This is a genomic window from Rugamonas violacea (assembly GCF_016461825.1).
Taxonomy (GTDB): Bacteria; Pseudomonadota; Gammaproteobacteria; order Burkholderiales; family Burkholderiaceae_D; genus Rugamonas.
The window spans coordinates 113,379-160,287 of the sequence record NZ_JAEMNU010000113.1 but is presented as its reverse complement, the minus strand read 5'-3'; the positions used below and the strand labels follow the sequence as shown (position 1 = coordinate 160,287).

The 46,909-nt window shown below is 66.2% G+C and carries 34 protein-coding genes and 2 pseudogenes (1 of these 36 running past the window's edge); 21 read left to right on the top strand and 15 right to left on the bottom strand.

Going from position 1 to position 46,909, the window contains the following annotated elements:
* Positions 1-9: 9 nt before the first annotated feature.
* The 5 genes from H7U20_RS20385 to H7U20_RS20365 are packed head-to-tail and all read right to left on the bottom strand — an operon-like array spanning position 10 to position 7,054.
* Positions 10-930, bottom strand: a complete 921-nt coding sequence (locus H7U20_RS20385) for a GNAT family N-acetyltransferase (protein ID WP_199760965.1) — start codon at positions 928-930, stop codon at positions 10-12.
* The gene (locus H7U20_RS20380) at positions 927-2,204 is read right to left on the bottom strand and encodes a phenylacetate--CoA ligase family protein (RefSeq protein WP_199760964.1); all 1,278 of its coding nucleotides are present in this window, start codon (positions 2,202-2,204) and stop codon (positions 927-929) included. The genes H7U20_RS20385 and H7U20_RS20380 overlap by 4 nt, the downstream gene beginning before the upstream one ends.
* Positions 2,201-4,660, bottom strand: a complete 2,460-nt coding sequence (locus H7U20_RS20375; RefSeq protein ID WP_199760963.1) for an acyl-CoA reductase — start codon at positions 4,658-4,660, stop codon at positions 2,201-2,203. Before H7U20_RS20375 ends, H7U20_RS20380 begins: the two co-directional genes overlap by 4 nt.
* A 1-nt stretch (position 4,661) precedes the next feature.
* A complete protein-coding gene (locus H7U20_RS20370) occupies positions 4,662-5,792 on the bottom strand; it encodes a LuxE/PaaK family acyltransferase (RefSeq protein ID WP_199760962.1) in 1,131 nt (376 codons plus the stop codon).
* Between the two features lie 47 nt (positions 5,793-5,839).
* Entirely contained in the window at positions 5,840-7,054 is a 1,215-nt protein-coding gene (locus tag H7U20_RS20365) for an MFS transporter (protein ID WP_199760961.1), read from the bottom strand.
* A 384-nt stretch (positions 7,055-7,438) separates the two neighbouring features.
* On the opposite strand from H7U20_RS20365, the gene H7U20_RS20360 reads away from it, so the two are divergent.
* The 4 genes from H7U20_RS20360 to H7U20_RS20345 are packed head-to-tail and all read left to right on the top strand — an operon-like array spanning position 7,439 to position 11,769.
* The gene (locus H7U20_RS20360; RefSeq protein WP_199760960.1) at positions 7,439-9,616 is read left to right on the top strand and encodes a TonB-dependent receptor; all 2,178 of its coding nucleotides are present in this window, start codon (positions 7,439-7,441) and stop codon (positions 9,614-9,616) included.
* 11 nt (positions 9,617-9,627) lie between these two features.
* Positions 9,628-9,921 (top strand): hypothetical protein, encoded by a 294-nt coding sequence (locus tag H7U20_RS20355; protein WP_233410935.1) that lies wholly within the window; start codon positions 9,628-9,630, stop codon positions 9,919-9,921.
* On the top strand, positions 9,911-10,180 hold the full coding sequence (locus H7U20_RS20350; protein ID WP_199760959.1) for a hypothetical protein: 270 nt from the start codon (positions 9,911-9,913) through the stop codon (positions 10,178-10,180). Before H7U20_RS20355 ends, H7U20_RS20350 begins: the two co-directional genes overlap by 11 nt.
* Positions 10,177-11,769: a PepSY-associated TM helix domain-containing protein gene (locus tag H7U20_RS20345; RefSeq protein ID WP_199760958.1), complete on the top strand. Its 1,593-nt coding sequence runs from the start codon at positions 10,177-10,179 to the stop codon at positions 11,767-11,769. Before H7U20_RS20350 ends, H7U20_RS20345 begins: the two co-directional genes overlap by 4 nt.
* A 42-nt stretch (positions 11,770-11,811) precedes the next feature.
* Here the strand turns inward: H7U20_RS20345 and H7U20_RS30425 are convergent.
* Both H7U20_RS30425 and H7U20_RS30420 read right to left on the bottom strand, forming a co-directional pair.
* Positions 11,812-12,129: pseudogene (locus tag H7U20_RS30425) on the bottom strand (gamma-glutamylcyclotransferase family protein); the annotation flags it as partial.
* 24 nt (positions 12,130-12,153) lie between these two features.
* A pseudogene (locus H7U20_RS30420) lies at positions 12,154-12,393 on the bottom strand (DUF1272 domain-containing protein); the annotation flags it as partial.
* 326 nt (positions 12,394-12,719) lie between these two features.
* Here H7U20_RS30420 and H7U20_RS20335 point away from each other — a divergent pair.
* Positions 12,720-13,190, top strand: a complete 471-nt coding sequence (locus H7U20_RS20335) for an Lrp/AsnC family transcriptional regulator (protein ID WP_199760956.1) — start codon at positions 12,720-12,722, stop codon at positions 13,188-13,190.
* A 130-nt stretch (positions 13,191-13,320) separates the two neighbouring features.
* Here the strand turns inward: H7U20_RS20335 and H7U20_RS20330 are convergent, their stop codons facing one another.
* The 4 genes from H7U20_RS20330 to H7U20_RS20315 are packed head-to-tail and all read right to left on the bottom strand — an operon-like array spanning position 13,321 to position 19,262.
* Positions 13,321-14,823, bottom strand: coding sequence for a DUF3526 domain-containing protein (locus H7U20_RS20330; RefSeq protein ID WP_199760955.1), 1,503 nt, complete (start codon positions 14,821-14,823; stop codon positions 13,321-13,323).
* A complete protein-coding gene (locus H7U20_RS20325; protein WP_199760954.1) occupies positions 14,820-16,316 on the bottom strand; it encodes a DUF3526 domain-containing protein in 1,497 nt (498 codons plus the stop codon). Before H7U20_RS20325 ends, H7U20_RS20330 begins: the two co-directional genes overlap by 4 nt.
* Positions 16,264-16,968: an ABC transporter ATP-binding protein gene (locus H7U20_RS20320; RefSeq protein ID WP_199760953.1), complete on the bottom strand. Its 705-nt coding sequence runs from the start codon at positions 16,966-16,968 to the stop codon at positions 16,264-16,266. Before H7U20_RS20320 ends, H7U20_RS20325 begins: the two co-directional genes overlap by 53 nt.
* A gap of 8 nt (positions 16,969-16,976) precedes the next feature.
* Positions 16,977-19,262 (bottom strand): TonB-dependent receptor, encoded by a 2,286-nt coding sequence (locus tag H7U20_RS20315; RefSeq protein ID WP_199760952.1) that lies wholly within the window; start codon positions 19,260-19,262, stop codon positions 16,977-16,979.
* Positions 19,263-19,652: 390 nt separating this feature from the next.
* Here H7U20_RS20315 and H7U20_RS20310 point away from each other — a divergent pair, with 390 nt between their 5' ends.
* Positions 19,653-21,416 (top strand): diguanylate cyclase, encoded by a 1,764-nt coding sequence (locus tag H7U20_RS20310; RefSeq protein WP_199760951.1) that lies wholly within the window; start codon positions 19,653-19,655, stop codon positions 21,414-21,416.
* Positions 21,417-21,454: 38 nt separating this feature from the next.
* Here the strand turns inward: H7U20_RS20310 and H7U20_RS20305 are convergent, their stop codons facing one another.
* Entirely contained in the window at positions 21,455-21,835 is a 381-nt protein-coding gene (locus H7U20_RS20305; RefSeq protein WP_458351874.1) for a YajD family HNH nuclease, read from the bottom strand.
* A gap of 202 nt (positions 21,836-22,037) precedes the next feature.
* Between H7U20_RS20305 and H7U20_RS20300 the strand changes: the two genes are divergently transcribed.
* The 3 genes from H7U20_RS20300 (at position 22,038) to H7U20_RS20290 (ending at position 25,731) form a co-directional block, all read left to right on the top strand.
* Complete coding sequence (locus H7U20_RS20300) at positions 22,038-23,501, top strand: alkaline phosphatase (protein ID WP_458351873.1); 1,464 nt, start codon at positions 22,038-22,040, stop codon at positions 23,499-23,501.
* A 20-nt stretch (positions 23,502-23,521) separates the two neighbouring features.
* Positions 23,522-24,919: an alkaline phosphatase gene (locus H7U20_RS20295; protein ID WP_199760949.1), complete on the top strand. Its 1,398-nt coding sequence runs from the start codon at positions 23,522-23,524 to the stop codon at positions 24,917-24,919.
* A gap of 122 nt (positions 24,920-25,041) precedes the next feature.
* Positions 25,042-25,731: a hypothetical protein gene (locus H7U20_RS20290; protein ID WP_233410934.1), complete on the top strand. Its 690-nt coding sequence runs from the start codon at positions 25,042-25,044 to the stop codon at positions 25,729-25,731.
* 106 nt (positions 25,732-25,837) lie between these two features.
* Here the strand turns inward: H7U20_RS20290 and galE are convergent, their stop codons facing one another.
* Complete coding sequence (gene galE, locus H7U20_RS20285; RefSeq protein WP_199760948.1) at positions 25,838-26,851, bottom strand: UDP-glucose 4-epimerase GalE; 1,014 nt, start codon at positions 26,849-26,851, stop codon at positions 25,838-25,840.
* A gap of 392 nt (positions 26,852-27,243) precedes the next feature.
* Between galE and H7U20_RS20280 the strand changes: the two genes are divergently transcribed.
* The gene (locus tag H7U20_RS20280; protein ID WP_233410933.1) at positions 27,244-29,646 is read left to right on the top strand and encodes a S53 family peptidase; all 2,403 of its coding nucleotides are present in this window, start codon (positions 27,244-27,246) and stop codon (positions 29,644-29,646) included.
* Here H7U20_RS20280 and H7U20_RS20275 read toward each other — a convergent pair.
* Positions 29,568-30,014: a hypothetical protein gene (locus H7U20_RS20275; RefSeq protein WP_199760947.1), complete on the bottom strand. Its 447-nt coding sequence runs from the start codon at positions 30,012-30,014 to the stop codon at positions 29,568-29,570. The two genes, H7U20_RS20280 and H7U20_RS20275, sit on opposite strands and share 79 nt — an antisense overlap.
* A 166-nt stretch (positions 30,015-30,180) precedes the next feature.
* Here H7U20_RS20275 and H7U20_RS20270 point away from each other — a divergent pair, with 166 nt between their 5' ends.
* Positions 30,181-31,578, top strand: coding sequence for an amino acid permease (locus tag H7U20_RS20270; protein WP_304621727.1), 1,398 nt, complete (start codon positions 30,181-30,183; stop codon positions 31,576-31,578).
* Between the two features lie 95 nt (positions 31,579-31,673).
* Here H7U20_RS20270 and H7U20_RS20265 read toward each other — a convergent pair whose 3' ends face one another.
* Complete coding sequence (locus H7U20_RS20265) at positions 31,674-33,308, bottom strand: methyl-accepting chemotaxis protein (protein WP_370593204.1); 1,635 nt, start codon at positions 33,306-33,308, stop codon at positions 31,674-31,676.
* A gap of 530 nt (positions 33,309-33,838) precedes the next feature.
* On the opposite strand from H7U20_RS20265, the gene H7U20_RS20260 reads away from it, so the two are divergent.
* From H7U20_RS20260 to H7U20_RS20215, 10 genes are all read left to right on the top strand, one after another.
* On the top strand, positions 33,839-36,247 hold the full coding sequence (locus H7U20_RS20260) for a TonB-dependent receptor (RefSeq protein ID WP_199760945.1): 2,409 nt from the start codon (positions 33,839-33,841) through the stop codon (positions 36,245-36,247).
* 173 nt (positions 36,248-36,420) lie between these two features.
* Positions 36,421-37,392, top strand: coding sequence for a glycine betaine ABC transporter substrate-binding protein (locus H7U20_RS20255; RefSeq protein ID WP_199760944.1), 972 nt, complete (start codon positions 36,421-36,423; stop codon positions 37,390-37,392).
* A gap of 14 nt (positions 37,393-37,406) precedes the next feature.
* On the top strand, positions 37,407-38,840 hold the full coding sequence (locus tag H7U20_RS20250; RefSeq protein ID WP_199760943.1) for an ABC transporter permease: 1,434 nt from the start codon (positions 37,407-37,409) through the stop codon (positions 38,838-38,840).
* Entirely contained in the window at positions 38,837-39,802 is a 966-nt protein-coding gene (locus H7U20_RS20245; protein WP_199760942.1) for an ABC transporter ATP-binding protein, read from the top strand. Before H7U20_RS20250 ends, H7U20_RS20245 begins: the two co-directional genes overlap by 4 nt.
* The gene (locus H7U20_RS20240) at positions 39,799-40,551 is read left to right on the top strand and encodes an ABC transporter permease (protein WP_199760941.1); all 753 of its coding nucleotides are present in this window, start codon (positions 39,799-39,801) and stop codon (positions 40,549-40,551) included. Before H7U20_RS20245 ends, H7U20_RS20240 begins: the two co-directional genes overlap by 4 nt.
* Before the next feature lie 260 nt (positions 40,552-40,811).
* Complete coding sequence (locus H7U20_RS20235) at positions 40,812-42,326, top strand: HAL/PAL/TAL family ammonia-lyase (protein ID WP_199760940.1); 1,515 nt, start codon at positions 40,812-40,814, stop codon at positions 42,324-42,326.
* A 42-nt stretch (positions 42,327-42,368) separates the two neighbouring features.
* A complete protein-coding gene (locus tag H7U20_RS20230; RefSeq protein ID WP_199760939.1) occupies positions 42,369-43,343 on the top strand; it encodes a fatty acid desaturase in 975 nt (324 codons plus the stop codon).
* Between the two features lie 4 nt (positions 43,344-43,347).
* Positions 43,348-44,151, top strand: coding sequence for a phosphate/phosphite/phosphonate ABC transporter substrate-binding protein (locus H7U20_RS20225; RefSeq protein WP_199760938.1), 804 nt, complete (start codon positions 43,348-43,350; stop codon positions 44,149-44,151).
* A gap of 605 nt (positions 44,152-44,756) precedes the next feature.
* A complete protein-coding gene (locus H7U20_RS20220) occupies positions 44,757-45,485 on the top strand; it encodes a hypothetical protein (protein WP_199760937.1) in 729 nt (242 codons plus the stop codon).
* A 166-nt stretch (positions 45,486-45,651) separates the two neighbouring features.
* A protein-coding gene (locus H7U20_RS20215) for a TonB-dependent siderophore receptor (RefSeq protein ID WP_199760936.1) crosses the window boundary here: on the top strand, positions 45,652-46,909 show its 5' portion. The gene runs 878 nt beyond the window's last position; only the first 1,258 of its 2,136 coding nucleotides appear in the window; it begins with the start codon at positions 45,652-45,654; its stop codon lies beyond the right edge, outside the window.

Sequence of the window (46,909 nt, the reverse complement as noted above, 5' to 3'; positions counted from 1 at the left end):
TTGGGGTGCCTAAGCCAGCTCGGCCTTCATGCTGCCCTGCTGCAGCGCGCGGGAAACCGGGCAATACAAATCCAGCTCCTGTTCTGCATAACCGCGTTGCATCAGGCCGTACCAGCCCCGTCCGGCGCGCGGCATGATGCCGGCGTAGGCAAAGCCGGCCCGGTGCAGTTCCTGCATGGCGGCCGGGGCGCGCCGGTCCAGCGCCAACTTGACATAGATCAGGCGCCCCGTCGGCATGCGGGCCACTTCGGACAGGTGATCCGGGCTCGGCTGATTCAAGGTCACTTCTATCCTTTGCCCGTGGCTGCCGACCACGATGACCAGCCCTTGCGCGGCGGGAATGGCGGCTTGGGTGCCGAAGTGGCGCTCCATCGGCGCGACCCAGTCACGGCAGGCCGGCGGCCATGGCAAGGCTGGCATGGGGCTCGGCTGCAGGGGCAGGCAGCCCAGCACCACGCTCTCGCGCCCGCTATCGCCGAAGGGCGAGGCGACGTAATCGAGCAGCAGGCCGATGGTGTGGAAACCCAGCGTCTGCGCCAGGCGCTGGCTTTGCCGGTGCGACGACACCTGCTTGATGGTCACCCGCCGCAAGCCCTGCTTGCGGGCCAGCTCGCACAGGTGGCGGCCCAGAATGGTGGCGATGCCCATGCCGCGCGCGCTCGGGTGGACCACGTTGAGCGCCAGCTCGGCGCAGTCGGGGGTGTCCGGATGGCGCCACAGCACGGCATGGCCGACGATCGCGCCGTCGACGCAGGCGACCGAGGATTGCCAGAGTTGCTGCTCGTTGTTGTGGTGGATCATCGACGGCAGGTAGACGTCCGGATACACATAGCGGTCGCCGTACACGGCGCGGAACAGGGCGCTGACACTTTCGGCGTCGTCCGGCGCGAAGTCGCGGATGGAGACGATGGCTTGCTTGGCCGGGCTCATGTCACGCTCTCCGCGGCGGCGGCATAGTCGCGCTGGTCGACGATGCGCATCAGCTTGCCCGAGCGTGGATGGAAGCGCGCGCGGCTGAGCGGGCAGTGCTCGACCCGCAAGCGCAACTGGCCCTGCTCGATGCCGGCCTGGATCGGCGGCGAGCTGGTCAACAGGGCGGCGCGCAGCCGCTCCGCCACCGCCGTCTCGATGTACTGGTCCGCCACCAGCCGCAAGGCGAGCTGGTCCAGGCCGTCGGCGCGGCTGATGACCAACTGCCACAGGATGTTGCCGACCTGTTCCTGCACCACGGCGTCGATATCCTCCGGGAACAGCGACAGCGTGCCGACCCGCACCCGGCGGCCCTGGCTGGCGCGGCCGCGCAGGGCGAATTTGCGCTGCGCGGCGCCGGCCGGCTCGCACCAGGCGGCCAGGTCGCCGGTCGGATAGCGGATCAAGGGCATCAGGCGGCGCTTCAGGTTGGTCACCACCAGCAGGCCGTTCTGGCCGGTGCCGTGTATCGCCAGTCCGCTGGCCTCGTCGACGATTTCGACGATCGTCTCGCCGTCGAAGACGCGGTGTTCGCCCAAGGCGCAATCGGGCGTGCTGGCGCCGACCAGGCCGGAGTCGACACCGGCGCAGCCGATCGAGGCGAAGACCGCGTTGGGGAAGGTGTGTTTCAGCAGGGTTATCTGATCGGCGAACAGGCTTTCTCCGCCGTACAGCACGGTGCTGACGCCGGACAAGACCTGCTGGCTGGCCGCCAGATGGCTGGCGAAGCGCATCAGCTGGGCCGGCACGCAGGCCAGCACGTTGATCTGGTGCACCTTGACGGCCTCTGCCAGGGCGGCCAGTTCCATCGCCCCGGTGAACGGATATTCGCAGACCGGCACCGGCGATTCGGCCAGCGCGCTGTGAATGAACAGGAAGCTGGTGTACAGGTCGCCGGCGAAAAACAGGTTGGCGACGCGGTCGCCGCTGCGCAGGCGGGTGCCCAGGGCGGCGCCGAAGGCGCGCACGAAGTCGTTCCATTCGGCCCGGGTGTAGACGGAGAGTTTGCCGTCGCCGCTGGAGCCGCCGGTCTTGAACACGTTGCCGTCGGTGATGGGGCCGGTCAGCACCGGCCAGGACGCCAGCGGCATGGAATGCCGCCAATAGTCGGCCGGGTCGATCAAGGGCAAATCTTGCAACTGCCAGCCGCTGGCCGGCAGCGAGCGGTACAGCTCGGCATAAAAAGGCGCGTGCCGGCGTGCGTGGCACACCAGCGTTTGTATCTCAGAGTTCATGCTGTCTCTCCTTCAGGTGCGCTTGCGGCGTCGGCGGCGCGGCGCCGGTCCAGCACCAGCGGCGTTTTGCCGCTGCGTGGATGGCGCATGAACTGGCTGGCCTGGCTGGCAACGACGTTCAGCTCCAACAAGCCGCACTCGATGACCTGCTCCAGCATGGGGTGCAGCAACATGCGGCTGCGGGCATGCTCCACATCGCCCTCCACCTGCGCCTGGATACGGTCGCAGCCGTTGGCCGCGTAATCGATCAGGAACTGCACCGGGGCGCCGATCTGCTCGGCCATCCGGGTTGGATTCAGGTAGACCGTGCCGACCCGCATGAGCTGGCCGTGCCGTCCGCACAGTTGGAAACGCGGCGCGGCCTGGCCGCAGGGGCAGTCGCCGGGCAGCCAACGGCCCAGGTCGCCCAGCTCGTAGCGCGCCACCGTTTGCCCCTCGCGGGCGCGCGAGGTGAACAGCAGGCGGCCGACGCCGTCCGGCGCGACGGGGCGGTCATGTTCGGGGTCGACGATTTCCAGCCACTGGGTGTCGGCCATCAGGTGGAAGACGCCATCCGCGCCGGCCGCGCAGGCATGGCCCAGCGGACCGGCGTCGACCGAGCCGTAGATGGCCGAGCGTATCAGCGGTATGCCGAAGCTGGCCAAAAAGTCCCGCTGGGCATCGTTCAAATGCTCGCCGCCCAACAATATTTTTTTGACCCCGCCGTATTCGCGCAGCATGGCTTCGTGCTGCACGAACAGCCGGTGGATGGTGCCGGGCATGCCGACCAGGGTGTTGATTTTCTGCTGGACGATGAGGCGCGCGATGTCGCCGCAATCCTCGGTGGCCGGGCCGCCCATGGGGAAATGGGCGGCCGACAGTTTGTCGAGTATGGTGAAGAAGCTCAGCAGGCCGCCGTACAGCTCGCCGCCGTACAAGAGGTTGATGACCCGGTCGTGCTGCGGATCGAGTCCGGCGGCGAACAAGCCGTCGGCCGCCGCCCGCATCTGCCGGTGGTAGTCGCGGTAGCTGAAGCCCGCCAGCTTGGGCTCGCCGCTGCTGCCGCCGCTGCGGAAGAACAGCTGGGCCTGGGCGTTGACGCCGTTGCGCTGGAAGTCGATCTTGCCCATGATGGGCTGATTGGCCAACTCGGCCGGCGCCGGCGGCGGCAGATCCAGCGTCGCCAGGCCGGCCAGGGTGTGGGCCGGCAAGGTGACGGAGGCCCGCTTGGCCAGGCGCGCCAGCGCGTACACGCCGTCGTGCGGCTCGCCGTGGTAGCCGTCGTGCATGGCGGCGGGCGGGACCACCCGGCTGACGCCGGCGGCCAGCAGCAGTTGGCTCAATTCGCCGAGCTCGTGTGCGGCCGCGACCAGGCCGCAGGTTTGCAGTTGCGTGCGCCATGGTTGCAGTACGGCGACCAGTTGCGCGCGCGGCACTGGCCGCAATTGCACCGTGCGGAACAGCGGCGAGGCGGCCAGCGCCGGGCTGTGCGCCCAGACGACGCGCCAGCCCTGGTCTTGCCAGACCTGGCCGGCGACGTCGCCGAAACTCTGGTCGAGGCGGGCGAACGCCACCTGGGTGGTGATCTCGGCGGCTTCCTGTTCGTTGGGCACCAGCGCCGGCCAGTGCGGCGCGCGGCGCGCCAGCGCCTGGGCCAGTTGCTCGCCGATGTGGCGCAACACTTCGGGCTGGTCGCTGTCGACCAGCACGCATTGCGGGCTGGAGCAGGCTTGCTGGTCGAGGCGGCAGACTTCGTCGGCCAGGGCCTCCAGTTGCGCTGCGTCGGCGGCCCCGGCCACCAGGTAGGCAAAACTGATGCGGTGGCCCCAGTCGATCCAGCGGCAACCGGCCGGCGCCTGCAGGCGGATGGCCGCCAGCGCGGTGGCGCCGCCCCAGGCCGAAATGGCGTCGGCGGGCTGGAACAGGGCGCTCAGGTCGCGGCTCGGCAGGGGCAGCACGGCAAGATAGTCGGCCAGCGTGCCGCTCGGGTCGTGGCGCAGGAAAGCCGCCAGCAGCGGCGCGGTGCGGCCGTCGTCGCTGCCGCTGGGGCGCAACCAGTTGACGTTGCCCACCAGCAGGCTTTCCAGCAGCGCGAAGAAGGGCAGCAGGGCGGCGTTGGCGGGGGTGATGTGCACCACCAGGCCCAGCGGCCGCCAGCTTTCGAACTGCGGCCGGTCGTAGGCGATGCGGCGCAGCGAGAACGGCGTTTCGCCGAGTTCGCGCGTGAGCTTGGCGCTGAGCGCGTCGCGGCGGCAAAAGGCGCCCAGCGCGGCGCGGCTGGCGGCGTCGATGGCGAGCCAGTCGGCCTCGTCCGAAGCGTCGTTTAGCCAGGCGGCAAACCGCTCGGCGCAGGCGAGGACCGTCTCGACGTCGAAGCGGGCGGCCAGCGTGGCCGGCAGCCGCGCTTGCAGCGCCGCCAGTAGTTGGGTGGACTCGGCCTGGGCCGAGGGAATCAGTGTGCCATGGGCGAGATACATATCAGGACTCCTTGATCAATTCGGATGCCGCCAGCGCACAGCTGCGGCTTTTGGTGTTGCCTGCGCGTCCGTGCAGCTCGAACCAGTCGGTTTCGATGCCGCAGCCGCAGCTGTGGCCGGGGTGCAGGGTGGCCATGTCGCTCACCACGATGCTGTGGGCCGGCGCGGAGGTGATGAAGGGCGAGACGAAATGCAAAAAGCCGCGTTCGCCATAGGCTTGCGTGGCCAGCGTCGCCGGGTGGCGCACGAAGGCGCGGGCGTAGGACGGAATGTGGAAGCGGTGGCGCGGGCATTCGATGTAGGGCACCGGATGCTCGACGGCGCCGTAGCCGTCGCGGCAGCGTTGGTCCGGAATGCCCAGTTGCTCGCCCAGGCGTTGGTACAAGGTCGCCTTGGGAATCGATTGGTCGGCGTGGGTTTTCCAGCCGCCGCCGAGAAACACCAGCGAGTCGGGGTGCAGTTGCAACGGCGGCAGGCCCATCTCGCGCATCCGTTCCAGGGTGAACCAGAGGAAGGCCGGGAAGCCGAAGATGCGCACCGGCAGTCCTTCCTCGGCGAATTCCTGCAAGGTGCGGATCACGCCGAAGGGGTCGAACTCGTTGCCGTGGCCGTTGTGCCGCAGGGCATACGAGACCCGATTGACCGGCGCGTATTTGCACAGGAACTGGTCGGTGTAGGTGGTGCCGACGGTGATGGCGCCGGCCGGCTCGTAGCTGAGCAGCAGGTAGTTGCAGGGCGTGTCGGGGGTATTCCAGCCGTAGTGATTGAAAATGCGATCGACCATGGCCTGGGCGGCGCCGATGCTGCGGGCATCGTAGCGCATGCGGCTTTTCTGTCCGGTGGTGCCGGAGGAGGTCAATTCCAGGGCGTCTTCGCCTGAGCTGCTGAGCAACAGGCGGCGCTTGAAATAATTGGCGAACAGCGGCGGCAGCGCCGACCAGTCGCGCAATTGCGCCAAGTCATGTTGAGCCACGCCGTTGGCGGCCAGCCACTCGGCGTAGCCGGGCGTGTGGGCGCAATGGTAGGTGCTCAGCTCGCGCATGGCGGCGTCGAACAGTTGGTCGCACTCGGGATCGGCGCGGTAGGGCGAGGCGATGGCGCAGAACGCATCGACGTGGGGAAGTGCAGTCACGGTAATCTCCTAGGGAGGATGGGACGGAATCAGGTGATAAGGAAATCTCAGGCGACGACGGCTTGTTGCCTGAGCAGCCGCCACAAGGGCCACAGCGCGGCGCCGACCGGGATGCTGGCGGCGACGGCAAAGGTCGCCAGGTTGCCGCCGGCGCCCAGCGCGGCCAAGGTGGCGCTGCCCAGGCCGATGGTGGCGATGGAAATCATGCCCAGCATCGCCGCGACGGTGCCTTTGCCGCTCGGGCTGGCGAACAAGGTCAGGCGATACAACGAGGCGTTGCAGATGCCCATGCCGAAGGCATACAGCACCATGCCCGGTATCAAGGCCAGCAGGGTGCCGGTGCTCAAGGTGCCTGCCGACGCCAGCAGCAGACCGCCGACAATCGGCAGCAGGGCGAGGCGGATCAAGGTGGCCAGATCGAAGCGGCTGGCGGCGTAGTTGAGGGCCAGATTGCCGGCGATGAGGCCGCCGAAAATCGGCAGTTGCCACAAGCCGTAGCTCATCGCATCCATCTGCAGATTGTGCATCAGGAGCAGGGGCGATAAACCGATCCAGCTGATCAGGGGAATGCTGAGCAGGCCCAGCGCCAGGCTGCCCTGCATGAACTTGGCATTGCGCAGCAGCTCGCCATAGCTGGCCATAATGCTGGCCAGATGCAAAGGTGTCGGCGCCAGCCGCTCGCCGTCGACGCGCGCGACGCCGATGGTTTCAGGCGCGAAACGCCATAGGCCGAAGCAGGTCAGGATGGCCAGGCCACCGACGCAGACGAACAGGGTGCGCCACGACATCACTTCGAGCAACATGCTGCCCAGCAAGGGGCCCAGCAGCGGCGACAAGAGCGCGATATTCGCCAGGATCGCCATCAGGCGCAGCGCGTCCGTCTCACGGAAACTTTCCTGCAGGAGTGGATAGCTGACCACCACCACGAAGCCCAGGCCGATGCCCTGGATGAAACGCAGGCCCTGGAAAAAATGAATGTCGCCGATCCACGGCGCCAGCAGGCAGGCCGCCGCGAAGCCGGCCGCGCCGATCAGCAGCATGGGGCGGCGGCCGTAGCGGTCGGACAGCGGGCCAATCAACCATTGGAAGGCGACGCCGCCGAGCAGATAGGCGTTCAAGGCCAGTGGCACATGGCTGGACGGGGCGTGCAGATCGCGCACCACATGCAGCATGGCGGGCATCACCACATCGCTGGCGACATAGGTGAGTAGTTCAAAGGCGGCGAGCAGCAGGCAAAACAGCAAAGCCTGACGCGGCGCCATGGGGACGAGCGAGCGGGAGAAGAGGGACGTGCTGAGAGACATTTCTTACCTTGTATGTAGAAATAGAATTCAATTTTGAACAATTGGGCCAACTGCGATTCTTGTGGAATACGCCGGCTGGCGCCTGGCATCCGACCCTGATGGATGGCCGATTACCGGGTATTGGGAGGTATTTCCCGCGCATCTCCTTGTATTTATTAAACTATCAACATTGCATGAATAGTAAACAGTGTAACCGCGACAGGGTAGGCATTGTCAAATCCAAATATCACTTACGGCATCTTTTAATGCCTATTGGATAAAATTTCTTGTTTCGGACAATGATTCTCATTTACAATTTGTATAATTGAGATTGATTCTCATTCAAATGGAAAAACAGAAAAAATGCGTATCAAAGTGATGGTGTTGGCCTTGGTTGGGGTAATGGCAAGTTGGCAGGCGAGTGCGGATGAGGCGGCAAAGGACGCGGCCGCGGCGGCCGATCCGGCCGGCGCGGTCGAGCGGGTGGTGATCGGCGGCGACAAGCTGAAGCGCACGGAAAATGACAGCAGCGCCAGCGTCGGTTCGCGCAACCGCCGCCAGATTGCCGAATCGGGCATCACCACCTTGGACGACGTGGCCGCGCAGATGGCCAACGTCGGCACGGCGGAGGGCTTGTCGATACGCGGCATTCACTCCACCGGCCCGACCGGCGGCGGCGGCCGCACCATCACCATGGTGGTCGATGGCGTGGCGCAGGACGGTTTTGGCCAGTCGATCAACAACCTGAGCGTGTGGGACGCCGACCGGGTGGAAGTGCTGCGCGGTCCGCAATCGACCAATCAGGGCCGCAACTCGCTGGCCGGCGCGGTGGTGCTGAAGACCCGCGATCCTTCGGATCTGCCGGACTTCAGCTATCGCCTGAGTGCCGGCAACCAGAATGCGCGCCGCCTGGCGGTGGCGGGCGGTGGCGCCATCGTCGACCAGGTGCTGGCCGGCCGCGTCACCTTCGAGCAGCGCCGCCGCGACGGCGACGTCTACAATCCGAGCCGCGACGACAAGCGCTTCAACCACGACGATGGCCACACCTTGCGCGCCAAACTGCGCGTGACGCCGTTTGGCGAGCGTTACCAGGCGCTGCTCACCCTGGTCGACGACAGGCAGCGTCTGGGCAGCGACTCGGTGGAGGCGGTGGCCCGGCCGATCTCGGCGCGGCAGAATCTCTCCAACGAAGCGCGCACTTCGGACAACCACACCCGCTCCGTCGCGCTGGAACAGACCTTTAACGCCGGCGGCGCCGACCTCACTTTGCTGACCACGTATTCGCACAACCTGTATTCCCGCGTGCAGGATTACGATGCCACGGAACTGAAGCAGGGCTACCGCACCGGCGAAAATATCGATCGCCAGTTTTCGCAGGAGGCGCGGGCCAACTTCGAGTCCACGCTGCTGGGCCATCAACTGAAGGGTGTGGCGGGCGTCTACTACCTGAACGCGAATTACAGCGCGGACGATATGTTCACCGTGCCGCTGTCGTATGTGCTGGGCCTGACCGGCCAGTGCCCGGTGCAGGCCTTGTGCGATGCGGCCTACGGCGCCGAATTCATCAAGCGCGGCAATCTGGAAGGGCGTAAAACCCAGACCCGCGCGGCCTTCGCCGAACTCGATTATGCGATCGACAAGCTGACCCTGACCGCCGGCTTGCGCTATGACGCCGAGCGCCAGACGCGGGTGCTGACCGGCGCCACCAACGGCACCTCGCCGCTGGCCACGATGATGGTCGGCCAGTTGATCGCCGGCGGAATTTTCAGTGCCGACGGCAGGCAGAATCTTGAGACGGACACGTCCGTCTGGCTGCCCAAGCTGGGCCTGCGTTACGCGCTGGTGCCGGGCTGGGTCGCCGGCCTGACCGCGCAGCGCGGCTACCGCACCGGCGGCGTCGATTACAGCTATCAGCGCGGCTCGAACGCCTTCGGCCCGGAGTTCACCAAGAACTACGAGGCCTCGCTGAAGGGCGTGCTGGATAACGGCATGATGCTGGCGCTGAACGCCTATCGGGTGAACTGGACCGACCAGCAGGTCAACGTCGGCCGTGGCTCGCTGGACACCTATTTCGTCAACGCCGGCAGCTCGCGCCTGCAGGGACTGGAAGCCGAGGTGCGCGGCAAGGTGATGCCGCAACTGGAGCTGTTCGGCGCGCTGGGCTTGTCGAAATCGCGCTTCATCGACTTCGTTACGCCGGACGGCGACTTCGGCGGCAAGCAGTTCGCCCGCTCGCCACGCCAAACGGTGTCGGCTGGCTTCAGCTGGACGCCGGGTCGGTGGCTGCTGAACGGCAACGTGGTGCATACGAGCAGCACCTTCACCGACCCCGTGAACCAAGACCGCAACGACGGCCACACCGTCCTGGGCGGCAAGGCTTCCTACACCCTGGCCAATGGCGTGTCGCTGTTCGCCTTCGGCAGCAACTTGAGCAACCGTCGCTACATCACCGCCAACCATCTGACCTCTGTTACCGATCGCTACGCCGTCACGCTGGGTAACGCGCGCCAGTTCGGCTTCGGCGTGCAGGGCAAGATCTGAAGGGGAGGGAAATGATGAGTTGGATCTGCATCTGTTTGGCCGGCTTGGCGGCGCTCAGCCTGTACCTGGCGTCGCCGCATCAAACCTTGTGGCGCGCCGCGCCGGCGCGGGCAGGGCTGTTGCGTTGGCTGACGCCGCCCTTATTGGCCGGCGCCGTGGCCTCGGCCGCGCAGGCCTACGGCGCCTGGTGCGGCGTCTGTATCGCCTTGTCCGGCTTCATGCTGTTGTTGGTCGCGCTGCCGTATCTGGATGCGGCCTGGCGCGGCCGGCGGCCGCCAAAAAAGGGGGCACGCCATGTTGGGTAAATCGACGGCGGCGGCCTTTCTCGGACTTCCCCTATCGACCTTGGTGGTGGGCTTTATCGCCTTGTTGAGCAGCGATCAGCACAGCACCACGCTGCCTTTGTTGTTGCTGTTTTTTTTGGTGTGGGTTGGCGCCATGATCATGGCCTTCCTGTTCAAGACGGGCTTGCGGGCCTGGTTGTGGATGGGCGGCCTGACACTGGCCGGCTTCGCCGCGCTGCATTTTCTCAAGGCCAGCGGCCTGATTAAGGTGGCCGGATGAAATCGTCGACCCTACGTACTTTTATTTCGGTCCACACCTGGGTGGGATTGGTGGCCGGCTTCTGTCTGTTCATCGCCTTTTATGCCGGCGCGGTGACGATCTTCCATGAGGAGTTGCTGACGTGGGAAACCGCATCGTCAAGAGCCAAGCCGGTCGAGTCGACGGCACGTGTGCAAGAACTGATCGATGCGGTACTCAAGGCCCATCCGCAGGCGAAGCAGTCGGTCTTCCTGCACCTGCCGTCGCGACACGCGCCGAATCTGTCGCTGGATTGGGACGAGGAGCTCAAGGACGGCGGTGAGATCGAGCACCATTTCCGTCTGAACGAGGCGGGGCAGCTGGAGGACGTCAAGCCGTATTCACAGATGGTGGACTTTATCTACCGCCTGCATTATTCGGCCGGCTTTCCGCTCAGCTGGGGCATCTATGTGCTGGGCGTGATCTGCCTGCTGTATGGGCTGGCGCTGGCCAGCGGTGTGATTATTTATGCGCCCTTGTTTCTCAAGGACTTGTTCGCGCTGCGGATAGGCAAGAACATCAAGCGCATGTGGCAGGACGCGCATAACGCCGTCGGCATCCTGTCGTTGCCTTTCCATCTGATGTATGCGTGGAGCAGCGCGATTTTGACGCTCGGTGTGATTTTGATGGCGCCGTTCCAGTACCTGGTCTTCGACGGCAAGCTGCTCAATTTCGTGGGACCGGATATTTCGGCGGCGGCGCCACCCACCGCCTCGGGGGTGGCGGCGACGACCTTGCCGGCGTCCGCATTGCTGGCGGCGATACAGCGCGCCGCGCCCGGTATGCAAGTGGAGACGATGGCCTATCACCAGTTGGGCGACGCCAACGCGCAGGTGCAGGCCTACGGCAAAATCCATCAGCACACGGTGAGCAGTACGGCGGCGGTGGTGCTGAGCGCTAGCAGCGGCGGGGTGGTGCGCGTGGTGACGCCGGCGCAGTACAGCCCGGGCACGCGCTTCCTGCGCAGCCTGCAAGCTCTACACTTTGGCAACTTCGGCCATGCTGCGGTGAAGTGGACCTACTTCATCCTCGGCATGTCGGGCGCCTTCCTGTTCTACAGCGGTAATCTGTTGTGGGTGGAAGCGCGTCGCAAGCGTCAGCAACTGGTGCAGCCGCGCAGCGGACGGCTGATGGCGCAAGCCACCTTGGGTGTTTGCCTGGGTTGTGTGGCGGGCGTCTCCGCCGTGTTCGTGCTGAGCAAGTTGGCGCCGGGCGAGCTGCCCTTGTGGGAGCAGCGCGGCTACTACGCGGTCTTCTTCGCCTGCGTGGCGTGGGCCTTTGCGCGGCCGCCGGCCCGCGCGGCGCATGAACTGCTGATGCTCTGTGCCGCGTTGACGGCGGCGATCCCGCTGGCGCAATGGTATCGCAGCGGCAGCAATCCCCTGCAGTCGCTGATGCGGGGCGACGGCGTGATTGTCGGCGTGGCGCTGGTGGCGATCGTCTTCGCCGCCCTGTACTGGAAGATGGCCCGCGCCGTGCTCCATCGCGGCCGCCACGGCGATCCGCATAGCGTCTGGTCGCTGCGCGCGATCAGCGCCGTCGAAGCAGGGCAGCGACGAGAGGCGGCCTGATTTGGGCGGCCACGGCTGCCTGAATGCGATGCGCGGACCGCACTATGCGCGCGCGGCGACATAAACCCAAGCGGTTCGTCCGGAGGACAGTGGAGCGGAGACGCGCTTGTAGTCGGATACTTCATATTTGTCTGCGTGCGCGAGTTCATCATTCGTCACCTCGAAGACGGTACCGGCAACGTGTTTTTTCGCTATTCCCGTTTGCCTAACGATGGGATGGTGGCTCTTCCCGCTGGTCTTGACAACCTCCGGGTTTTCAATTTTCACCATAGATAGTTGAAAACCTGGCAATTGGTCGGCGCTACCTTGAAGCTCCCGCCCAAAGGTGGCCAGCTGCACATCACGCTGCTGGAGCGTTCCATACGAAAAGAGCAGTTGCGTCTTAGCGCGGGAACAGCCAGCCGGATTGTGCACGCGGTGCATGGAAGCAGGATTGTTGACGAGCTTGGCAAGTGATCGACTCGGCCGCGCGACAAGCTCACCGCCGCAGTTCGGGCAGATGGCCGCGAAAGTCGTTGCGCAAGCTTCGCAGAATGTGCATTCGAACGAACAGATGCGAGCACCGGATTGTTCTGCGAGAAGGTCTTTGTCACAGCATTCGCAGCTAGGTTTCATTTGCAGCATGGCGCTCTCCTGTATTGGCCCCCATGATAGGGCGCTATCGGCTTGGGAACAACGCAAGATCGACGGAATTGAGCGGTGGTTTGCGACAGAATTGAAGGTTTTTTGGGGAGTTTTCTTTGATTTTTAAACTGGGTATTTGCGATCGCCAAATTGCCACTCTTTTGAAAATCAATACACTGCCTGAGTGCCTCGACAATCGCGGAATGTTACCGCTTGACCCGTGGTCGACAATAGAGTGACTATGTTAAGGTTTGACCGCTTTGGGGCTATGCAGGATAGACGGCTGGTCGTGTGCGACCGCATCCCCATTTTTTGAAAGCCTTACCTTGAATTTTGAACTCGATACTTACGATCGCAAGATTGTCGCGCTCCTGCAAACCAATGCGCGCCTCAGTTTTTCGGAAATTGGCCGTAGAATTCACCTTACCTCGCCCGCCGTTGCCGAGCGCGTGCGACGCATGGAAGAGGCGCAGGTGATCACAGGGTTCACGGCGTGTATCAATTTACGCGCCCTCGGATACATTTTCGAGGCGTTGATCAACATTACTGTTGAATCACATGAGGCTCTCGATACGTGGGCGAATGCACACCCGGAGGTACTGGCGCTGCATGCGACCACCGGCAGCCACTGTGCTTTACTGCGTGTTGCGGTGACGGCGCCCGAACATTTGCAATCGCTCATCAGTTCATTGGCGCCGATCGGAAAAACCACGACATCGATCGTGCTTTCCACGCAGTTCGAGGACAGACCGCGCGTGCCAGGCGATCAACTTCCGACGGCCTTGCGCTTGCCATAGAAGCACGAGGCCCCGCTCGACCCGGCGTTCGCCGACCATCATCGCTAGCGATTCCACATCAAGCGCGCCGCCCTCGGTGGGCGGCGACACTTGGTTGTGTGGTTGTGTGGTTGTGTGGTTGCTTGGTTGCCTAGCTGTTGGCGCTGCGGCGCTGCGCGCGTGCCAGCAGCAAGGCGGCCAGCCCCAGCAGGGCGCCGGTCCACAGCGGCAGCGAGAGCAACTGCCTGCCCCAACTGCCAACTTGCGACAATGCCGACGTGGGCGCGAAGACCGGCACCTGATCGAAATCGCGGAAGCCGTAGCCGCCCAGGCAAGTGTTCGGGCATGGCGCACGCTCATCGCCGAGCGCGGACAGCTGTATCACGCGCTGGAAGTAATCGCGCAGACGCCGCTGGTGCCGCTGCACCTCATCGAGAAAACGCTGGTGGCGCGCGCCGTCGTTGCCGGCGAGGCCGGCCAGGACCTGATACGTCAAGGTCACTGGACTCAGCACGAGCACGTCCTCGAACATGCGCTGCTGGTCCTGTTTGGCCCGCTCGAATTGCTGTTCGACGCCGCCCATCACACGTTCGAGCTCCTGCGCCCGCAATAACCGCGAGACGCTCGACGATACCTTGTCGAGCGAGGCGGCCGGTTTCCAGTCCGGATGGCTGTCGTAGAAGCGCGCCAGGCTATCGAGCTTGTTGGCCGCGACCTGATCCCCGGCGTCGCGCATGGCCTGCACATACAGTTCGCGCTGCGGCACGGGCGCGCCCAGTTGGATCATCACGGTCAGCGCGCCGGGAAGCAGCACCGCCAGCACCAGCCAGGCGGCAAAGCCGGCGAAGGCTGCCGTCATGCGGTTGCCGCACACGGCGCAGATGGCGATGGCCACCGCCGCCCAAAACATCGAGTAGAGCAGCACCACGCCACTCCAGCTGGCCAGCGCCGCCATGCCGGCCAGGTCGAACGCGACGGCGCCAAACAGCAGCGCCGCGCCGACACAGGTCGCCGTCAACAGCGCCGTGGCGATCAGCGCGCGCGCGGCGATCTGCGCCACCAGCATGCGGCCCAGCCGTATGCCCTGCAACTGCAGCGAACGCAGGCGCATGCTCTCGCGGTCCTGGGTCAGCACGGAGGTGCTCAGGGCCAGCAGTATCAAGGGCCACAGGTAGACGACGAAGAACATCAGGTCGAAGCGGCCCACCGCCAACAGCGCCGGATGTTCGATCTCGGCTGCCGTGCGCACCGAGGCCATCGACTCGGCGCGTACCCGCACGTAGGGCGGCAGCAGGTCGGCCTGGCCGATGGCCAGCGCGGCGCCCGGTACGGCGGGCTTGCCGGCAAAGCCGACGTGCTCGCGGAAGGTGTAGCCGCGCACGTCGATCGCCGTGCGATACCACTGCAGATCGGCGAATTCCGCCGCCGCCGGATCGGCAAAGTAGCGCCGCGCCAGGGTGTTGGCATCGCTCTTGGCACGCGCCTCCTGGGCCGTTGCGGCCCTCACCGCCTGGCGGCTGTGGCGGTCGAAACGGGCGCCCTCAAACAGTCCGAAGGCGGCGAGCAGCAGGCTGACCAACAGCAGGGCGATGGTGCCGCGCTCGCGCAACTGGCTGCGCAGGTCGTAGGCGATCAGGGTGAAAATCTGTTTCATCGTAAATTCCCATTACGTAGATGGCGCAAGCCGGCGGCGCACAGCAGCAGGCTGGCAATGAAGAGCGTCAGCAAAGGCAGGATCTGGCGTGCCAGCAGGCTGCCCATGTCCAGTGCGTTGAACAGGAAGCGGAACGGCGGCACCCGGTCCCACAGCGACTGGTCGCCGTCATGGCGCACGCCGTCCTTCTCGCGGTGCGCGGTAATGGCCGTGTTCATCACTTGTTGTATCGTTCGACGCTGCTGTTCGGCGCCGTTGATGAACTGGACATGGTGTTCCGTGTCGCTGCCGGCCAGCGCGCTGGACAGGCCGGCCACCGCCACCGCCGGCGACAGCCAGCCGGCCAGGGCCGCCGTGGCGCTCTGCCGGCGCATGGCATCGAACAGCGCGCCGTAGTGCTCGTCGAAGACATGGTCGCCATGGCTTTCGCTGCGTTGCAGGCTGACGCCGGCCCAATTCACCGGCAAGTCCTTGGCGTCCTTCACGCCGTACTGACGCAGCAGTTGTTCCTTGTCGCGGTTCTCCTGCGCGGGATCATCCGCCATGCCCAGCGCGTCATCCAGACCGGCGCGGAATTGCTGCATGGTCGGCAGCGGCGCCGCCAGTTGCGCCAGTTCGACTGCGGCGCGCGGCAACACCAGGGTGGTGAACGCCCACAGCCCGATCAGCAGCGCCAGGCTTGAACGCAAATTCGGCACCCAGGCGGAGACGGCGGCGATCAAGGCGGCCCAGGTGGCCAGATACACCAGATAGCCCATGGTGAACAGGGCGGCGCGCAGCGTGCCGTCGCTGAACGGACTGCGGCTGTCCAAGGTCCACTCAAGCACGCCCACCGCGACACATGCCGGCAGGACCAGCGTCATGGCCAGGCAGAGCAGCACCGCGCCGCGTGCCAGCGCCAGGGCGCTGAGCGGCGCGGCGTTGATGCGCAAGGCCGCCAGGGTGCCGCGCTCGCGTTCGGCGGCGAACATGCCAAAGCCGAGGAAGATCATGGCCATGGGCGCCAGCACCTGCAGCACAAAGGCCGGATTGAGGCGGAACTGGCGATTCACTCCGGGCTCGTCGTTGGCCGGCCGGTACACCAATTCGTTCTGCTTGTGCGCCTCCAGCCAGACGCTGGCGCCGACGTAATGCTCGATGCCGGGGTCCAGCGCGGCCAGCGCCGACAGGGGCTTGAACACATACACGCCGTAGTGGGCGGCGGCATGCGGATACTTTTTGCCCTGCTGCGACCAGCGTTGTTGTTCCGCCTGTTGGGCGCTGCCGCGGGCATCCAAGGTGGCGCTCAGCTGCAGGGCGGAGAGTAGCGCGGCGCAGCAGGCCAGGGCCAGGCCGACGCCGACCACCAGCCAGACGCGCCAGTCGCGCCGGCGCTCGCGCCAGTCGGCCTGCCAGGTGCCGGCGAAGGCCAGCAGCCAGCGCGCCGTGCCGCCGCGTCGCTCAGACGCGGCGGGCGAGGATGTCAAGGTAGTTGCGTTCAAGTTCGCCTGCATTCAATTCTCCTAGTTTCCATTCACCCGCCAGTCGACCGCCGACCAGCATGCCGCAACGATCCGCCAATTCCTGCGCGCGGAACAAATCGTGTGTCGCCATCAGTACGGCGGCGCCGTCGTCGGCCAGGGCGCGTACCAGCTCGCCGAAGGCGACGCTGGCTTCCGGATCGAGACCGGAGGTCGGCTCGTCCAGCACCAGCACCTTGGCGCCCTTGGCCAGGGCCATCACGATGCCGACTTTCTGCCGCATGCCTTTCGAGTAGCCGTGGGCCATGCGGTGCCAGGCATGCTCGGGCAGTCCGGCGCGTGCCAGCAGGCTTTCGATTTCGCTGCGGCGCGGCCGGATGCCGAGCAGGCGCATGAAGAACTCGACGTTCTCGACTCCGGTCAGGCGTTCATACAGGGCGACGTTTTCGGCGATATAGGCGGCGTGTTCGACCGCCGCCTGCGCCGGTGGCAGCGAGGAGCCGGCCAGCCGGATGCTGCCTTCGTCGGCCGCGACAAAGCCCAGGAGGCAGCCGATGGTGGTGGATTTTCCGGCCCCGTTGGGCCCGAGCAGGGCGTAGATTTCGCCGCCGCGCACGTGCAGATCGAGGCTGTCGACCACGCTTCTGCCGTCATAGCGTTTGCTGAGTTTTTCAATGTGTATCATGCAGGCTCCTAAAAAGCGTAGCGCACTTCGGCAAACAGGGTGCGGCCCGGATATGGGTGCATCTGGAAGGCGCGGTTGTTGTTCAAATTGTCGACGCCGAGCGCCACCTCGGTATTCCTGGCGGGTTTGAGCAGCAAACGCACATCGAGCTGGCTGACGCGCGAGACGGCGCCGTAGACTTCGGTGTTGTGGTCGCTGTTGGTGATCTCGTTGAACTGCGCACCCGAGTAGCGGTAGGTGGCGGAGGCGCTCCAGCTGTCGGCCGGCGCATAGGTCAAGGTGCTGGATGAGCGCACCCGTGGCACGCGCGTCCAGTCTTTGCCCACCGAGGGCAGGTAGTTCTGGTTCTCCAGAATGGTCGACTTGCTAAACGCGATGTTGGCCTCCGCGCTCAGGCCATGGACGCCCAGGCGGTCGAGCCGGCCGACCAGTTCCAGGCCGCGCGTGCGCACGCGGCCGACGTTCTGTACATTGCTCACGTTGGGAAAGACGTTCAGATTCAACTGACTCCAGATGGTGTTGCGCACGTCGTCCTGGAACAGCGAGGCGCGCAGGCTGCCCAGTTCATAGCGCCGCTCGGCCATCAGCTCCAGGGCGGTCGAGCGTTCCGGCTTGAGATCGGGGTCGTTGATGACGATGCTGCTGCCGGCCGCCGTGCCTTGGAACAGTTCCGAGACGGTGGCGAAGCGCGTGCCGCGTCCGGCCGACAGGCGCAGCGTGGTGTCGCCATCGACTTCCCAGTTGAGCGACAACTTGGGCGACCAGGCCCGTTCGCTGCGGCGCGGATAGTTGCGTGGACTGGCGGGTAGGGCGCGCTGGACGCCGTCGCTGGCTTGCCAGGACTCCGCCCGCAGGCCGAAGGTGGCGTGCCACTGCGGCGCAAAACGCCAGGCGTCTTGCGCGTACAGCGCAAAGGTTCGCGTTTCGCCGCCGACGAACTGGCTCTCCGCGCCATTCGCGTTGCGCCAGTCCGCCGTGCCGCGGGTGGTCTGTTTCAGCTTGTTGTTGTCGGCGTGGACACCCAGGACCAGGGCATGCGCGCCGCCGGTCCAATCGCCGGCGCCGGGCGTGTAGGTGGCTTGCGCGTCGATGGAATTGAAGCCGCTGCCGTCGCGTAACACGGCGCTGCCGGGGCCACCGTTGGCGGCCAGCGGATCGGCGCTGCCGGCGTTGCGTTGCACATCGCCGAGGATGCGGTAGGCGCTGGCCGAGACGCTGCCGTTCCAGCCGCTGCGGTGGCGGCTCTTGACCGTCAAGCCGGCTTGCGCGTGCTGTTCCTCGCGGGTGTAGGGGGCGAACGCCGCCGCCGGCAGCACGAAGACATTGGCGCCGTCGCTGACGCGGCCGGACCAGACGGCCTTGCCGGCGGCGTCGCGCAGGAAGGTCTGGTTGCGCGTGACGGTATCGTTCCGCCACCAGGCGACAAAGCCTTCCGCGCCCAAGGTCGGACTGAAATCGTAGCCGAAGCTCGCCTTTGCCGTGTGTTGCCGCGTGTGGTCGATGGAACCGCCATTCGCGCCCAGGATGGCGCGGCGGATGCCGAACGGCCCGGTATCGTAGACCACGCCGCTGACCGGCGTGGCGACGCCGCCGCCCGGCGCCGCGAACCCGCCGGCGGCGTCGGCCGTGGCGATGGCGTAGTTCATCGGTTGGCTGGTGGCGTCCTGATGGTTGAGCATCAATTTGTACCAGAGGCCGGAAGCGAGCTTGTCGCCGATCAGCGCCGAACCCTGATAGTTGCGGTAGTGGCCCTTCAAGCCGTACTGGTCGTAGGACTGGTCTTGCGTCGCCACGCGCAGCGCGCCGGAGAAAGCGGTGGGGCGACTGGTGGTGATGGCGATGGTGGTGCCGATGGAATTGCCGGCATACAGGGCCGAGAACGGTCCGTACAGCACGTCGACCCGGGCGATCTCCTCCGGGGCGATCATGTTCCAGCGCGGCGCATCGAAGCGGCCGAGGAAGTTCGACAGCAGGTAGCCGTCCATGCTGACCAGCGCCCGCGGCGCCTGCGTGGTGGAGAAGCTGCGGCCGCCAACCAGGGCGTTGCGGTCGCCGCTGTAGCGCTTGCGGATGGTCATGCTGGGCATGTTGCGCAAGGCATCTTCCGGATTGAAGATGTTCTGTTGCTGGCGCAGTTCTTCCTGGGTTTTGCTGGCGCTGGTGGTCGGCAGGTTGGGATCGAGCGGGCTGCGGCTGGTGTTGATGGTGACGGTTTGCAGGGTGGCGTCGGCGGCGGGCTCGTCCGCGTAGGCGTGGCCGCCCGTGGCGAGGGCGAGGGAAATTGCTGCGGCCATAGGCCGGATGCTTGTTTTCATGTGCTGAACTGTGGTGGTGGGGGAGTTCGCGGGCATATGCCCGGGAACGGCGGTGCATGCGCCGGCGCACACGGTTTTTAATGCAATCGAGTTGCATCATAATTTCATCTCGCCTTTAATGCAATACGCTTGCATTAAAAAATATTCCGCCCGTTCGCAATGCCTGATGCCTGATGCCCGGTGCCGAGCACCCGGGGCGCCAATTGTGGGAAATATGTCTGTCGTGACAAAGTGAGTATTTATTGGGCGCAAGCACGTCTATAGTGTTGTTTGTGCAAGTCTAGTTTCGGGGGGGCGCCGCACCCGACGGTGCCGCTCGCCGTCACGGGGATGCCCGTTTGGCAATCGACTGTCAAGTTAGGCTATCCCATGAAAATTGAGACCGCGCTCAAGGTGTCGGCCGGGCTGGTGGTGGTGGTGATGTCGCTGGTGGCGACCATTCCCTACCTGCTGGAGGTCAGGGTGCAAAGCGCGATGGCGGACTTGACCGTAGTGGGGCAACGCGAGCGCGACTTCCTGGCGCTGCGCAACTTGCTGCGCGATGCGGAAACCGGCCAGCTCGGCTACGTCGTCGCCGGCAAGGAGGAGTACTTGCGGCCTTACTATGCGGCGCTGGATTTGCTGCCCGTCGCCATCGGCGAGTTGCGCGGCAAAACGCTCAACGATGCCGAGCGCGCCTCGTTCAAACAACTCGAACGGGCCATCGAGGTGAGGCTGGCCTCGCTGGAGCAAACGGTGCGGACGCGGCGGGAACGCGGCTTCGACGCCGCCCAGGCGCTGGTGTCGACCTATGCCGGCGGCAGCGACAAGGCGCAGATTGAAACGTTGCGCACCTTGACGGCGCAGCAGGTGGCCAGCAACGCCGAGCGGCGCAAAGAGTTGCGGCAGTTGGCCATCAATAGCGCCCGGTTTGCCGCCCATCTTGGCTTGGCGGCCACCCTGGCGAATATTGCGGCGCTGGCCGCGACCTTGCTGGCGGCCAACTCGGCCTTGCGCCGGCGCCACCAGGCCGAGCGCTCCGCGCGCAATGCCGCCGAGGCGCTGGAGTTGAGCGTGCAACTGACCTCCGTGCGCAACGAACAACTGGCCGGCGGGACCGAATTGATGCATGCGCTCGACCTGGCCGAATCGGTGGATGAATCCTCGATCATCATTTCGCGTTATTTCGGCCGCCTGCTGCCCAAGCTGAGCGGTTCCCTTTATCTATACCGGAATTCGCGCGACATCCTCGAGCGCAAAGCCCAGTGGGGCGCGGAAAAGGACGATTGCGGCACCTTGGAACTGCTCGATTGCTGGGGTTTGCGCAAGGGCGGCCAGCATTTCGCGGAGGGCGAGCATGCCCTGCAATGCCGCCATTGCGACCAATCGCACGTGGCGTCGCCGCGCCTCTGCCTGCCGCTGGTGGCGCAGGGCGATGTGATTGGCTGCATCACCGTGGTCGGCCAGGAATTGAGCGGCGAGGTGGGCGCGCAGCGCAAGCAATGGATAGTCCAACTGGCGGAGCAGGTGGCCCTGGCCTTGAGCAACGTCCAGCTGCGCCTGAAGCTGCGGCAGCAGTCGGTCATCGATCCCTTGACCGAGTTGTACAACCGCCGCTACATGGACGAGGTGCTCAAACGCGAGCAACTGCGGGCGAATCGGCGCCAGAGCCCGCTGTCCGTCATTTTGCTCGACCTCGATCACTTCAAGCGCGTCAACGACACGTATGGCCATGACACCGGCGATTTGCTGTTGCGCAAGGTCGGCGAGGTGCTGCGCAATAGCATACGCGCGGTCGATGTCGCCTGCCGATTCGGCGGCGAGGAGCTGGTGGTGATTTTGCCGGACTGCGATCTGGCCGCCGCCGTGCAGCGGGCCGAGGCGATCCGCGCGGCGGTGGCCGGCATCGATATCAGGGCCAAGGGCCAGCTCGTCACCGTCACGGCGTCGATCGGCGTGGCCACGTCCAGCGGCCAGAGCGACGAAGCCGATGCGCTGATGCGCTGCGCCGACGCGGCCTTGTACACCGCCAAGCAGAGCGGACGCAACCGCGTCGTATCGGCCTTGTCGACGGAGGCGCCAAACGGCGTCACTGCTGCGGCGGAGCGGCTGGAGTCGCCGCAGCCAAGGCAGGCGGAACAGGCCGAATCCTGACGCGGCGGCGGCGGCGGCGGGCGGCAGGCCCGGCAGGCTCAGTCTTTTTTCTTGATCAGACCGGCCAGGGCGGCGAAGGGATTGTGGGTGGCCGGCTGCATGCTCTCGGCCAGCAGACCGTGGCCACGGTCGGCCTCCAGATAGCGCGAGTGCTCGTTGTCGTGGCAGTACAGGCACAACAGCTCCCAGTTGCTGCCGTCGGGCGGGTTGTTGTCGTGGTTGTGGTCGCGGTGGTGCACGGTCAGCTGTTGCACGTTGGCGCGGGTGAACTCGCGGGTGCAGCGGCCGCAAACCCAGGGATACATCTTCAGCGAGCGCTCGCGATAGCCCAGCTCGCGCGTGTCGGCGGCGCGGCGGGCGTCGGCGACGATCTTGTCGAGCCGTGCGGCATCCGGTTTTTTTCCTTGAATCATGGCCATTCACTTTCCTTAAACATTGAAACAGGCGCGGCCTCGCGCGCCGGCGGTATGGCCGCCATTATAGTCCCCGGCGGATGCGCCGAGTCGGACCCGGCCGGATCAAAACAAGCCCGCGCCCGGCGGGCTGGCCCCCTGGCGCCCGCTTGCGGTCATGAACCCGTCACACAGGCTTGCTACATTCGCGTCTTCTCAATCACGCTGGATGAATGACATGACACGCAAAGCCCCCCTCATAGCCGGCCTGGGCGCCGCTATCGCGCTGCTGCTGGCCGGCTGCAACGGCACATCGACAAGCGACACGCCGGCGCCGGCCCCGGCCCCGGCGCCGAAGAATGTGATCTTCTTCCTCGGCGACGGCATGGGCTTGACCACGTTGACGGCGGCGCGCATCTACGCCGTCGGCGAGGACGGCGAGCTGACCATCGACACGCTGCCCGAAACCGCCTTCGTCAAAACCTTCTCCAACGACGCGCAGGTCACCGACAGCGCGCCGTCGATGTCGGCCTACATGACCGGCGTGAAGATGAACAACGAGGTGATCGCCATGTCGGCCGACACGCTGGCGGTCGACCCGCTGCCCGACGCCAACGGCAACCTGTTGGCCAACAATTGCGGCAGCAAGAACGGCACGCCGGCCACCTCGCTGGTCGAACTGGCCAAGGCGCAGGGCCTGGCGACCGGCGTCGTCACCACCACCCGCGTGACGCACGCCACGCCGGCGGCCAGCTACGCGCACATCTGCCACCGCGACCTGGAGAACGACATCGCGGCGGCGGCGGTGCCGGGCGGCGCCGGCTACAACAGCGCGCTGGGCGGCGGCCTGGACGTGCTGCTGGGCGGCGGCAAGCAGTTCTTCCTGCCGTTGAAGGACGGCGGCAAGCGCGCCGACGGGCGCGACCTGGTGGCCGAAATGAAGGCGAAGAGCTACGCCTACGCCAGCAACAGCACGGAATTCAACGCCATCGACGGCGCCAAGACCAGCAAGCTGCTCGGCCTGTTCACCTCCAGCCACATGAGCTACGACCTGGACCGCGATCCGGCCAAGGAGCCTAGCCTGGCCGAGATGACCACCAAGGCCATGGACGTGCTGGGGCAGAACGCCAAGGGTTATTTCCTGATGGTGGAGGGCGGCCGCATCGACCACGCGCTGCACGAGACCACCGCCAAGAAGGCGCTGCAGGACACGCTGGCCTTCGACAACGCCATCAAGGCGGCGATCGCCAAGGCGAAGCTGACCGACCCGACCTTGAAAAACACCCTGATCGTGGTCACCGCCGATCATGACCACACGCTGGTGCTGAACGGCTACGCCAAACGCACCGGCAAGACCGCCGCCGGCAATCCGGGCGTGCTCGGCGTGGTCAAGGACTACGTCAGCGGCGCCGTGACCAAGGATCTGGACGGCGCGCCGTACTCGATCATCGGCTTCGGCAACGGCGAAAACCGCGTGCAGGGCAGCCGCGCCGCCATGGCCAGCCTGGACGACAGCGTCAGTGGCGCCAACACCTACCACCAGGAGGGCGCGGTGCGGATGAACGCCGGCAGCGAAACCCACGGCGGCACCGACGTGTTCCTGGGCGCCATCGGCAAGGGTTCGGACACTTTCCTCGGCACCATCGACAACACCAAGGTGTTCGGTCTGGTCAAGAACGCCGCCGGTCTTTGATTTATTTACAGGAATTCATCATGCAACGTACACTGATAGCCGCCTTGCTGGCGCTGAGCTTCGCCCCCGCCGCCCACGCCGCCGGCGAGGCCAAGAACATCATCTTCTTCCTCGGCGACGGCATGGGTCCGTCCACCGTGACCGCCTCGCGCATCTACAAGTATGGCGAGGACGGCAGCCTGACCATGGACACGCTGGAGCGCACCGCGCGCATCAAGACCTACTCGAACGACGCCCAGACCACCGACAGCGCTCCGTCGATGGCGGCCTACATGACCGGCGTGAAGATGAACAACGAGGTCATCTCGATGTCGGCCGAGACGGTGGCCACCAACCCGGGCAAGGACGCCAACGGCAACCTGGGCGTGAACAATTGCGCCAGCGGCAACGGCAGCACGGTCGCCACCATCCTGGAGCTGGCCAAGGCCAAGGGCAAGGCGGTCGGTTCCATCACCACCACCGAGCTGACCCACGCCACGCCGGCGGCGACCTTCTCGCACATCTGCAACCGCAATGCGCAGTACGCCATCGCCGCCCAGCTGGCGCCCGGCGGCGCCGGCTACAACGCCGCGCTGGGCGACGGCGTCGACGTGCTGATGGGCGGCGGACGCAACCATTTCACCCCGTTCGACGCGGCCAGCAACAAGGCCGGCCGCGCCGACGGCCGCAACCTGCTGACCGAGCTCGCCGCCAAGGGCTACAGCGTGGCCGCCAACAAGAGCGAGATGGCGGCCGCGCCGCTGAACAAGAAATTCATCGGCCTGTACAGCAGCAAGAGCCATCTGGAATACGAACTCGACCGCAGCGCCACGCCGCCGGTCGGCGAGGGCGCCAACCAGCCGAGCCTGGCCGAGATGACCACCAAGGCGATGGACCTGCTGTCGCAAGGCGACAAGGGTTATTTCCTGATGGTGGAGGGCGGCCGCATCGACCACGCGCTGCACGGCACCAACGCCAAGCGCGCCCTGGTCGACACCATCGCCTTCGACGACGCCATCAAGGCCGCGCTGGCCAAGGCCAAGCTGAACGATCCGACGCTGGCCAACACCCTGATCGTGGTCACCGCCGACCACGACCATACGCTGGCCTTCAACGGCTACGGCAAGCGCGGCAATCCTATCCTCGACATCAACCGCGACTACAAAACCGGCAAAGCCAGCAAGGACGCCGACGGCAACAGCTACACGACGCTGGTGTTCGGCAACGGTCCGAACCGTCCCGACCGGCGCGCCAGTCTCGACAGCGCCACCGTGCTGGCCGATAACTATCTGCAGGAAACCGGCGTGCGCCTGGCCAGCGAAACCCATGGCGGCGGCGACGTCAAGCTGCTCGCCACCGGCGCCGGCGCCAAGGTGTTCAAGGGCACGCTGGACAACACCAAGGTATTTGGCTTGCTGAAGACGGCCTTCGGTTTCTGATTTTTTTCAGGGACCAGGCAAAGGGGGTCAGGCGGGCGAGATGCGTCCGCCTGGCCCCCTGAACACATTGTGGACAGCAACCTTCACCAGCAATTTTAACGAGCAACCTTAAAGAGCAATTTATGAAAAACGTCGCGCTTATTCGTGCCGCGCTCGCCGCACTTGCCGCACTCCTCGTGCTCAACAACGCGCAGGCGCTGGCCAGCTCGCCCGACCCGGACCTGGATTTGCAGATTCATTACTACAGCAAGGCGCTGACGCCGGACGGCGTGACGCGCGAATCGCGCTACGAGGAAACCATGCTGCGTCGCGCCGGCCACGTCTGGGTGGCGCGGGTATTGCCGCCGAATGCACAGCCGGCCAAGGGGCACGGCCACAAGGAGTTCAACCACGCCATGCTGCCGCGCCATGTGGCGCTGGAAAACAGCAAGCTGCGCCTGACATATGTCGACGCGCATGAAAAACAGGTCATCGCGATTCCGCCGTCGGAGTACGACAACGTGAGTTTCGACGGTTCGTGGGAGAACGCCTACCACTTGATCGATCCACGGTTGGTGCTGGCCATGCCGCTGTCGCGCCAAGCCTCGGCCGTGCCGGGCGCGCGCTGGCGCGAGCGGGTCAAGAACGGCCAGTTTCATCGGGTGCTGTGGGATGAACAAAAACAGATCGCGCTGGTGATTGAAAGCGGCGACCAGGCGGCGACGTTTTACCGCCGCGTCGAAGTCAAAGCGCAGGGTGGCCTGACCCGCGCGCTGCCGTGGCGTAATCTGGCGTCCTACGGGCAGAAGGAGTACGCCGACTTTTTGGACTAGCGCAAACCCGCGGCCAGTTGGTCGACCTTCTCGGCCAACGGCAACGGGATATGGGCGGTGAGTACCAGGTCGCGACACCTCTGCGCAAGCGGCTGCCCGGCCCGGCTTAGACGTAGCCTTCCGGATTGGCGCTCTGCCAACGCCAGGAGTCGGCGCACATGTCGGCCAGGGTGCGGCTGGCGCGCCAGCCCAGCAGCTCGCGGGCCAGCGACGGGTCGGCGTAGCATTGGGCGATGTCGCCCGGCCGGCGCGGGCAGATCTGGTAGGGCACCGGGCGGCCGCTGGCGGCGGCGAAGGCCGCCACCACCTCCAGCACGCTGTGGCCACGGCCGGTGCCGAGGTTGACGGTGAAGCTGCGCTGGTCGCGCAACAGGGTGTCGAGCGCGGCGACGTGGCCCTCGGCCAGGTCGGCGACGTGGATGTAGTCGCGCAGGCCGGTGCCGTCGGGGGTAGGGTAGTCGTCGCCCCAGATGTTCAGGTGCTGCCGGCGGCCGATGGCCACCTGCGCCACATAGGGCATCAGGTTGTTCGGCACGCCCTGCGGGTTCTCGCCGATCAGGCCGCTGGCATGGGCGCCCACCGGGTTGAAGTAGCGCAGCACGCCGGCGCGCCAGGCCGGGTTGGCGCCCAGCATCGAGGCGATCATTTCCTCGCAGACCACCTTGGTGCAGCCGTAGGGGCTGGAATGGCGCAGCGGGAAGGCCTCGGTGATCGGCACCGAGTCCGGGTCGCCGTAGACGGTGGCGCTGCTGGAGAACACCAGCCGGCGGCAGCCGGCCTGCTCCATCGCCTGCATCAGGCGCAGCATGCCGGTGATGTTGTTGTCGAAGTATTTCAAGGGTTGCTCGACGCTCTCGCCGACCGCCTTGAAGGCGGCGAAATGCACCACCGCAGCCACCTGGTACTGTTCGAGCAGGCCGCGCACCAGTGCGACGTCGGCGACGTCGCCACGGGCGTGCAGCACCGGCTGCCCGCTAATCTGTTGCAGCCGCGCCAGCACGGCCGGGTGGCTGTTCGAATAGTCGTCCAGGATGACGGGGCGATAGCCCGCCTGAACCAGTGCAAGATAGGTGTGGCTGCCGATATAACCGGCGCCGCCGGTCAGTAGTATATGGGTCATCGAGGTCATCTTGATCGTCGCTGCTTGGGGTGGAGGAAAGAACCTCGCCGGTCGGGCGGGTCCGCTGGGGGTGTTGCAGTCAACCGCGCCGGCGTCAGCTTGCGCGGGGACGCGGCTAGCAGCTTGAAGCCTACCATGAACTTGTGCATTGTTGCAGATTATGCATTGTTGTCGAACCCGACAGGGGAGGATCGACATGCGCGGCGGCGGCGGTTCTTGTATATTCTGCCTAAAAAATGTGCGATAATTTCCGTGTGGACACAAATGTTGTGTGCTTGCTGCTGTTTGCGCAACATTGATATTTGTGTCCGGGTATCGGCGTGCGGCCGCCAGCTTGGGGTCGGCGTCGATTGCAAAAAATCGCCAGCTGGCACGGACAATCGGGGACGACGATGAAGCACAGCACATTCGCCAGGACGACAATATTTTCCAGGCTTGGCCGCTCGGCTTGCGGCGGCCCGTTCGGCGCGGCCTTGACACTGTGCGCCGCCGCCGTGTTGAGCGCCTGTGGCGGCGTCGACAACGCGCCGGCGAACCAGCCGCAGGCCGCGCTGCTGGCCAGCGGCACCACCATCGTAGAACTCGACACCGGCACACTGCCGGCGCAGGAGGCGCAACAGTTGGCGCTGCCCCTGTTCCACGCCGCCGCCGTGTTGTTGGACGCGCCGCAGGACGCCGCCGACGCCGCCCCGGGCGACGCCGTGCACGCCCAGACCATGCCGGCCGAGTTCCGCCGCCTGTCGTCGCGCGGCCTGACCGTGCAGGCCTTGCGCGGACGCCATGCCGAGGCCATGCGCAACCCGCTGTCGGAGGCCGTGCGCGGCCCGGTGTCGGAGGCGGCCGCCGCGCCGATGGCGACCAGCAGCGTCGTCTCGACCTACAACCCGGCGCAGATCCGCGCCGCCTATGGCCTGCCGGCCCTGCCGGCCGTCGGCAGCGCGCTGACGCCGGCCCAGGCGGCCCAGCTCGGCGCCGGCCAGACCATCTACATCGTCGACGCCAAGCACGACCCCAACGTCGCCGCCGAACTGGCCGCGTTCAACCAGAAATTCGGCCTGCCGACCTGCGCCAACAAGGCCATCGCCGCCAACGCCGGCCTGCCGCTGGCGGCCGCCTCGGCCAACGCCTGCGAACTGTCGGTGGTCTACAGCAGCGCCGCCGGCGGCATGACCGGCACGGCGCCGGCCTACGACTCCGGCTGGGCCACCGAGATCACGCTCGACGTGCAATGGGCCCACGCCACGGCGCCGCTGGCGCGCATCGTGCTGATCGAGGCGGCCGACGCCAGCTACACGAATTTGCTCGGCGCGGTCAAACTGGCCAACGCGATGGGGCCGGGCATCGTCTCGATGAGTTTCGGCGGCCCGGAAAGCAGCGGCGCGATGGCGGCCGACAGCACCTTTTCGGCCGCCAACATGACGTATCTGGCGGCGACCGGCGACTCCGGCGCCGGCGTGTCCTGGCCGGCGGTGTCGCCGCGCGTGCTGGCGGTCGGCGGCACCACGCTCAGTTATAGCGGTTCGGGCGCGCGCGCCGAGGTGGCCTGGTCCGGCACCGGCGGCGGCGTCAGCCAGTTCACGGCGACGCCGAGCTATCAAACCAACCTGGTGCCCGGCCTGGGCACGCCCTTGCGCCGCACCGTGGCCGACGTCGCCTTCAACGCCGACCCGGCCTCCGGCCAGTACGTCGCCGTGCTGACGCCCGGCAGCGCGGCCGTCAATTGGATCAGCGCCGGCGGCACCAGCCTGTCGACGCCGCAATGGGCCGGCCTGATCGCCGTCGCCAACGCCGGCCGCGCCTTGAACGGCAAGGCGGCGCTGGGCGCGCCGCACGCCGTGCTGTACGGCCAGATCGCCAGCGTGCCGGGCAACTATGCCGGCGCCTTCGCCGACATCGTCAAAGGCAGCGACGGCAGTTGCGCCGCCTGCACCGCCAAGGCCGGCTACGACCAGTTGACCGGCCTGGGCACGCCCAACGCGGGCAGTTTGTTGTCCACCCTGTCCGGGCTGAGCGTGGCCACGGCGCCGCTGGTGGCCTCGGCCAGCATCGGCGGCAAGGTCGGCACGCCGCTGTCGTTCACCGTCTCCAGCACTGCGGCCAACCCGCTCAGCTACGCGTTGAGCGGCGCGCCTGCGGGCATGGGCATCAGCAGCGCCGGCGCCGTCGCCTGGGCACTGCCGGTGGCCGGCAGTTACGCCGTCACGGTGAGCGCGACCGACAGCAAGACCGGTTTGAAAGGGCAGGGCGTGTACACCGTGGTCATCGCGCCGTTGACGGCGCCGGTGCTGAGCGCGTCGACGATCAGCGGCAAGGTCGGTGTCGCGCTGTCGTTTTCCGTCGCGGTCAGCAAGGCCAACCCGGTGAGCTATGCCTTGAGCGGCGCGCCGGCCGGCATGGTGATCAGCGCGGCGGGCGAGGTCAGCTGGAGCAAGCCCTTGGCCGGCACCTACGCCGTCACCGTGGTGGCGAAGGACAGCAAGACCGGTTTGAGCGGCCAGGCCGTGTACACGGTGAAGATCACGGCCGGCGGCCCGGTCATCACGGCGGCGCCGATGAGCGGGGTGGCGGGGCGCGGCATGAGCGGTTTGATCGCCATTTCGGACCCGGGGGTCAGCTCGATTTCCGTGTCGATCTCCAACGCGCCGATGGGCATGATGTTCCAGTCGAACGGCCTGAACATCACGGCTTATTGGAATTCTCCCGTGGCCGGCAGTTATCAGTTGAAAGTGCTGGTGACCGATTCGGCCGGTGGCAGCGCGCAGTTGCTGGTGCCGGTCACGGTGTCGGCGCGCTGAGGGGATTTGGCGCAAGCCCGAGTTTCTTGTTCCGTATCGGCGGAGCGCAGGGCGGGCGGGAACGCATGCGCGGCATGGATTCCCGCCTGCGCGGGAATGACGGTGGGCGTGCCGCGCCAAACACCAGGCCCTTGCCCGCCAGGCAGACACCAGGCCCTTGGCGGCCAGGCAGATACTTGGCCCTCGCCCGCCCGGGCGGAGCTCGGCACTTCAATCACGCCGCTGTCGTCGTACAGCGCGCTGCGGCGCATATCGCCCGCTACCATCCTGACACCGCAACGCCCCTGCAACAGGGCGCGCAGCCGTTCGGAGGCGGCCGGATAGCGCTCCCGGCCCTCGTCGCCGAAACGGCGGAAGGTGCCGCTCAATACCACAATGCTGTTGCGCGCGGTGAATTGTTGTTCTAAAGGACACTAGTACTGTCGGACCGAGGGGGAAACGGTGTAGACTGCGGGTCCGTATCCTGCGCGCCGGTGGCGCGGCGGCGGTAGCGAATACACCACAACAATCTAAAACATAGCAGGAGACAGTAACTTGAGCCTTTTCCGAACGAAGAATCTGGACGCCATGTTGGCGCAGGGCCGCGCCAGCGGCGGCTTGAAAAAAGTGTTGGGACCGTTGGACCTGGTCCTGATGGGGGTCGGCGCCATCGTCGGCACCGGCATTTTCGTGCTGACCGGCACCGGCGCGCTGACCGCCGGACCGGCGTTGACCTTGTCCTTCGTCATCGCCGCGCTGGCCTGCGCCTTCGCCGCCTTGTGCTACGCCGAGTTCGCCTCGACCGTGCCGGTGGCCGGCTCCATCTACACCTACACCTACGCCACCATGGGTGAGCTGGTGGCTTGGATGATAGGCTGGGACTTGCTGCTCGAATACGGCCTGGCGACCTCGGCCGTGTCGGTCGGCTGGTCCGGCTACTTCCAGTCGCTGATCGCCGGCTTCGGCATCCACCTGCCGGTGGCCTTGACCGCCGCGCCCGGTTCCGTGCCCGGCGTCGACACCCTGTTCAACCTGCCGGCGCTGCTGATCATGCTGTTCCTGACGGCCATGCTGTCCTGGGGCGTGCGCGAGTCGGCCCGCATGAACGGCATCATGGTGGCGATCAAGATCGCCGTGGTGATCCTGTTCATCGTGGTCGGCGCCGGCCACGTCGAGCCGGCCAACTGGAAACCGTTCATGCCCTTCGGCATGAACGGCGTGATGAGCGCGGCCGCGCTGGTGTTCTTCGCCTTCATCGGCTTCGACGCCGTGACGTCGGCGGCGGAGGAGGTCAAGCGGCCCGAGCGCGACCTGCCGATCGGCATCATCGGTTCGCTGGCCGTCTGCACCATTTTGTACGTGCTGGTGTCGGCGATCATGACCGGCATCGTGCCGTTCCAGAAGTTTGCCGGCATCGACCATCCGGTCTCGCTGGCCCTGCAGTACGCCAACGAGGGCTGGTTCGCCGGCTTCGTCGACCTCGGCGCCATCCTCGGCATGACCACGGTGATCCTGGTGATGGCTTACGGCCAGACGCGGGTGATCTTCGCCATGTCGCGCGACGGCCTGCTGCCGGCCAAGCTGTCGACCGTGCACCCCAAGTTCGGCACGCCGTTCTTCGCCACCTGGGTGGTCGGCATCGTCTTCGGCCTGATCGCCGCCGTGGTGCCGCTCGGCGTGCTGGCCGAGCTGATCAACATCGGCACGTTGGCCGCCTTCTGCCTGGTGTCGGTCGCCGTGGTGGTGCTGCGCAAGCGCCGCCCGGACCTGCACCGCGCCTTCCGCTGCCCCGGCGTGCCGGTGGTGCCGGCGCTGGCCGTGGTGTTCTGCCTGGCGTTGATGACCTTCCTCAGCCGCACCACCTGGATCGCCTTCGGCGTCTGGTTGTTGATCGGCCTGGCCATCTACTTCGGCTACTCGCGGCGCAATTCCAAGCTGCACCCCCAGCCATAAGGGCGTAGCGGGCGCATACCCGCCGCGCGCGCCGGCCACACAAAACAGCCCCTGGTTTTTCAGGGGCTGTTTTGTTTTTACGGCCTCGCCGCCGGCTAGCGCGGCAGCGCCAACTGTCCCGGCCGGGTCCGCGCCCGCTGCGGCGCGGCCAGCGGCGGCGGTTGGTGCGCCCGGTCGAGCTTGAAGACGCCGACCACCTCGGCCAGTCCGGCGGCCTGCTCCTGCAAGGCCGAGGCGGCGGCCGCCGCCTGTTCGACCAGGGCGGCGTTCTGCTGGGTGACGGTGTCCATTTCGGCCACCGCCTGGTTGATCTGGTCGATGCCGACCTCCTGCTCGTGGCTGGCGGAGGTGATCTCGCCCATGATGTCGGTGACCCGGCGGATGCTGGCGACGATCTCGCCCATGGTGGCGCCGGCCTGGCCGACCAGGCGGCTGCCGACGTCGACCTTTTCCACCGAGTCGCCGATCAACGCCTTGATCTCCTTGGCGGCGGCGGCCGAGCGCTGCGCCAGGTTGCGCACCTCGGAGGCCACCACGGCGAAGCCGCGGCCCTGCTCGCCGGCGCGCGCCGCTTCCACCGCCGCGTTGAGCGCCAGGATGTTGGTCTGGAAGGCGATGCCGTCGATCACGCTGATGATGTCGACGATCTTTTTCGACGAGGCGTTGATCGAATCCATGGTGTCGACCACCTGGGCCACCACGCTGCCGCCCTTGCCGGCCACGTCGGAGGCCGAGACGGCCAGCTGGTTGGCCTGGCGGGCGTTGTCGGCGTTCTGTTTGACGGTCGAGGTCAACTCCTCCATCGACGAGGCGGTCTCCTCGAGCGAGCTGGCCTGGCGCTCGGTGCGCTGCGACAGGTCCATATTGCCGGTGGCGATCTGGCTCGACGCGGTGGCGATGGTGTCGGTGCCGGCGCGCACCTGGCCGACGATGTCCTGCAGCCGCGTGTTCATGTCCTGCAACGCTTGCAACAGCTGGCCGGTCTCGTCGCTGGTGGTGACCACGATGCTGCCGGTCAAGTCGCCGGCGGCGACGGTCTGCGCCATGCGCACGGCCTGCTGCATCGGCGCGGTGATCGAGCGCGTCGCCAGCCAGGCGATCAGCACGCCCATGGCGATGGCGCAGGCCGACAGCAGCAACATCATCATGCGGGCGCTGGCGTAGGCGCTGGCGGCGTCGGCGCCGGCCTCGGTGTTGAGCTTGGCTTCCAGTTCGTTCAGCTCGTTGAGCAGGGCCAGCCATTGTTGTTGCAACGGGCGCAGCTCCTTCATCAGCACGACGGTCGCCTCGTCGGCCTTGTTGGCCAGGCCCAGCGCCGCCGCCTTGGCCATCACCGGCAGCACCGCCGCCTCGGCCGCCTTGATCTTGGGCATCATGGCGCGCTCGCGCTCGCTGGTGCCGGACAGCTCGGTGAACATCTTGTTCAGCTTGGCTTCGGCGGCGGCGTATTTCTGCTCGTTGCGGCGGATGCGCTCGGCCTCCGGCTGCATGTCCTTCATCTCGCTCAGCAGGGCCAGGTTGCGGATGGCGATGGCGCGGTCGGTCACCGTGGCCAGCATGGCGACGGCCAGCGCACCCTCGGGATTGTTGACGTTGGCGATCTCGTCGAGCCGCGCCTGCACCTGGGCCATGCGGGTGATGCCCAGCACGGTGACGGCCAGCAGCAGTAGCAGCACGACGCCGAAGCCGAGGCCGAGGCGGGTGCCGATGTTCCAGTTCGATACTTTCACAGTGCTCTCCTTGCGGTGATGTGCTGCTATATCATGGCGGTGCAAGGGGCGGGTTCGCGGCCCCGGCGGGGTAGGCTGGCGGGTGACCAGGGACTGCGGGCGCCGAATCGGGACGCGGAAAAAACCGGGCGGGGCGCAGTGTTGCCGATGGAAAAAAACTTTTGTGTGTTGCTGATTCTGTCCCGCTGTGAGCGAGTTGTCAATGTGAAGCTGCTGCGCTGAGACCAACTTGCGACACCCTTGGCATGGCCGGAAACACAAGCATTCCGCGCTGTCAAGGACGCGCCGCCAAGCCGGGCCGTGCCATGGGCGCCCAGCAAATTTCACATAAACAAGCGCGATTATCTTCGTGGGCATGGCTTGCATGCTTGTATATACTTTTTTCGTGGTGATGAGCTACCCGAAGCCTCGTTTGCCGCGCACTCCGCCCCTGTCAGCAATGCCGTTGCCGGGGCTGTCCCAGGCCGCATACAATGCCGGCGCGACACATGCGCAATAAAAATACGACAATAATATTTGAGGGAATACAGATGGGTAAGCATTTGATTGGCCATGGCGCCTTGGCCGTGTTGTCGCTCGGCGTGATCGCCACGTCGCAGGCACAGGCACAGGCACAGGCACAGGCACAGGCACAGGCACAGGCACAGACGCAAGCACAGGCGCAGGCGCAGGCGCCGCAGCAGCAGGCGTCCGCGCCGGCGCAGCAGGGCGCCGAAGCGGCCCGCGCCGCGGCGCGCCTGAGCGGCGGCGGCAGTTCGGAGAAGATCGAGCGCATCGAAGTGACCGCCACGCGCGCCGTCAACGCGGTCGACGTGCAGAACGTGCCGGCCGCCGTCACCGTGTTGAAGCCGGAGAGCCTGGCCAAGTTCGGCCTGGGCAACCTGAAGGACATCGCCAGCCTGGTGCCGGCCATGAGCGTGCAGGAGCAGGCGCCGGGCGTCAACAACATCACCATGCGCGGCCTGGTGGTGCGCGGCATCGTGCCGTCGGAAATCCAGGATTCGTCGCTGGTGGCGGTGTATGTCGACGACATGCCGGTGACGCTGAAGTCGGGCAATCCCGATTTGAAGGTCTTGGACCTGGAGCGCGTCGAGGTGTTGCAAGGGCCGCAGGGCACGCTGTTCGGCGCCGGCGCGATGGCCGGCGCGGTGCGCCAGATCACGCAGAAGCCGGACACCAACGACCTGTTCGGCTCGGTCGAGGCGGTCGGTTCGCGCACCTCCGGCTTCGGCGGCAACAACCACAATCTGCGCGGCATGGTCAACATCCCGCTGAAGAACGACGTGCTGGGCCTGCGCCTGACCGGCTACACCGGCAACGATTCCGGCTATATCAAGAACGCGCTGACGGGCGACACCACCAACGCCGTCTCGACCAACCAGGGTCGCGCCGCGCTGCGCCTGCGCGCCTCGGCCGAGCTGCTGATCGACGCCAGCGTGACCGCCTCCAACGTCAAGGGCGGCGTCAACGACGCATACGCCGGGCTGGCGCCGTTCACCACCATCGCCCTGTTGCCGCAGAAGAGCAACGACAATCTGCAACTGTACAACCTGGCGCTGAGCTACGACCTGGGCCGCGCCCAGCTGGTGTCGTCGACCTCCTACCTGCACCGCGACACCCTGTACCTGACCTCGGCGCAGTATCCGGCCACCGCCTTCATCTTCGGCGGCAAGGCGCCGCTGATGCAGGCCGCCTACACCATCGGCAACGCGGTGACCGACTTCGCCCAGGAGTTCCGTCTGAATTCGAAGGATGCCGGGCCGCTCAAGTGGACCGCCGGCGCCTTCTTCGAAAGCGGCAAGCGCAAGACGCGCCAGGACGAGCCGACCACCGGCTTCGACGCGCGCTTCGCCGCCACGCACAATTTCCCGGGCTACAACTCGCAGACCAACGACCTGGCCTTCGGCCCGGACGATTTTTTCTCCGGCCTGCAAAACTCCAAGTCGCGCCAGGCGGCGCTGTTCGCCGAGGCCACCTACACGCTGTGGGACAAGCTCGACCTGACCGCCGGACTGCGCCTGTTCCGTGGCACGCAGGACTTCGACCTGCGCTTCACCGGCCTGTTCGGCAACCTGGTCGGCGCCAGCCCGGCGGTGCCGGTCGGCGTGCCGGAGGAAAGCCGCAGCAGCGCCACGGCGCGGGGCGCCAACCCGCGCTTCGCCGCCGCCTACCATGTCGACGCCGACCACCTGCTGTACGCCGCCGTCGGCAAGGGCTTCCGCTACGGCGGCAACAACCAGCCGGTGCCGTTCAACTTCTGCGGCGTCAACGCGCCGTCGACCTTCGCCCCGGACAGCCTGTGGAACTACGAGGTCGGCTCGAAGAACACCTTGCTCGACCACCGCATGACTTTCAACGTCAACGCCTACCTGATCGAGTGGAGCGACGTGCAGGTGTTCAACAAGCTGCCGTGCACCTACTACTTCACGCAGAACGCCGGCAAGGTGCGCAGCCAGGGCATCGAACTGGAAACGGCGTTCAAGCTGACGCGGCGCGCTTCGGTCGGCCTGAACGCTTCCTACAACAACGCCTACGCCAAGAACACCGTGCTGACCGGCATCGCCGCACAGAACATTCCGGCCGGCAGCCGCACGCCGTACGCGCCGCATTTCGCCGCCAGCGCGACGCTCAGCTATGCGGTTCCGGTGTTCGATACGGACGAAATTGGCGTCTCCGCCAGCTATGCCTACCGTGGCAACGCCTACACCAACTTCGCCAAGGAGCAGGGCGCTTATTCGGAGATACCGTCGTCCAACACCGTCAACGCGACGGTGACCTACAAGACGCGCGGCTATGAACTGGGCCTGTTCGGCAGCAACCTGACCAACGGCAACAAGGTCAACGACGTGACCACCAACGGCATCGCCATCCAACCGGGCGACACCCTGTTCATGGCCCGTCCGCGCACCGTCGGCCTGCGGCTGAAGGCGCGGTTTTAACTCAGTAGCTTGGCGCAGGCCGAAATATGCGGCGGCCGCGTTGATGCGGCCGCTTCTTTCTGGAGAGTGATATGGAAATTTTTGGCCAAACCCAAGTACAACAGCCGGGGTCGGACCCCTCGGGGTCCGACCNGCCCCCCCACCCCAGGGTTACGTCTCGGGGTCTTGCCGGTGTGCCGGCGGCGCGCGAGGCGGCAAGCGCCGTCCGGCCGCGCCTGGCCACCTTCGGCCTGTTGGTGGCGCTGCAATTCGGCCTGCCCCTCACGGCCCTGGCGGCGCCGGCGCCGGCCTCGGCCGGCATCACCATCGGCTCGAAGATCGACACCGAGGGTTCGCTGTTGTGCCCGCTGGTGCGGCTGGCGCTGGAGGCCAAGGGCATCAAGGTCAACGAGCGTTGCGGCACCGGCGCCACCCAAGTGGTGCGCAAGGCCTTGCTGGAGGGCGAGATCGACCTGTATCCCGAATACACCGGCAACGCTCCCTACCTGATCAAGAACGTCAAGTTTCCGGCCGGCACCTTCAAGGACGCCGCCAAGGCCTACGCCGCCGGCGCCAAGGCCGACCTGGAACAACATCAAATCGTTTGGCTGAAGCCGGCGCCGGCCAACGTCAGCTACGCGCTGGCGGTGCCGAAAAAGCTGGCGGCGGCCGAAGGACTGGTCTCGCTGGCCGACCTGGCCCGCCACGTCAACGCCGGCAAGCCCGTCAAGCTGGTGGCCAGCCAGGAGTTCGTCGACCGCGACGACGGCCTGAAAGCCTTCGAGGCGGCCTATGCTTTCAAGCTGAAACCGACGCAGCTGATCATTCTGCCGGGCGGCAATACCGCCCAGACGGAAACGGCGGCGGCGCAGGGCACCAGCGGCGCCAACGTGGCGATGGCCTACGGCACCGACGGCCAACTGGCCGCGCTGGGCCTGCTGGCGCTGAGCGATCCGCGCGCGGCGGTCGAGGTCTACCAGCCGGTGTTGACGGTGCGGAGTGATGCCCTGAAAAAATACCCGGCCATCGGCACCATCGTCGCGCCGATTTTTGCTACGCTCGATACAGCCACATTGTCGCGTCTGAACGCCAGGATCGTGGTGGGCGGCCAGTCCGGCGCCAAGGTGGCCGAGCAGTATCTGCGGGAGAAGGGTTTTCTGAAATGAGCACGGCGCCGGGTTTGCCGCTTGTTTTGCCATTGCTGCGCAAGGTCGGCGTGAAGGCGACAGGATGGCCGGCGCGTCCCAACATCGTCGCGCTGCTGGCCGCCTTGCTCGGCTTGCTTTCTCTGCAATGGCCCTTCGTCGTGCTGCGGCAGAACCGGGTAGTGGCGGATGGCGACGCCTTCGGCCTGTTCGCGCTGACGGGCGGCTGGAGCGGCTGGGGCGGCTGGGGCTGGCTGGTGGCGGCCGCTTGGCTGGCGTTGGCCGGCGGCGCGCTGCTGGCGCCCGGCCGCAGGCGCGCGCTGCCCCTGGCAGTGGCGCTCAGCGTCGCGGCGGCGGCCGGTTTTGCCGCGCTGAGTTTTGGCGCGGCCGGCCTGACCGCCGACAATGAATTCGCCCGCGTCGGCATCGCCGCCGGCGCCTGGAGCGGCGTCGCCGCGCTGTATGTGGCCGGCTTCGCCCTCTACGCCGAGGCGCCGCAATTGTTGCCGCTGCCCGTGCTGGCGTTGGCCGCTCTGGCTTGCTTGGCGCCATTTCAACATCTTGGCATCGTGCTCGAATACCGCGAGGTCGCCGCCGTTTTTCAGCAGGAATTGGTCCGCCACCTGTTGCTGGTGCTGGCCGCGCTGCCGTTTGCCCTGCTGGCCGGCGCCGCCATCGGCCAGTTGGCGGCGCGCCGGCCGGCCTATGAAAACCTGTTGCTGGGCGTCACCGGCTTCCTGCAAACCATACCGTCGATCGCCTTGTTCGGCCTGTTGCTGCCCTTGTTGTCCGCCTATGGCCGCTGCTTGACGCTCGGCGGCGTGCTGGCTTTCGGCGCCGGGCTGCTGCTGTTCGCCGTCGCCGGCCGCTGGCTGTTGCGGCGCCGGACCTCGCCCGTGCTGGCGCTGGTGCATGGCGTGGCGCTGGCGCTCGGTCTGCTGTTGTTGCTGCCGGTGTTGGGCGTGTCGCTGTATCAGTTGCTCGACCAATTGCTGGCCAACGGCGCCGCCGCCTGGGCCGATGCGCAATGGTCGTCGCCGCTGGCCACGCTGGGCGTGCGCGGACTTGGCAGCGCGCCGGCCATCGTCGCGCTGGTGCTGTATGGCATCTGGCCGGTGGTGCTGCAGACGCATACCGGCCTGAAGAGCGTGCCGGCCGCCATTCTTGAGGCCGCCAAGGGCATGGGCATGAGCGCGCGGCAGATTTTCTGGCGCGTCGAGCTGCCCTTGGCCGCGCCGTTTTTCATCCAGGGTCTGCGCGCCGCCTTGTTGTTGCTGATCGGACTGACGACGGTGGCGGTGCTGGTCAACGCCGGCGGCCTCGGCTACTTCCTGCTGCGCGGCACCGAGCAGTCGGTGGCCGATCTGGTGTTGCTGGGATCGTTGCCGGTGGTCGCCCTCAGCGTCGGCGCCGACGCCTTGACCCGCCTGTTGGCCTGGGTCTGGCTGCCGCAAGGAGTGCGGGCATGATCGAATTGAAACACATCGACAAGCGCTACGACGGCGTGGTCGCGCTGAACCGTGCCGACCTGAACATCGAGCAGGGCAAGCTGGTGGTGCTGATCGGGCCTTCGGGTTGCGGCAAGTCCACCTTGCTGCGGGTGGTGAACCGCATGGTCGAACCGAGCGCCGGGCAGATTTTGATCGGCGGCAAGGACGCGCTGGACCTCGATCCGGTACTGCTGCGCCGCTCGATCGGCTATGTGATCCAGAGCGGCGGCCTGTTTCCGCATTTGACGGTGCGCGAGAACGTCGCCGTGGTGCCGCAGTTGCTGGGCTGGGACAAGGCCAGGCGTTTGCGCCGCGCCGACGAGGTGCTGGCGCTGGTGCAACTGGAGCCGCAGCGTTACGGCGCGCGTTATCCGAAGGAGTTGTCCGGCGGACAGCAGCAGCGCGTCGGCATCGCCCGCGCCCTGGCGGCCGACCCGGCCGTGCTGCTGATGGACGAGCCGTTCAGCGCGCTCGATCCGATCAGCCGCGAGCAGTTGCAGGACGAGTTGCTGCGCATCCAGCGCGACGTGCGCAAGACCATCGTTTTCGTCACCCACGACATCGACGAGGCGATCCGTCTCGGCGACAAGATCTGCCTGATGCGCGACGGCGCGGTGGTGCAGTACGCCGAGCCGGACGTCTTGCTGCGCCAGCCGGCCGACGCCTTCGCCGCACTGTTCATCGGCCAGGAGCCGGAACTCAAGCGGCTGGCGCGGCACAGCGTGGCCGACTTCATGCGCCGCGCCGGCACCGGCGCCGGCGGCCGTGTCGGCGGCGCGTTGGCGGCCGGAGCGGCCGGCGCCGAGCGGGTGGCGCTGCACACCAGCGCGCGCGCCGCGCTGAGCAAGTTGCTGGGCGGTCAGGCGGAACTGGTGGTGGTCGACGGCGCCGGCGAGGCGGTTGGCCATCTGGTGTTGGCAGACTTTGCCTTGACGCCATGAGTAAGCCGCGCAAATCGCGCTTCGCGCCGGGCTTCGCGCCGGGCCTGCTGGCTTGGCCGGCGCTGTGGCTGCTGTTCAGCCGCGAGTCGTGGTGGCGCGCGGCGCTGGAACCCCTGGCCGCGCCGGGCCAGGCGGTGCTGTTTGAACGGATCAGCTTGCTTGAGGCGGCCTGCAGCCATCTGCTGATCGTCGCCACGGCGATGGCCGGCGTGCTGTTGCTCGGCGTGCCGCTGGCCGTCTGGGCCACGCGCAGCCGGGGCCGGGTCTTGCTGCCGCTGCTGTCCAACACGGTGACGCTGGGGCAGACCTTGCCGCCGGTCGCCGTGCTGTTTCTGGCCACGCCGATCTTCGGCTTCGGCTCCGAGGCCATCGCCTTCGCGCTGTTCACCTACGGTTTGATGGCGACGGTGCAAGGCACCCTGACCGGCCTGGACCAGGTGGACGGCGAGCTCAAGCGGGCCGCCGAGGGTCTGGGCATGGGGCCGCTGCGGCGCTTGTTCGCCGTCGAGATTCCATTGGCGCTGCCGGCCATCTTGGCGGGCGTGCGCGGCAGTTTGCTGTTGCTGGTCGCCACGGCATCGCTGGCGCCGATGGTGGGCGGCGTCAGCCTGGGCACGCCGATCATTTCCGGCTTGGCCGTCAACAACGCGGCGCAGGTGATGGAGGGCGCTGTCGCGGTGGCGCTGTTGGCCATCGTTAGCGATTATTCGATGCGGCTGCTGGAGCGTCGCTTGACGCCTTGGCGCTAGGCGCGCGGCAAGCAGTTGGTGGGCGGGCGGGACGGCATATGGGAGTCTCGACATCCGTCATTTTGCATCGGCGGATCGCCGCGCGGGCGGGAAGCCATGCCCCGCATGCCGATTGGTTCGGCATAGGTTCCCGCCTGCGCGGGAACGACAAGTTGGCGGTTTCTGAAGTGTTTATATGGCAAGGGTGCGGGCGGGAAGAGGGTGCGGGCACGGGTGTTGGACGCGAGTGTTCGACACGGGAACAGGACACGAGGGCGAGCATGGTTGAGCTGGATGATGTGGTGTTGGATTGGCGCCAGGTGGTCTGCGTGGCGCATGGCGCGACGTTGTCGCTGGGGCCGCTGGCGCGCCAACGCCTGCTGGCGGCGCGCCGGGTGGTCGAGCGGGTGGTGGCCGACCGGGTGCGCGCCTACGGCATCAACACCGGGCTGGGCGCGCTGAGCGAGCAGTTGCTGGCACCGGAGTCGCTGCCCGAGTTGTCGCTGAACACGCTCAAGAGCCATGCCTGCGGCGTCGGCGCGCCGATGGCGGACGAGCTGGTGCGGGCGATCATCTGCGCCCAGGTCGCCAATTATGCGCACGGCAAGTCGGGCATCAGTCCGGCGCTGGTCGACGGCCTGGTGGACCTGCTCAACCACGGCATCGTGCCGCTGGTGCCGGCGCGCGGCTCGGTCGGCTACCTGACGCACATGGCGCACATCGGCCTGCCGCTGGTCGGCCTGTGGCGGGTACGCGTGCAGGGCGAGACGCTGGCGGCGCCGGTGGCCCTGGCGCGGGCCGGCCTGCCGACGCTGACCTTGGGCGCCAAGGACGGCCTGAGCCTGGTCAACGGCACGCCGTGCATGACCGGCGTCTTGTGCGTGGCGCTGAGCCGGGCGGCGCGTTTGCAGAAGTGGGCCGACATCGTCGGCGCGATGAGCTTCGAGGCGTTGCAAGGCCAGACGGTGGCCTTCGACGCCGAGGTGTTGGCGCTCAAACCGCACGCCGGCGCGCAGCGGGTGGGGCGCAATCTGCGCGCGTTGTTGGCCGGCAGTGCCTTGCTGCGCGGCGCGCAGGGACTGCGCACGCAGGACGCGCTGAGCCTGCGGGCGATTCCGCACATCCATGGCGCCAGCCGCGACCAGATCGCCCATGTGGCGGCGCAGGTCAACATCGAGCTGGCCTCGGCCACCGACAATCCGATCGTGCTGGGCACGCCGGAGGATTACCGGGTGGTGTCGCAGGCCAATCCGCATGGCCAGTCGATGGCCTTCGCCGCCGATCTGCTGACCATCGCGCTGGCCGAGCTGGGCGGTGTGGCCGAGCGGCGCATCGACCGGCTGGTGAATCCGTTGGTCAGCGGGCTGCCGCCGTTTTTGGTCGAGGGTAGCGGCCTCAACTCCGGCCTGATGATCGTGCAATACGTCGCCGCCTCGCTGGTGGCCGAGAACAAGGTGCTGTCGCAGCCGATGGTGGTGGACAACTACGTCACCTCGGCGCTGCAAGAGGACCATCTGAGCCTGGCCACGCCGGCCGCGTTGAAGACCTTGCAGGTGATCGAGAACGTCGAACGGGTGCTGGCGCTGGAACTGCTGGCGGCCGGCCAGGCCTTGGAGTTCTATCCGGTCGAGTCGCTGGCGCCGGCGACGCGGGCGGCGCTGGGCGTGCTGCGCGAGCAGGTCGCGGTGTACGTCGGCGACCGTATTCTGGCACCGGACATCGAGTCGGCCACGCAATTGATTCAAGGCGAGGAGGGCATCGCCCGCGTCGAAGCGCTGCTCGGCTTCGCGCTGTAACACCGTTTTGAACATTTTCACCATCAGCCAGGAAAGGCCGGTATGCAAGCAGCATTGTTGAAGAGGCAGGCATCGGAATACATCGACGAGGAGCAAAGGCTGCAAGTCGCCCAGGAACGGCAACGTCCGCTGTGGATCGGCGAGTGGCCGACCTGGGCCTTGATGGCGCTGATCTACGGCGGCTGGTTTGCCACACTGGCTTACTGGCAACAGATCGGTCCGCTCAGCGCGACCCTGTTGATGATCTGGTGGTGCGCCTGGTATATGTCGCTGCAACACGAGCTGATCCACGGCCACCCGACGCGCTGGCCGTGGCTGAACCGCCTGTTCGGCCTGGCGCCGTTGGCGATCTGGTATCCCTACCGCCTGTACCGCGACAGCCATCTGCGCCACCACAACGATTTCCATCTGACCATGCCGGCGCTCGACACGGAAAGTTACTATGTGTCGCCGGCGCGCTGGGCGGATATGGGCAAGCCGCTGCGCACGCTGCACTGGTTCAACAAAACCTTCTGCGGCCGCATGCTGGTCGGCCCGGCGATCACCATCGTCGGCGCCTGGGGCGAGGCGCTGCGCCAGCCTTGGCAGGGCGACTGGAAACATGTGCCGATGTGGTTGGGCCACTTCGCCATGCTGGGCATCATGTTGTGGTGGCTCAACGAGTCTTTCGGCATGTCGCCGCTGTACTATGTGCTGGCGATTTCCTATCCGGCGCAATCGCTGACCATGATCCGTTCCTATTATGAGCACCGGCCGGCCGAGGAGCACAAGCAGCGCATCGTGCTGAACGAGGCGGAGCCCTTGTTCCGGTTGCTGTTCTTGAACAACAACTTGCATCTGGTGCACCACGACCTGCCGTCGCTGCCCTGGTACTTGATGCCGCGCATTTACAAGGCGCGGCGCGACGCCTACCTGGCCCGCAGCGGCGGCTTCCATGTGCGCGGTTATGGCGAGCTGGTGCGGCGCTTCGGTTTCCGCCCGGTCGATGCGCCGGTCCACCCCCACATGCCGGGCTAGTGCGATGAGCTGGAAAATTTCCCTGCCGATGTACAACCTTTCCACCGAGCTCAGCGATGGTTACGAGGCCTTGCTGGAAGCGTTGCTCGACCTGCTGCGCGCCGCCGGCTGGCGCGGCGAGGTCGAGCTGTTGCGCGAGCCGTCCCTGCCAGCCCTGTGGCAACGGCCGGACCTGCTGTTCAGCCAGACTTGCGGCTATCCCTATGTGAGCCTGTTGCGCGAGCGGGTGCAATTGCTCGCCACGCCATGCTACGCCTTCGCCGGTTGCGCCGGCAGCGACTATTCCAGCGTGATCGTGGTGCGCAAGGGCGGCGGCATCGGCACGCTGGCCGAGGCGCGCGGGCAGGTCGCCGTTGCCAACGACGTCGGCTCGAACAGCGGCATGAACGTGCTGCGCCACGCGGTGGCGCCGCTGGCCGAGCAGGGCAGGTTCTTCCGCCAGGTGCGCTGGAGCGGCAGCCACGTCGCCAGCCTGGCGCTGCTGCGCGAGGGCGCGGCCGACATCGCCGCCATCGATTGCGTGAGCTTCGGCTACTTGCAGCAGACCCAGCCGGACAGCCTGGCGGGCTTGGCCGTGTTGCAGTATTCGGCCGCCGCGCCGGGCCTGCCGATGATCGCCGGCGCCGCCGTGCCGGAGGAGTTGGTGCGGTTGCTGCGCGAGGCCTTGCTGAGGCCGCAGCGCAGGATGGCGGAAATCCTCAGCTCGCTGTCGATCACCGGCTTCGAGCAGCTCGGCGCGGTGGATTATGCGCGGATCGAAGCGCTGGCGGCGGAGGCCAGGGCCAGGGGCTATGCGGAATTGGCTTGAGCTGAGCGAAGGAGGTACGTTGGCAGTCAAGAGTCGTGGATCTGCCGGTTGCCTATCGTGCCGGTGTACTATTGACTGGATGCTGGAAATCAATTGGCGCCCGACCCGAGGCCATCCAATTCATGAAATTGCCAATACGTTAATTCGCCGGGGTGTTGCATACAATGCATTTAATAACGACATTAGTTTAGCGCCAATCGAACACGCGAGGACGACAAATGAAGTCACTGCCTACGAAGCCGCCTATCTCAACCGTCGCGGCACGACTGGGGCAGCCGTCGCGGGCCGTGCAGCCGGCTGTTCAGCGAACCGCCGCTCTCGTTCCGCCAGTTTTCCGGCCACGTCCCGGTCCATCGGTGCCGGCCACAGCTTGGGCCACGGGGCAAACGCTCAATCCCGCCGCACAACGAAAAGCTGCGCTTGCACCGCGTGTTGTCGCGGCAGCGGTCAATGCATTGCCGGCTTCATCGATCCGGGCCCCATTGCAGCCGAAGGTGCCGGCGGTTTTTCGGCTTGCCCAGCGCGCGCCAATTCAGGCCAAGTTGTCCGCCGTCCCTACACCCCGCGGCATGCCCACAACACCGCCGGTCTACCGCGCGAACGCAATGGCCCGCAAGCTCTCCATGCAAGGTTTCAAGGCTGCGCCCGCCGCATCGCCGACCCTGCAAGCGAAGCTGGCCACCGCAGTCGCGCCGCGCGCCCTGGGACCAGGCATGAGGCAGCTAATCCAGCGCGCATCAGAGGAGGTGAAGACACCGGCACAGGCCACTTGGTTCCACTGCACAAAATGCATGCAAAGCTTCACCTCCATCGGCTGGCCTGAAACGGCGTGTCGTTGCGGCAGCTATGCATTTGCCGCAGACGCAGCGCCCGAGGCGCCCGCTGCCAGCGGCACGCTACCCTGGGTTGCGGTTGTAAAAGCGGCGGAAAGACAGGCCATCCTCGCACAGTTGGCCATGAGCGCGAGCGCAAAACCAATAACCCGAGGGAAGGATGTACGCTTCAAATACGAGGAACTTTCGGTCCCCATGAAGAAACTCGTCGACCAAAGCAAGATAGTCATTAGCTACAAAAATACCATTAATGGAGCCGAGAATCTCTATGCCATCGAGTGGATCGCCGAGGCCGGATTCGCTAGCGCCAAGGCGATCAGCGGCTGTTACGCGGCCATCGACGCGATGCTGCAGGCGGTCACCGAGCTTGGGGCGGGTGATTGGAAGTTTCTAAACATGATAGGCGTCGGGAATACCTTGCTGGCATGGATGGGTGGGAAGAAGCAATGCATCACCTCGCTGGCCGAGGATCTCTTGAGGAATTTGGGTTTTTTAAAATAGGAGGAGACATGCCTGCCGATCAGGCCGGCGCCGCCCTTGGAGCGTCCAAGAATTATTTTGACCTATCTCAATTATTAAATGCGAATCGTTATCATTCGTGATACTATAAATGAATCAAATGGTAATGTTTCAATTATTAATAGCTTGTTGAGATAGGGGTTGTGTGTTGAACAGAACAAATTTGGCGCCGACCGCCATTGCCTTGGCTTGCGGCTTCGGCGCAGCCTCGGGCGCTTGGGCGGAACAGGTTGACGGGCAGGGCAATGCTGCCGCGAATGGCGGTGGCCAGACGGCCGTCGAGGCGGCGCAGGCGCGCGTGGTGGTGGTCGGCGGCCGCAAACCGCTGTACGAAGTGCGCGACGTGAACCTGGGGGCGCTCGGCTCCAAGGATGCGCTCGACGTGCCGCTGTCGATCCAGTCGTATTCGTCGGCGCTGATCGAGAACCAGGGCGCGCGCACCCTCAACGACGTGCTGAAAAACGACGCCTCGGTGCAGAACGCTTCGCTGGGCGGCGCCTTCGACCATATCAGCATCCGTGGCTTCGCGGTCGACTGGGCCAACACCATGCGCCGCGACGGCCTGAGCCTGGCGCCTTACCAGGATGTGCCGCTGGAGAACGTCGAACATATCGACGTGCTGAAGGGGCCGTCCGGCTTCCTCTACGGTTACAACTCGCCCGGCGGCACGGTCAACTATGTGCTCAAGCGGCCGACCGCGAAGTCTTTCGTCAGCCTGGGCGGCGAGCTGCGCAACCATCAGGGCCGTTATGCCCACCTCGACGCCGGCGGCAAATTCGGCGACGACAGCGCGGTCGGTTATCGGGTCAATCTGGCGCGCGAGAAGGTGGGCGATTTCCACCACAGCGACGACCTGTCGCGTAGCTTCGCCAGCGCCGCCTTCGATTGGAAGCCGAGCCAGCAGGCCTTGCTGCGGCTGGACGTCGACTACCAACAGAAGGAGGTCGCGGCGCAACCCTTGATCGGACCGCAGGCCAACGGCCAGCTGCCGCCCTTGGTCGACGGCCGGGTCCTGCTGGGCCAACCCTGGTTGCAGTACGAGACGCGCACCAGCAATATCGGCGGCCGTTTCGACTATGCCTTGAACGACAACTGGTCGTTGACGGCGCAGCTGAACCGCTCGCAGAACACGCGGCTGGCGGCCTTCCCGGACGTGTATTCGGTGCGTGCCAACGGCGATGTGCTCAGCGGCGACTTGTATATCTCGCCGGACCAGCAGTTCAAGGCGACGTCGGGCCAGGTCTTCGTTTCGGGCGGTTTCGCCAGCGGGCCGCTGCGCCACGAGCTGGTCGCCGGCTTGTCCGCGCGCGACTATTCGGCGCGCGACGGCGGCTTCATCGTCTTGCCCGACACGGTCGGGAACATCTTCCATCCGGTCTATAGCGCGCGGCCGGTGCTGCCGCCGG

What these genes read in the sequence shown, in the direction of transcription:
- H7U20_RS20385 (WP_199760965.1), bottom strand. Translation starts at nt 930, where the DNA reads ATGAGCCCGGCCAAGCAAGCCATCGTCTCCATCCGCGACTTCGCGCCG.
- H7U20_RS20380 (WP_199760964.1), bottom strand. Translation starts at nt 2,204, where the DNA reads ATGAACTCTGAGATACAAACGCTGGTGTGCCACGCACGCCGGCACGCG.
- H7U20_RS20375 (WP_199760963.1), bottom strand. Translation starts at nt 4,660, where the DNA reads ATGTATCTCGCCCATGGCACACTGATTCCCTCGGCCCAGGCCGAGTCC.
- H7U20_RS20365 (WP_199760961.1), bottom strand. Translation starts at nt 7,054, where the DNA reads ATGGCGCCGCGTCAGGCTTTGCTGTTTTGCCTGCTGCTCGCCGCCTTT.
- H7U20_RS20360 (WP_199760960.1), top strand. Translation starts at nt 7,439, where the DNA reads ATGCGTATCAAAGTGATGGTGTTGGCCTTGGTTGGGGTAATGGCAAGT.
- H7U20_RS20355 (WP_233410935.1), top strand. Translation starts at nt 9,628, where the DNA reads ATGATGAGTTGGATCTGCATCTGTTTGGCCGGCTTGGCGGCGCTCAGC.
- H7U20_RS20350 (WP_199760959.1), top strand. Translation starts at nt 9,911, where the DNA reads ATGTTGGGTAAATCGACGGCGGCGGCCTTTCTCGGACTTCCCCTATCG.
- H7U20_RS20345 (WP_199760958.1), top strand. Translation starts at nt 10,177, where the DNA reads ATGAAATCGTCGACCCTACGTACTTTTATTTCGGTCCACACCTGGGTG.
- H7U20_RS20330 (WP_199760955.1), bottom strand. Translation starts at nt 14,823, where the DNA reads ATGAAACAGATTTTCACCCTGATCGCCTACGACCTGCGCAGCCAGTTG.
- H7U20_RS20325 (WP_199760954.1), bottom strand. Translation starts at nt 16,316, where the DNA reads ATGCAGGCGAACTTGAACGCAACTACCTTGACATCCTCGCCCGCCGCG.
- H7U20_RS20320 (WP_199760953.1), bottom strand. Translation starts at nt 16,968, where the DNA reads ATGATACACATTGAAAAACTCAGCAAACGCTATGACGGCAGAAGCGTG.
- H7U20_RS20315 (WP_199760952.1), bottom strand. Translation starts at nt 19,262, where the DNA reads ATGGCCGCAGCAATTTCCCTCGCCCTCGCCACGGGCGGCCACGCCTAC.
- H7U20_RS20310 (WP_199760951.1), top strand. Translation starts at nt 19,653, where the DNA reads ATGAAAATTGAGACCGCGCTCAAGGTGTCGGCCGGGCTGGTGGTGGTG.
- H7U20_RS20305 (WP_458351874.1), bottom strand. Translation starts at nt 21,835, where the DNA reads ATGGCCATGATTCAAGGAAAAAAACCGGATGCCGCACGGCTCGACAAG.
- H7U20_RS20300 (WP_458351873.1), top strand. Translation starts at nt 22,038, where the DNA reads ATGAATGACATGACACGCAAAGCCCCCCTCATAGCCGGCCTGGGCGCC.
- H7U20_RS20295 (WP_199760949.1), top strand. Translation starts at nt 23,522, where the DNA reads ATGCAACGTACACTGATAGCCGCCTTGCTGGCGCTGAGCTTCGCCCCC.
- H7U20_RS20290 (WP_233410934.1), top strand. Translation starts at nt 25,042, where the DNA reads ATGAAAAACGTCGCGCTTATTCGTGCCGCGCTCGCCGCACTTGCCGCA.
- galE (WP_199760948.1), bottom strand. Translation starts at nt 26,851, where the DNA reads ATGACCCATATACTACTGACCGGCGGCGCCGGTTATATCGGCAGCCAC.
- H7U20_RS20280 (WP_233410933.1), top strand. Translation starts at nt 27,244, where the DNA reads ATGAAGCACAGCACATTCGCCAGGACGACAATATTTTCCAGGCTTGGC.
- H7U20_RS20260 (WP_199760945.1), top strand. Translation starts at nt 33,839, where the DNA reads ATGGGTAAGCATTTGATTGGCCATGGCGCCTTGGCCGTGTTGTCGCTC.
- H7U20_RS20245 (WP_199760942.1), top strand. Translation starts at nt 38,837, where the DNA reads ATGATCGAATTGAAACACATCGACAAGCGCTACGACGGCGTGGTCGCG.
- H7U20_RS20240 (WP_199760941.1), top strand. Translation starts at nt 39,799, where the DNA reads ATGAGTAAGCCGCGCAAATCGCGCTTCGCGCCGGGCTTCGCGCCGGGC.
- H7U20_RS20235 (WP_199760940.1), top strand. Translation starts at nt 40,812, where the DNA reads ATGGTTGAGCTGGATGATGTGGTGTTGGATTGGCGCCAGGTGGTCTGC.
- H7U20_RS20230 (WP_199760939.1), top strand. Translation starts at nt 42,369, where the DNA reads ATGCAAGCAGCATTGTTGAAGAGGCAGGCATCGGAATACATCGACGAG.
- H7U20_RS20225 (WP_199760938.1), top strand. Translation starts at nt 43,348, where the DNA reads ATGAGCTGGAAAATTTCCCTGCCGATGTACAACCTTTCCACCGAGCTC.
- H7U20_RS20220 (WP_199760937.1), top strand. Translation starts at nt 44,757, where the DNA reads ATGGCCCGCAAGCTCTCCATGCAAGGTTTCAAGGCTGCGCCCGCCGCA.